Genomic DNA, 48,680 nt, shown 5'->3' on the forward strand with positions numbered 1-48,680 from the left:
CGCGTGCTGCTGTTGCTGGGCCTGGAACACGGCGCCGTGCTGGCGCAGCGCGGGCCGCGCGCGCAGGTGCTGGCCAGCCGCGGGCGCGCACTGCCGCCCGGTGCCAGTGCAGCCGGCGACGGCCACGAAGCGGCCTGGCTGATGCCGCCGCGCCCCAGCGACATGCGCGAAGCCAAGGTGCCCATCCATGCACTGGGCACGACCCACGGCATGCTCTGCGTGGCCTGGCACGACAACCGCCCCGCGCCCGGCAACGACGACGTGCAGGCGCTGCAGGCCTTCGCGCTGTTGTTGCCGGCGATGGTGGCCGAACCGGCCAAGCCGATCGCCACGCGTCGGCGCAAACCGATGCAGGACGACCGCCTCAGCGCGCTGAGCAAGCGCGAAAAACAGGTGCTGTCGCTGCTGCCGCGCGGACTCACCAACGCCACCCTGGCAGCTGAACTGGGGATTTCTCCCGGCACGGTGAAAGTGCATGTGGAGCGAATCCTGCAGAAACTTGAGGTAAAAGATCGCACCCAGGCCGCGGTGTACGCGGTCCAAGCCGGACTCGCGCTATGAATGCATTGGCGGTGCGTTGGAACGATTGGCCGATCACCCGCAAGAGTCTGGCGGTGGTGACCCTGCCGCTGCTGTTGCTGGCCGTGGCGCTGATGGCGATCTACAGCGTGGAGCGGCAGAACATCGCCGCCGAAAACGACGTGCGCCAGACGCTGGAAGTGTTGAGCGACCTGTACGAAGCGCATGCGCTGCTGGCCGAAACCGCGGCCGGCGTGCGCGGCTACCGACTGGTGCGCCGCGACGAATTCCTCACCCCTTACCGCGATGCCGAACCGCGGCTGCAACGCGTGGCCGACCGGCTGTCGCAACGCATCACCGACCCGGTACAGGCGCAACGGTTTGCGCGCATCAAGCCGCTGTTTGCGGAAAAAATGCAGGGTTGGCGCCGCTTGCTGGCTCCGGATCTGAGCCGCGAGGAAGAGATCCGCCAGCTCTGGGACGGCAAGTACAAGCTCGACATCCTGCGTGCGGAACTGCGCGAATTGCGCAATTACGAAACCGCGCAATTGCAGGTGCGCACCGCCAAGGCGCAGGGGCTGCGGCAGCGCAACCTGATCATCACCTTGAGTGCGGCCATGCTCGGCGGCCTGGGCGCGGTGTTCGCGGTGGCGTGGTTCGCCTCGGCCTTGTCCGGGCGGCTGCGTACCCTGGCGGCCAACGCCGACCGACTGGGCGAAGGCCTGCCGCTGGCACCGCAACCGCGCGCCGGCGATGAATTGGGCCAGGTCGGCCAGCGCCTGGCGCAGGCCAGCGAACTGCTGGCCGCGCGCGCGGCCGAAGCGCAGCTGGCACGGCGCGAGGCGGAAACCGCCAACCGCGCAAAAACCGAATTCCTCTCGCGCAGCAGCCATGAACTGCGCACGCCGCTCAATGCGATCCTGGGCTATGCGCAGGTACTGGAAATGGACCTGCCCGAGCCCGGCCCCCGCCGCCATCTGCAGCACATCCTGGGCGCCGGCCGGCACTTGCTGGGGCTGATCACCGAGCTGCTGGACATCGCGCGGATCGAGGCCGATCAACTGGATCTGAGCCCGGAACCCATTGCGGTGCGCGCGGCCGTGCACGAGGCGCTGGGCTTGATCGCGCCGGATGCCGACAGGTACGGCATTGCGTTGCAACCGGCCGCCATCGAAGGGCCATGGACGGTCCGCGCCGACGCGCAGCGGTTGCGTCAGGTGCTGCTGAATCTGCTGTCGAACGCGGTCAAGTTCAATCGCCCCGGAGGCCAGGTGCAGGTCACCGCACAGGCAGATGACGAACAGGTGCGTATCACCGTGGCCGACCAGGGCACGGGGCTGACGCCGACGCAGATCGAGCGTCTGTTCACACCGTTCGAGCGACTGGGCGCCGAGCGGTCGGCAGTGGAGGGTACCGGCCTGGGCCTGGCGTTGAGCAAGCGCCTGATCGAGGCGATGGGTGGGCAGATCGGCGTGGACAGCAGCCGCGATGGCGCACGCTTCTGGATCTCGCTGCCGCAGGGCGAGCCGCAGCGCAGCGAGCCGGCGCGCACCCTGCTGCCCCCCAGCACCAGCGGCAGCGGGGTGTGCCGGCTGCTGAGCATCGAAGACAACCCGTCCAACCAGGCGCTGATCCGCACCCTCACCGAGCGTCGCCCGCAGTGGCATTTGCTGGAAGCCGCCAGCCTGGCGCAGGCGCGCGAGCTGCTGCTGCAGGGCGTTCCGGATCTGATCCTGCTGGACCTGCATCTGAGCGATGGCAACGGCGAAGAACTGCTGCGCGAGCTGCAGGCGCAGCCGGCCACGGCACAGGTGCCGGTGGTGGTGATCAGCGCCGATGCCACCACCGCCACCCTGGCGCGCGTCGGCAATCAAGGCGTGCGTGCGTATCTGACCAAACCGCTCGATGTAGCGGAATTCTTCACCGTGATCGACGGGCTGCTGGCATGACACGCGACGAAATCCTCGGCTCCCGCATTCTCATCGTCGACGACGAGCCGGCCAATGTACGGCTGCTCGAAGACCTGCTGCAGCGCGAAGGCTTCCAGCAGGTCATCGCCACGACCGATCCGCAGCGGGTCATGGGGCTGGTGTCTGCGTTCGCGCCCGACCTGATCCTGCTGGACCTGAAGATGCCCGAGCTGGACGGCTATGCGCTGCTGGAACAGCTGGCGCGGCTGTCCGACCCGGGGCATTTCTTGCCGGTGATCGTGCTCACCGCCGACCCCAGCCGCAGTGCGCGTCACCGCGCATTGGGCCTGGGCGCCAAGGACTTCTTGACCAAGCCACTGGACACCTTCGAGGTCGCGCTGCGGGTCTGGAACGTGGCCGAAACCACGGTGCTGTTCAAACGCCTGCGCGCACTGGCCGCGCCAGAGGCCGCGCCGCCAGGATGGCGTCAGCCGGAATGATGCCTGCCCATCGTGGGAGCGCAGCTGGGCGCGACCGGAGCTGTGCCGATAACACCAGCGCACAAGCGCACCCGGGCGCGACATGGCGTTCATCGGCACAGCCTCGTCGCGCCCGGGTGCGCTCCTACGACGGGCGCTGCGCTACAGCGCGCGGGTGACCTCGCCGCACAGGCCGATTTCGGCCAGCACCGCTTGCGCCTGGCTCAGATGGATGTCGGCCACGCACACCTGCAGCACGCCGAAGGCCGGCAATTCGCCGGCGCCGCCCAGCAGCGATTCGCCGAACACGAAACAAGTGATGCCGGCATCTTCCAGCGCGTGCTTGGCCAGATGCGCATCGATGAGATGGCTGGCGCGATAGGCGACCTGCATCAGCCGCGCCCCGCGCGTTCGCGTTCTGCGCCGTTGCGCCATTCGCGCAGCGCCGGCAGCGCATCCAGGGCGGCCAGGTAATCGCCGGCAGCCTCGAACAGCGGTACGCCATAGCTGGCAAAGCGCAGCGCAACCGGGGCGTACATCGCATCGACGATACCGAAGTCGCCGCACAGGAACTGCCCGGCATGGCCGTGCTCGGCGCGCAGGCTGGCCCACAGGGCCTGGATGCGCGTGATGTCGCGTTCGGCCGCCGCATCCCACTGCGCCGGACCAGGCGGACGCGCCAGATCCATCGGCAGCTGCGAGCGCAGGTCGGCAAAACCCGAATGCATTTCGGCTGCGGCCGCACGCGCCTGGGCCCGCACCGCCAGATCGGCCGGCCAGCCGCGGCCGTCGAGCCAGCGCTCGTTGATGTATTCGCAAATCGCCAGCGAATCCCAGACATGCAGGGTGTCGTCCCACAACACCGGCACCTTGCGGGTGGGCGAATAACCGGCGATGCGCGCCTGGAACTCGGGCGTATCCAGCGGCAGGCGAACTTCGTCGAACGGCACCTGGAAATGCCGCAGCAGCAGCCACGGCCGCAACGACCACGAAGACAGGGTTTTGTCGCCGATCACCAGGCGGGGCAAAGGCATGCGCTGCTCGCTGCAGAGGGTCGGCGCAGCGTACGCGTCGGGACCGGCCACCGCCAGCAGTGGCCGACCGGGCGCAGCCCGCCCCCCTTCAGGCAGCATCGCGAGGGCTTCACCACTGGCCACAGCCTGTGGCCTCGGGGATGCCCATTGCGCCAGCGAAGTGCGCTGGTGGCAGGAGATGCGGGACCTTGCCGGCACTTCAAGCCGCCGTAAACCGTCCAAGCCGAACGTGCAACATCCCCGCCGCCTACCCCTAACCGGTGCCACCGCCTAAACTTGCGGTTTACTTATTGCCGATGCCCCGCATGTCCGAGATTCCAGCCACCGACGCCACCGCCCCGGCGGAGAAGAAAGACTTCATCCGCCAGATCGTTCGCGAGGACCTGGCCAGCGGCAAGCACACGGTCATCCGCACCCGCTTCCCGCCCGAGCCCAATGGCTACCTGCACATCGGCCACGCCAAGGCGATCTGCCTGGACTTTGGCCTGGCGGCCGAGTTCGGCGGCCTGTGCAACCTGCGCCTGGACGATACCAACCCGGCCAAGGAAGACCCCGAATTTGCAGCCGCCATCCAGGATGACGTGCGCTGGCTGGGCTACGAGTGGGCGCAGCTGCGCCACGCGTCGGACTACTTCGAGGTGTATTACCTGGCTGCGCAGAAGCTGATCCGCGATGGCCATGCCTTCGTCTGCGATCTGAGCGCCGAGCAGGTGCGCGAATACCGCGGCACCTTGACCGAGCCCGGCCGCAATTCGCCGTTCCGCGAGCGCAGCATCGAGGAAAACCTGGACCTGTTCGGCCGCATGCGCGCCGGCGAATTCCCCGATGGCGCACGCACGCTGCGCGCCAAGATCGACATGGCCAGCGGCAACATCAATCTGCGCGACCCGGCGCTGTACCGCATCAAGCATGTGGAACACCAGAACACCGGCAATACCTGGCCGATCTATCCGATGTACGACTTTGCGCACTCGCTGGGCGATGCAGTGGAAGGCATCACCCACTCGCTGTGCACGCTGGAGTTCGAAGACCACCGCCCGCTGTACGACTGGTGCGTGGACAAAGTGGACCTGGCCGGGCATCCGGAGTTGCTGCAGCCGCTGCTGGACAAGGGCCTGCCGCGCGAGGCCGCCAAGCCGCGCCAGATCGAATTTTCGCGCCTGAACATCAACTACACGGTGATGAGCAAGCGCAAGCTCACCGCGCTGGTGGAAGAGCAACTGGTGGACGGCTGGGACGACCCGCGCATGTATACGTTGCAGGGCCTGCGCCGGCGCGGCTACACGCCGGCGGCGATGCGGTTGTTCGTGGACCGTGTGGGCATCAGCAAGCAGAACTCGCTGATCGACTTCTCGGTGCTGGAGGGCTGCCTGCGCGAAGATCTGGATGCCGCCGCAGCGCGCCGCATGGCGGTGATCGACCCGCTCAAGCTCGTGCTGAGCAACCTGCCCGACGGCCATACCGAGACACTGCAGTTTTCCAATCATCCCAAGGATGAGAGCTTCGGCACGCGTGAGGTGCCGTTCTCGCGCGAGCTGTGGATCGAGCGCGAGGATTTTGCCGAGGTCCCGCCCAAGGGCTGGAAGCGGTTGGTGCCGGGCGGCGAAATCCGTCTGCGTGGCGCAGGCATCGCGCGCGTGGATGAGGTGATCAAGGACGCCGCCGGGCAGATCGTCGAGCTGCGCGGCTGGCTGGATCCGGAATCGCGTCCGGGCATGGAAGGCGCCAACCGCAAGGTCAAGGGCACCATTCACTGGGTCAGTGCGGCGCATGCGGTGGAGGCGGAAATCCGCCTGTACGACCGGCTGTTCTCGGTGGAAAAGCCCGACGACGAGTCCGAAGGCAAGACCTACCGCGACTACCTCAATCCCGACTCCAAGCGCAGCGTGCGCGGCTATGTGGAGCCGAGCGCGGCGCAGGCTGCGCCCGAGCAGGCGTTCCAGTTCGAGCGTACCGGGTATTTCGTGGCCGACCGCCGCGACCACAGCGCGGCCACGCCGGTGTTCAACCGCAGCGTGACCTTGCGCGATACCTGGGCCAAGTAATCGCGGCAACCACGTCGGCGACGCTTGCGATACGGCGGGCGTCGCCGATTGTTTGACGGGCACATGGAATCGTTCGCCGGGCTTGTTTGAAGATCGACTTTCCTCTCTCCGGCCACTTAGCGTTGCGATGTGGTTCCCCGCACCGCCCACCCGTGCATGCGGCGGGCAATCATTCACCACGGCGCCGGCAATCGGACGATCGTGAGAGCAATGACAGATCACGCCGGGCACGCGGCTTGCGGGCGCACGCTGCGGGCTGCTTCATTGTGAGAGGGCCGTGGGCATGCGCGTGCGTGGCGAGCTTGATCAACGCAGCGCTGCACTGCACGCTGCAGTGCATTGCATAAAGGAGAAGCACGATGCGTGAGCGCCTGACGATGGGCGTGGCCTGCGGCATCGGTGCGGGCGCGTTGTGGGGGCTGGTGTTTCTGGCACCGCAGTTGTTGTCGGCGTTCACCCCGCTGCAATTGGCAGTGGCGCGCTACCTGTCGTATGGCGCGGTGGCCGCGCTGGTACTGGCCCCGCGCGCGCGACAGACTGCTGCCCGCCTGGGCCGCGCCGAATGGTGGGCGCTGGTCCGCCTGAGTCTGATGGGCAATCTGATCTATTACGTATTGCTCGGCAGCGCGGTGCAGTGGGCCGGTAGCGCGGCCACGGCGCTGATCGTCGGGCTGCTGCCGGTGGTCGTCACCATCATCGGCACGCGCGCCGCCGGCGCGGTGCAACTGCGGCGGCTCGCCGCGCCCTGCGTGCTCTGCGTCATCGGCGTGACCTTGGTCGCACTGGACACCGTACAGGACGACTCCGGGCAACAGGCAAACGACCGCCTCACCCGCATTGCCGGCTTGCTGTGCGCAGTCGGTGCACTGGTCTCGTGGTCGGCGTATTCGATCGCCAATGCACGCTGGCTGCGTCGCCGCCCCGACCTGTCCGGTGGTGACTGGTCGCTGCTCACCGGCGTGGTCACCGGTGCACTGGCTGCGTTGCTGGCGCCGGCGGCATTGATCGGCAGCCCAGCGCATGCAGCAATCGATTGGGCCAGTTTCTGGGGCGTTTCGCTGCTGCTGGGCATCCTGGCCTCGGTGATCGGCAACGCCTTGTGGAACCGCGCCAGCCGCGTGCTGCCGCTGACCCTGGTGGGCCAGATGATCGTATTCGAAACGATCTTTGCGTTGCTGTACGGCTTTGCCTGGGAAATGCGGCTGCCAACACCATTGGAGCTGGCCGCGATTGCCTGCCTGCTGGTTGGCGTGCTGTGGTGCGCAGCACTGCATGCGGAAGCGAAATGACGCCGACACCTGTCGCACCCATCGGCCTAGATTGCAGGCTGTGTCCGCCAACAACGCCGCCATGTGCCTCCCACAACCACGTTTACGCTCACCCGCAAACACGTTGCGCAGCGCGGTGTTTTCGCTGTCGATCGGCCTGACGGCCTGCTCGCCGCAGCCGCCGGTATCGAACGCGGCGACGCCGGCCGAGGTGTTCTGCACGCTTGTTCCGGGTCGGGCAGATGAGGACCTGCCCAGCGATCCCCGCGACGAAAGCATGCAGCAGCTGGACCTTGCCACACGCTGCAACCGGGCGCTGCGCAGACAGCATTGACTGCACGGACGCTGCAGGCGTATCACGATCGCTCGCCAGGCCCTGGCCGGCGTCAGCCGCCGCAACGCACGCAGGACCGGGATCTCCGGGTTTTCCATCGCTGATCCAGCGCTCGCCACATTCGGCGCATCCGCCGGCTTACCATGGCCGCTCACCTGTCCTGATCGGAGCGGCCGCATGTCCCGTCTTTTATCCCGGTGTCTGAGCACGATGGTGCTGCTGGCCTGCCTTGTGTCGATCGGCTGTGTGGCCGCACCACAGGCCGAGACGGCCACGCCGCCTCCGGCGACCGGCTCGGCAAGCGGCCCGGCAACGGGCAAACCGATCACCGTGACGACCACCTGCCGCACCGACGCCGATTGCACGGTAAAGAACGTCGGCAACTGCTGCGGCGCATTCCCGGCCTGCGTCAACGTCAACAGCGCCACCGACCCCAAGGGCGTGATGGCGCAGTGCCAGGCCAGCGGCATGATGAGCGTGTGCGGCTTCCGCGAGATCAGCGCCTGCCAGTGCGTGGCCGGGCAATGTGCCGCAAAGGACGCCCAGGCCGATACACTGCGCCCCGCTCCCCCTTCTACAGAAATGGTCCACTGATGCTTTACGCGCAAGTCCACCTCACGCTGCCCGACTGGATCCACGCGCATGTCGACGACAGCCGCGCCTATCCCAGCGACGAGGACAAGGTGGCGCTGGCAATCGAACTGTCGCGAATGAATGTGCGCGAGCGCAGCGGCGGCCCGTTCGGCGCCGTCGTGTTCGGCCCGGACCACCGCATCATCGCTGCGGCGGTGAATCGCGTGGTGCCGCAGACCACCTCGCTGGCGCACGCCGAAAACATGGCCTATATGCTCGCGCAGCAGCGCTTGCAGACGCCACGCCTGAACGATGTGCTGTCGCCGGTGACGCTGGCCACTTCCGCGCAGCCGTGTTGCCAGTGCTATGGCGCCACGGTGTGGGCCGGTATCGACCGTCTGTTGATCGGCGCGCGCGCCGAAGACGTGATGGCGCTGACCGAATTCGACGAAGGTCCGCTGCCTGCCGACTGGGTGGGCGAACTGACCCGCCGCGGCATCGAGGTGGTCCGCGACGTACAACGCGAACACGCCTGTGCGGTACTGCGTAGTTATGGCGAGGGCGGCGGTGACCATTATTGACCGCTCGCCGCGAGCGCCGCGATGAGCGGGTTGCTCTGCTATTGCCGCCAGGGCTTTGAACCTGAGCTGGCCGCCGAACTGAGCGCGCGTGCCGCATTCGTCGGCATCGCCGGCTATGCGCGCACCCAGCGCAACGATGGCTATGTGCTGTTCGTCTGCGATGAGCCCGCGCAGCTGGCCGCAAAGCTGCACTGGCGCGAACTGATCTTTGCGCGGCAGAAGCTGGTGGTGCTTGCCGAGCTCAAGGGCATCGATCCCAAGGACCGTATCACCCCGATCCTGGCCGCGCTGGCAGGGCAAACGCGCTTTGGCGATCTGTGGGTGGAGCACCCGGATTCGGACGCCGGCAAACCGCTCGCTGGCCTGGCGCGCAGCTTCGGCAACGCGCTGCGGCCGGCACTGCGCAAGGCCGGCCTGCTTACCGACAAGCCGCAGCCGCGTCTGCCGCGCCTGCACGTGTGTTTTCTCGATGGCGACCACGCCTTGCTGGCGGTGGCCGATGCCGACGACAGCGCGCCGTGGCCGCTGGGCATTCCACGGCTGAAATTGCTGCCCGAAGCGCCCTCGCGCTCGGCGCTCAAACTCGACGAAGCACTGCTCACCCTGCTCACGCCCGAGGAGCGCGAGCGCCTGGTGAAACCCGGCATGCGCGCGGCCGATCTGGGCGCCGCTCCCGGCGGCTGGACCTGGGTACTGACACGCCAGCATGTGCATGTCACCAGTGTCGACAACGGCCCGCTACGGGAGCATGTGCTGCAAACCGGGCTGGTGGAACATCTGCGCGCCGACGGCTTTCACTGGAAGCCGGCGCAGCCGCTCGACTGGATGGTCTGCGACATGGTCGAGCAACCGCGCCGCGTGGCCGAACGCATGGCCACCTGGGTGCGCGAAGGCTGGTGCCGCCACACCATCTTCAACCTCAAGCTGCCGATGAAAAAGCGCTGGGACGAAACGCGTCTGTGCCTGGACCTGTTCGAACAGCAGGCCGAGAAATCGCTGACCGTGCGTGCCAAGCAGCTGTATCACGATCGCGAAGAGATCACCGTGCTGGCGATGCGGGACTGAGGGCGGGGATTCGGGAGTCGGGAGTCGGGAGTCGTAAAAGCGGGCGGTTGGTGGCGTTATTGCTGTGGGTGCTGGCGGGTATCGCGTGAGTTGGTGTGGTGTTTCACCTGCGCCAGTCGCGCTGATGGCAGTCCGGCGTGATTGCTGGGCAGCCGCTTTCGGTGCTGGACTGCATGGCCCATGGGCACTTCATCGTGGCAGGCTGGTGCGTGACAGCCTGCTCGCCTGGCTTCGGCCGGCCTGCTTTCGTCGATCGACGGAGCCAGGCGCGACTACAGCACGATGCGCTTGCTGCCTTCGCGCGCGGAGCGGTAGATCGCATCGACGATGCGGATGTCCCGCAGGCCTTCTTCGCCCGGCGCACGCAACGGTGTGCCATTGATGATCGCCAATGCGTCTTCGTCCATCTGCAAGGCCTGCTGATGCGGCACCTTGGCGTCGAACACGCGGCCGTCGCTGGCCTTGCCGGTCACGCCCTGGTAGCTCTGAAACGGCGACAGCTCGTACCAGCCACGCTCGCATTCGGCACGCAGCACATTCATGTTGGCGCCGAAGCTGGTCTTGCATGCCGCACGCACGGAATTGGGAAATTCCAGCGTGAAATCCATATGTTCATCGACTTCATCGAACAACTCGGGACGATCGGTCCAGCGCCTGGCGGTGACTGCCAGCGGCTCGGCGCCAACGGTGTAACGCGCGGCATTGAGCGGGTACACACCCATGTCGTACATCGCACCGCCACCGAATTGCGAACGCAGCCGCCACGGGCGATCGGCCTTGGTCGTATCGCGATAACCGTTGTAGCCGGCCTCGGCACGCACCCGCTGCATCGCGCCGAACGGCTTCTCGCTGGCCATTGCAATCAGGCGCCGCGTGTTGGGTTCGTGCTGCATGCGGTAGCCGATCGTCAGCGCCACCTTGTTGCGCTTGCAGGCCGCGATCATCGCCTCGCATTCGCCTGCGTGCATCGCCATCGGTTTTTCGCACCACACATGCTTGCCGGCCGCCGCCGCACGCAGTGCCAGCGGTGCGTGCATGTGGGTCGGTGTGACGATGTAGACCACATCGATGTCGTCGTTGTCGGCAATGCGGTCGAAGTTGTCGTAGTTGTAGACGTTGCGATCGGCAATGCCGTACTTGGATTGCCACTGCGCAATCTTCGACGGCGTACCGGTCACGATACCGGCCAGTTTGCAGTGTTTGGTCAACGCCAGGCCTGGTGCGAGTTGCTCGCCGGCATAACTCCCCAGCCCGGCCAGGGCCACATTGAGCGGCTTTCCGGGCTTCTTTTTCGGCAGCGCCCATGCAGGTGCGCCAAGCAGGATGCCCGCACTGCCGAAGGCAGCAAGCAAGCGGCGACGCGTCAAGGATTCCACAGACATGCAAACCTCCTTCGTAGAGAGAATAGCGACCGGCGTTGGTCAGCGGCATCAGGCAGACAGCGTCAGCGCAACGGACGTTGCGATGCGCGCACGCCATCGGCATGCATCGGCCACCGCTGCCTTGGCCACACGCCGGCATTGCTCAGTTGCCCTAGTCCAGTACTGCCCGCGCACCTTACTTGATCGCACGTGATCATCGCCATGGTCGTGCTGCACGTTCTGGCACACTGCAAACGATCACATCTGGAGCATTGCGCATGACCATTGCCGCCCGCCGCCGGTTACTGCCACTGGCGCTTTTACTGTCCAGTTCGCTCGCCATCGCCGACGACACCCCGTTTGTTGCACGCGACCTGATTGGCGATGGCGCATTCACGCATAACGCCGAAGGCCCGGCAGCAGGCCCGGACGGCGCGCTGTATGCGGTGAATCTGGACAAGGACGGCACCATCGCGCGCATCGCGCTGCACGCAGACGGCAGCGCAACGGCCGAGGTGTTTCTCACCTTGCCTGCCGGCAGTACCGGCAACGGCATCCGCTTTCGTGATGGCGCGATGTACGTCGCCGATTACACCGGCCACAAGATCCTGCAATTGAACCTGCAGACGCGCGTGGTGAGCACCTTCACCTCGCTGCCCGATTCCGATGGACCCAACGACCTGGCGCTGGCGCCCGATGGCAGTTTCTATGCCAGCGACCCGAACTGGAAGGACAATAGCGGGCGCTTGTGGCACATCCGTCGCGATGGCACGGTGCAGCTGATGGAATCGGGCATGACCACGCCGAACGGCCTGGACGTCAGCCCGGACGGCAAGCGCCTGTACGTCAACGAAAGCGTCTCGCGCAAGGTGTGGGTGTATGACCGGCAAGACGATGGCAGCCTGCGCAACAAACGCCTGCTGATCACCTTCCCCGATTTCGGCATGGACGGCATGCGCTGCGATGCCGACGGCAATCTGTATATCGCCCGCTACGATGCCGGGCAGATCGCGGTGGTATCGCCAGCGGGCAAGTTGCTGCGCACCATCGCGCTCAAGGGCCGCAAGGCCAGCAACGTCGCCTTTGGTGGCAGCGATGGCAAACAGGTGTTCGTCACCTTGCAGGATCGTGGCGCAGTTGAAACGTTCAGATCCGATCGCCCAGGGCGCGAAACCGGACGCTGAAATTGCTGTGCGCGTCGCATCGGTTCTCAGGTCGCGCAACAGCATCCTGGCATCCTGCAGGTCACCCGCGGAGGACTCCCCCCATGCAACCGATCGAACTCAAGGATGCGGCCGCCTTCGGCAGCGAATTCCTGCGACTGACCCTGTTGCAGGGGTTCCAGTCACTGACCAAACGCGACCTGGAACTGCTGATCTTCGTGCTGCTGGAGCGCGATGGAGCGATTTCGCGCAATAGCTCCAACGCACTTGTCGCCCTGCAGCTGCGCGTCACCTCGGCCAAGGTCAAGGCCTTGCGTCGCGACGGCTATGCCCGTTGGCGCGCCCTGGTGCCCGAAGAAGGCGACGCGGCGATGCAGCGCATCGTGGCCAACGTGCTCACCGAAGACAATCTGCGCTCCGGTGCCAAGCATGTCAGCGAGCGCAGCCGCAAGGAGGGGTTTCTGGCGGTGCGGATCGAACACCCCGACGACGCACAGCAGTTCGAGCAGGCGATCCTCGATGTCGGCGCATTGCCGGTGTACGAACGCAATCGCGAGGTGGTGGCGGTGCGCTTCGACACGCTGCTGAAGATCGCCGAACGCTGGGGCTATCTGCAGCAGGACCCGCAGGCGGCGATCCGCGAACTGCAAAAGCTCACGCCCACTGCAGAAGAAGTGGCGGACCTGTTGAAAAAGGACATCGCGCAGCTGCGTTGGGAGGACGTGCGTCGCGCACTCAACAGCCTGGGCGCCAAGGCCGTGGCCAGCACCGCCGAAGGCGGCTTGAAGGGCCTGCTCAAGATCGTGTTCCCCTTCATCCCCGGCTGAGTGGCCTGCAGGGCGCCGGCCACGCGCCGTCGCCCTGCCAGATCCGGCGTTGAAGCCAATGCCGCTGCTGCCAGCTCTTGCGATGGAGCTGGCGCTGCGCCGTCTCCACCGAACGCGCACCACCGCAAGCGCCCCCACACCCTCTATCCTTACCGGCTGTTCCACATCAGGGGGATCTGATGACCAACCGCCGTCTCGCCACATGTACCGCACTGCTGCTCGTTTGCGGCGTCGCATCCGCCCAACAGGCACCCACGCCGGCCAGCAGCATGCCGCTGGTCGATGTGCCCACTGTCATCCGCACCCAGCCGCTGTCCAGCGGCGAGGTCACCCATCAGACCCGACTGGAACGCCCGCGCGACGAATCCAGCGTGATCGTGCGCTCGATCCAGCCCAGCAGCGTGGTCGGCAGCTACCGCATCGATTTCCAGGCCATGGACGTGGACGGCGACGGCCGCATCAGCCGCGCCGAAGCCCAGGCCAACCCCGCGTTGGCCGACGAATTCGATGCGCTCGACAGCCGCCACAGCGGCTACCTGACGCGCGAGCAGCTGGCCGGCTGGCTGACGCCGTGATCACACCGCATACCTGAGCGGCAGGCAGGCGCACCGGCATGACGCAGGTGCGCATGGCGCTTCAGCTTTCGACATCGCCACCTCTTGCAGCGCCCGCTTCGGTCGGCTAGATTGTATTTAACGGATACAATTTGGATGGATCGATGACCGCTCTCCTGGCACTGGCCAAAGACCTCGGCTACCAACTGCAACTGGCCACCTTGGCGTCCAGCCATGCCGCCCGACAGGAACTGGCCGAGGTGCACCTCACCCCGGCACGCGTCACCGCGCTGATCCACATCCGCGACCAGCCGGGCTGCGACCAGACCGAACTCGGCAACCGCCTGCTGGTCAACCGCGCCGCCGGCATGAAGATCGCCAATGCGCTGGCCGAGCAAGGCCTGATCGAACGCCTGGCCGGCCGCGACCGTCGCAGCAAGGGCCTGTACCTGACCGACCATGGCCTCCGCACGCTCGAGGTGGCGCAAGCCTGCCTGGCGCGCGCCGTCGCACGCACCTGCACCGGCCTGCAGGCCGGCGAACAGCAAACCCTGCTCCGCCTGCTGTGCAAATTGAACGCCAGCGCCACGCTGGAGCGGACAGCCGTGGCAGAGGCCGCGCTGGCCGAAGACCTCTGATCCCGCAGCCCCCGACTTGAAGGAGACGCCGCTTGAACGAGCATGACGTGGTATCGGTTCGCATCGAAAACCGCATTGCCTGGGTGAAGTTCGCACGCCCGGACAAGCGCAACGCGATGAGCCCGGCGCTCAACCGCCGCATGATGGACGTGCTGGACGAGCTGGAATTCGACGACGACGTCGGCGTGCTGGTGCTCGGCGGCGAGGGCACCGCCTGGTCGGCCGGCATGGACCTGAAGGAATACTTCCGCGAAACCGAAGCCCAGGGCCTGCGCGGCGTGCGGCGTTCGCAACGCGAATCCTATGGCTGGTTCCGTCGCCTGCGCTGGTATCAGAAGCCCACCATCGCGATGGTCAACGGATGGTGCTTCGGTGGCGGCTTCGGCCCGCTGTTCGCCTGCGACCTGGCCATTGCCGCCGATGAAGCGCAGTTCGGTCTGTCGGAGATCAACTGGGGCATCCTGCCGGGCGGCGGCGTGACCAAGGTGGCGGTCGAACTGCTGTCCATGCGCGATGCGATGTGGATGACGCTCACCGGCGAAATGATCGACGGCAAGAAGGCGGCCGAATGGCGCCTGGTCAACGAGAGCGTGCCGCTGGAACGGTTGGAAGCACGCACGCGCGAAGTGGCCGAGCTGTTGCTGCGCAAGAACCCGGTGGCATTGAAATACGCCAAGGACGCAGTGCGCCGCGTGGGCACCATGACCTACGACGAAGCCGAAGATTATCTGGTGCGCATGCAGGAAGCGGCCAACTCGTTCGATAACAACGCCCGCAAGGAAGGCATCCGTCAGTTCATCGACGAGAAGAGCTACAAGCCCGGCCTGGGCGAATACGACCTCAAGAAAAACAGCGCCTAAGCACGTCCTACGGCGCCCGAAGCGATGCGTGCGACCCACGCATCGCTGGCGCTGCCAGTGGTTTTCTGCACCGAGGAGGGAGTATGGAAGCCTTATCCGCAACGCTGCGCGGGATCGCCGCGCGTGGGCCGCTGGGTCTGTTCATCGACGGCCAGTGGCGCGCAAGCAACGGCGATCGCCATGTCGATGTGATCGCCCCGCATACCGAAGAACACCTGCTGCGCTACACCGAACCATCGCATGCAGATACCGAGGCCGCCGTGGCCGCGGCGCGTGCCGCCTTCGACACCGGCCCCTGGCCGCAACTGTCGCCGCCCGAGCGCGGGGTGATCCTCAAGCGCGTCGCCGACCAGCTGCGCGCTCGCATGCCGGAGCTGGCCGAAGCCTGGACCGGCCAGGTCGGCGCCACCATCGGTTTCAGCCGGCGCGCCTCGCAACAGGCGCCCGGCCTGTTCGACTACTACGGCGATCTGATCGCCACCCATCCGTTCGTCGAGCCGCGCGCCCGCGCCAATGGCGGACGCGTGCATGTGGTGCAGGAACCGGTTGGCGTGGTTGCGGCGATCACGCCCTGGAACGCGCCACTGGTCCTGCTCTGTTACAAGGTCGCCGCCGCACTGGCCGCCGGCTGCACGGTGGTGGCCAAACCCTCGCCGGAGACCCCGATCGACGCGTACATCCTGGCCGAATGCATCAGCGCCGCGGGCGTGCCCGACGGCGTGTTCAACCTGTTGCCGGCAGGCCGCGAGGTCGGCGAACAACTGATCCGGCACCCGCTTGTCGACAAGGTCAGCTTCACCGGCTCCACCCAGGCCGGGCGCCTGATCGGCGTGGCCTGTGCCGAACGCCTGGCGCGGGTCGGCCTGGAGCTGGGCGGCAAATCGGCCGCCATCGTGCTCGACGATGCCGACCTGTCCAACGTGCTGCCCAGCCTGGTGCCCTACTCCATGCCGATCACCGGTCAGGTGTGCTTTTCGCTGACCCGTGTACTGGTGCCGGCGCAACGGCGCGACGAAATCCTGCAGGCGTATTGCGCGGCACTGGGCGCTCTCAAGCTCGGCGACCCGTTCGCCGCCGACACCGGCATGGGGCCGTTGGCGCTCGGCCGGCAGCTGGAACGCGTGCAGTCCTACATCGCCCAGGGCAGTGCCGAAGGCGCGCAGCTGGTGATGGGCGGCAACCGCCCGGCGCATTTGCCGCGTGGATTCTTCATCGAGCCGACGGTATTCGCCAACGTCACACCGGACATGACCATCGCACGCGAAGAAATCTTCGGCCCGGTGGTGAGCTTCATCGACTATCACGACGAGGCCGATCTGATCGCCAAGGCCAATGCCAGCGACTATGGCTTGCACGGCACCGTCTATGGCGAGGACGTCGATCGCGCGTATCGCATTGCGCGGCGCGTGCGCAGCGGCAGCCATTCGATCAATGGCATGTGGGTGGATATCGAAATGCCGTTCGGCGGTTTCAAGCACTCCGGCATGGGCCGCGAAGGCGGCATCGAAGGCCTGCATGCGTTCCTCGAAACCAAGACCGTCTATCTCAGTTGAGCCTTACCTCACCGGCTGCGCGGCGAGCCTGCCTGCGTCGCCGCAATGCAGCTGGCCGCGCATCCCCCATGTCGTCTCCACTGGTGCGCGGGCAACGTGTCGGTGAACGCGTACCGCGCCGCTGCGCACGCGCATCAACCTTCCTGCCATCTCTGTCGCACTCACGTTCGTCCCTCCCCTACGCCGCACTCGGAAGACAACGCCATGACCATGCCGACCGACTCGATTTCCTTCCATGCCCGCCTCACACCGCAACGGCTCGCCGCGCGCGACCTGTTGCTGGAGCAGGAATGGACATATGCCGAACTGGACACCCTGATCGGCCAGCTCGCCACCTTGCTGCAGACGCGCGGCTGCATCGACGGCGAACGGCTCGCCGTGCTGGCCCGCAATTCGGTGTGGCAGGTCGCGCTGCATTTTGCCTGCGCACGAGTCGGCGCGATCTATGTACCGCTCAACTGGCGGCTGAGCGCCACCGAGCTGGACACCTTGCTGCAACGCGCGCAGCCGCATCTGTTGCTGGGCGATGACGTCGCTGCCGGACGCGCGCATGTGGAAGCCTTGTCCAGCTTCATCGACACCGCCAAGGCACTGGCACCGGCCGCAACGCCGCACATCCCGCCAGAGCGCGTGAGCCTGATCCTGTTTACCTCGGGCACGTCCGGCCAGCCCAAGGGCGTGATGTTGAACGAGCAGAATCTGCAGCAGGTGGCGCACAACTTCGGCGTCACCACACGGGTGGATGCCAACAGCAGTTTTCTGTGCGAGGCGCCGATGTTCCACATCATCGGTCTGGCGACCAATGTGCGGCCCGCGCTGGCGGTGGGCGGGTCGATCCAGGTGTCGAGCGGCTTCGAGCCGAAGCGGACACTGAGATGGCTCGGCAACCCGGCACTGGGCATTACCCACTATGTCGGCGTGCCGCAGATGATGCAGGCGTTCCGCGGCCAGCCTGGTTTCGATCCGGCAACGCTGCGTCACCTCACCGCGCTGGTCAGCGGTGGCGCGCCACACGCCGCAGACGATCTGCTGGGCTGGCTGGACGATGGCATCCCGATGGTTTGCGGCTTCGGCATGAGCGAAGCCGGCACGGTGTTCGGCATGTCGGTTGACCGCGAGGTGATCCGCAGCAAACTCGGTGCAGCAGGCATTGCCTCGCCGACAGTACAGACAAGGGTCGTGGACGGCGATGGCAACGACTGCGCACCCGGCGTACCCGGTGAATTGTTGCTGCGCGGCCCCAACCTCAGCCCGGGCTATTGGCGCGATCCAGAGGCCACTGCTCAGATGCGCGATGCGCAAGGCTGGTTTCGCACCGGCGATATCGTCAGGCGCGATGACGAGGGCTTCTTCTGGGTGGTGGACCGCAAGAAAGACATGTTCATTTCCGGCGGCGAAAACGTGTATCCGGCCGAGATCGAAGCCGTGCTGGCCGATCACCCCGACATCCGCGAATGCGCCGTGGTCGGCATGGCCGACCCGCAATGGGGCGAGGTGGGTTATCTGGCGATCGTGCCCGCTGCCGAGGCGGCGGATCTGGAGCAGATCCGTCACTATCTCATCGAGCGCCTGGCCAAGTACAAGGTGCCCAAACACCTGCGCCTGGTGGAGGCGTTGCCACGCACGGCGACCGGCAAGCTGCAGAAGGCGCGGCTGAAGGATGCCCTGGCCAAGCAAGCCTGATGGCGCTGGCAACCGACAGAAGCGAGCGTGCGCATCAGCGCGCACGCTCGGACTGGAGCGATGTCGGTCACCGCTGTGCAAGCCGCTTGATCAGCCCGGCGAAGGATCACCCTGGCGCGGCGTGCGTTTCAACCAGACGCTTGCGACAGACGAATCCGTTCACGATCGCAGTCGAAGAGCCCAACGGCCCAAGCAAGCGATGGACCGCACGCGTCACGCTCGGCGATGCACCTCGCGCGTATCGCGACGATCGTCCGTTATGCAGACGCATCCAGCAGCATGTCGTCCTCGCCGATGTGCTCGTCCACCCACACCGCGCCTTGCTGCGCCATCAGCGCCAGTTGGTGTTCCAGCTCACGCATCAACAACCGTACGCCGGGTTTGAGGATGGCACCGCTGTCGCGATAGATCACGCCGCCTGCGCGCGCCTGCGAGGGCTGCTGTAGCTGGAAGGCCCGCAGTTCGCCGCGCGCGATATCGCCGGCCACCATCATGCTCGGCATCACTGCAATACTGTCGGTACCGAGCAGGATCTCGCGGGTGAAACTGGCAGAGCTGGACCGCAGTTGATCGCGCGTGGCCAATCCGTGCTCGCGCATGACCTGCGCCACGTCGCGCTCCACGTGCTGACTCAGGGTTGGCAACACCTGTCGATAGGCAGCCGCTTCGGCAATCCGCACCGGGCCATTGGCAAACAACGGATGGTCGCTCCGCGCCACCAGCGCAATCGGATCCTGGTACAGCACCTTGCGGACCAACGCGTCGTAGCGCGCCAGCGGATACAGGCGGCCCACGACCAGGTCTACCTCGTTTCCGGCAAGCTTTGGCAGCAATTCATCGGTGCGTCCATGCAGCAGGCGCACCCGTAGCGTCGGCTCGGTGCGGTACAAGGCTGCCAGCACCGCCGGTAGCAGGCCGCTCGCGGCCACCGGCAAGGCGCCGACGGTGATGGTGAGCGCATCGTCCTGCAACAAGCCTTCGAAGGTGTCCTGCGCCCGGCGCAACTGGCCGAGCACGACGTGCGCGGTCTGGACCAGCACCTCGCCCATCGCATTGGGACGCACGCCACGCGAATGGCGCTCGAACAAGGGCGCGCCGACGATCTCTTCGATCTCCTGCAAGGCGCGCGTGAGTGCAGGCTGGGTCACATTCAATACGCGTGAGGCGCGGAGCAGGCTTTTTTGCCGGTCCAGCGCCTCGATGACACGTAGATGCCGGACCTTGATGCGGTGTTCGAAGAACACGGAGGACATGGTCATGGGGGTGGGCCTTACGTTGGAAAGTCGGGGGGCAGCACCCGGCCAGCGGCCGGGACGCGCAGATCAGCGTGCCTCGGGCACACGCCTGGTCTGCATGAAGTCTTCGAACGACTCGCCGCGCATGATCGCGTAAACCTGAAGATTGGTCATGCGCACCACGCGGGCGAACTTTTCGATCACAAAAAAATTGGCGCCGTACTGCACCAGTCCAAGCCAGTCGCGCGCACGCACCAGCGCTTTCTCGTGCTCGGTGAGTTCGGCTTCCTGCATCAACACTTCCGCATCCTGCAAAAAGCGATCGCGCCATGGGGCGCGGATCATATGCCAGAAGAAGCGATTGAGGCGTAGTGCGCGGTTGCTGGTGCGCAGATCGAACAGATAGGTGCCGTCGATCTTGTCCATGCCTTTTACTTGCGGATTCATCAGCAGGCCCTCATGCCGCGTTGGCGGTGTGCGCCAGCAGCTCTGCCGAGCGCGGCGCGTCGGCGCGTTCTTCGCCCGGCTCGTACAACACCACGGTCATCGCGGTGGTCGTCATCAGGTAGTAGTTCTGGTGCAGCTTGCGGATCGGCCCATCCAATGCCCCGCGCATGGCCAGCCACATGATCTGCTCTACACTCTCGGCACCGCCAAGACGCACGTAGTCGGTGTGGGTCAGATCGGTCAGCGTTTCCGGCGCGTGCTGGAAACGGTCCAGAAACTCCATGTCCCAATCGGTGTTGTTGAAGCCGGTGCGCTCGCCATGGATCTGGTGCGATAGCCCGCCGGTGCCGACCACCACCACCCTGAGATCTTCCGGATACGACTCGATCGCACGACGCACCGCCTGGCCCAGCCGGTAGCAGCGGCGTGCGGTCGGCAGCGGGTACTGCAGGACGTTGATCGCAATCGGCACCACCGTGCCCGGCCAGTCCGGCACATGCGGCCACAGCAACGGCAACGGCGCCGCGCAGCCATGATCGATCGGCTTGTCCTGGAATACGGTCAGGTCGAATTCGTCGTTGACCAGGCACTCGGCGATATGCGCCTGCAGCTGCACGTCGCCGCGGATCGCAGGCAGATTCCGCAGCCCTGCGCCTTCGTCGGCGACCGGAAAGCGCTCGCCCACGCCCAGCGCAAAGGTCGGATACAGATCAAAGAAGAAGGTCGTGCAGTGGTCGTTATAGAAAAACACCAGCACGTCGGCGCGTTGTTCGGCCAGCCACTCGGCCACCGGCGTGTAGCCGTCGAACAACGGCTTCCATACCGGATCCTGTTGCTTGCCCTTGTCGTAGGCCACCCCGATGGTGGGAACGTGCGAGGTTCCGATGCCGCCGATGATGCTAGCCATGCTTTGCTCCTGCGATGCAGCGCTGCCAGCCAAGGCAGCGCGCACATCATTGATTGAGTCAGGATCGACGATGCAATGGATCCCAACACGGGTGACCAACCACTCCGGATCGCCAAAACGGTATCCTTGGGATCCAAATTGCCATCAAGCGATCTCATCTGCAAGGTTTTTATACAGGTAATTGCGAGTTTCCCCTTCGAAGGAACGTGCGCTGCGGTACGGCGCGAGAGAATGGAGCCAATGGCGAACAACCACCGATTGCAAGCGGTCCAGCAACTACGCGAATTGATCCTGTGTGGCACCTTTGCCCCGGGCGAGCGCATCACCGAGGCGGCACTGGCAGAGCGTCTGGCCATTTCGCGCACGCCCATCCGCCAGGCGTTGCCGGCGTTATGCCAGGAGGGCCTTCTGGCGCAGGTCGGCAACCGTGGCTACGCGGTCCGGCGTTTCAGCCAGCAGGAAAGCCTGGATGCCCTGGCAGTGCGCGCGCTGATGGAGGGAATGGCGGCGCGCACGGTGGCCGAACAGGGCGCATCGGCGAGCTTGCTTTCCACCCTGCACGATTGCCTGTGCGAAGGCGACCGGCTGTTTGCCAAGCGCAGCCTCGATGCCGGCGATGAGCAGACCTACGGCGCGATCAATGCGCGCTTCCATCGCGCCATCGTGGTGGCGGCCAACAAACCGATCCTCACCGAAACGGTGGACCGCTGCACGCTGGTGCCGTTCGTCAGCCCGGTCAACGTGGTGTTCGGTCAGCGCTCGGCCACCCTGGCCTATGACGATCTGTATTACGGGCACCGCCAGCATGGCGCGATCGTCGCTGCCATCGAACAACGCGATGGCGCGCGTGCGGAACTGCTGTTCCGCGAACATGCCAATACACAGCGACACAGCATGGGACTGTGAGTCTTGCGAATGCACGGTGCCGTGCGCCGGGTAGAGCAATGGCGTCGATGTGCGTGCAATGACCGCCTTTTGTATCCGACGCACGTCCCCACGCACAGCAACACACGGTTTCATTCCATCCCGCACGCCGACCACCATGGCCGGCGTGCGTGGCAGATTGCATGCGCTATAGCGAGTGCACGAACATCAGATTGAAGCTGTTGCCGGCCACCGAGTTCTCCACCTTGAGCGGCATGTAGACGTTGAAATTGAACACGTTCTTCTGGTCCATGCGCCAGGACAGGCCCGGACCCAGATAGGCCTGCATGCGTTTGCTGTCCGGCACGCGCTGGCCATTGGTGCGATTGTCTTTCAGCTGTTGCAGGTAGTAACCGTTCAGACCAACGCGCCACTGCTCGTTGAGTTTGAGCGAGGTAGCCAGATTGATCCACACCACATCGCCGGCCTGGCCATTGCGAAAACGGAATCCTGGGATCGGCGGCACCCCGCCGGCGCGACTGGTGCGGAAGTTGTACAGGTAGTTGATGCGCGCACTGATTTCCCAGTCGTCGCTGGGTTGCACGGTGAAGGCCCAATGCGGCGCCACCGACCAGAACCCGGTGCTCTGGTTGATCGCGGTGTCGCGGTCGAACTTGCCCACCGGCGCAAACGCATCGATCGCGAAGCGCTGAAAGAAGAACACCCGCCCATCGCGCATCACCGGCGGCATCTGCAGTGCCGGCCCGAACGAAATGTCGCCCATGCCGAAGCCGTTGCTGCTCAATCGCACCGGGCTGTCAGCGGCGAATGCGGTGTCGTAATTGACCAACGGCACGATGGCATTGAAGCTCAGCGAGCCGCTTTTCCAGGTGTAGGGCGTCACGTAGATGAGCTGTGTGAGCAGCACGCTGACATCGACCTGCGGATCGCGAAAGGCGGGCGAGTCGTCGCCGCTCGCGTTCTTGATGGCATTGAAGTTGTAGTGACGCAGATATTCGATGACGGTCCAGCCGGGCGTCATCGAACCGAAGCCGTCCATGAAACTGGTGCCGCCAACATTGATGCCTTGCGGAGGCGCGGCTGTCTCCGGCACGGCTTGCGCCAGCGCCGCATTCGGCAATGCGACAGCGAACAACGCCCCCGCAACCAATGAACACGGCCGGCGTGACAGTGCGCGAGACAGGACAGAGCGACGACGGGCGGGGATGCGAACGCGTTCCACTGGGCGAATCTCCAATGCAAAGGGATGGATGACTGCGAGCGCGACGTGGGGGAGAAAGCGGTACGGCAACGCGTGGCGCCAAACGGGCGCCGGCACCATGCCTGGGGGAGGAATGCGGCTCAGCTGCCGATGCGCAGCAACAAGGTTCCAAGGCGTTGCTTGAACAACCAACGCTCCTGCTCGAAGACCAGCACATCGTCGAAACTGCCCAGCAAGGCGGGCGATTGCGCGCTCCATGGCGGCGACGTCGACGTATCGCCGGCGGTGTAGAGCAGCACGTTGCTGTGCGCATGCGCCAATGTGGGCGATTGAATGTCGACCAGGGTGTTGAGCATCAGATGACAGGTGGTGCGCGGCGGGCGCTCGCGAAAGGCCTGCAGAATCGCCGCGCGGCCGTGCACCGGGGCATCCGGCGCGCTGGGGCGCGCGAACACGCCATCGTCGGTGAACAATGCGGCGAGTTGCTCGTGGTCGTGGCGATCGTTGTACAGCGCGAACCGGCGGATCAATTGCTCGCAGGCAATGATGATCGAGACATCGTCGTGCATGCAGCCTCCTTTAGTTCCAGCAAACGCCGGTTAGTGCGGTCAGCGCCCGCAGCAGTGACCCAGGCGCCGTTGCCTCTGCGCCATCACGCGGCCTGCAACCAATCGCGCAACGCCGCTATCACCGCAGCAGGCGCTTCCACCGGCGCCATATGCCCGCAGTCTTCGAACACGCTCAGGCGCGCCTGCGGAATCTGCCGCGCCATGTCCTGATGCCGAGCCAGTGGGCTCCAGGCGTCCTGGCGCCCGACTCCGAGCAAGGTGGGGCAGCGAATCTGCGCAAGCACCGGTGCGGCATCCGGACGCTCCAGCAACGCGTTGACCTGGCCAGCGAAGCTTTGCGCGCTTTGCCGGCGCACCATCGCACCGAGGTCCTGCATCAAAACGGGATCGGCAATGCGTGCGGGGTGCAGCATGGGCGGCAACCAGGCCAGCGCCAGCGCATCCATGCCCTGCGTTCGCGCCAGATCCACCAGCGCCTGACGCTCTTCGCGTTCTCCATCGCGACGCGGCGCAATGCCGGTATCGAGCAGCGCCAGCTGCGTCACCCGTTCGGGCGCCTGACGCATGATTTCCAGCGCAACCCGCCCGCCCATCGAATGCCCGGCCAACGCGAACTGCGGCGGTGCGCCAGCCAACACGTGGGCGGCCATCTGCACGATGCTGTCGAATCCGGGGAAGTCCAGCACCTGCACATCGGCCAGATCCGCCAGCGCGTCGCGCTGCGGTTGCCAGATGGCAGCGTCGCACAGCAGGCCGCAGAGCAGCAGCAAGGTGGGTCTGGACGTATGCGCAACGGAAGTCATGGCGCGACTGTAGCCACGCTGGATGCGCGCGTCGTATGGAAGATGCGGCCTGCGCTATAAGCCAGCAGACATACAACGTCGGCGTTGCTGCCTGGAGGACCGGCCTGCGGGCGCGCGTCCGGTCACGCGCCGCCGGACGCGCGTTTCCACAACACATCGACCAAGGGCGGCAGTTTGCCGGCCAGGCCGAGCACCGATCCGCGCAGCAGGGTCAGGTGCATTTCGTCGTTGGAAAACACGCTGTTGATCGCATCGAAACCGTAGGCGGCCACCGTATTTTCGCTGCGGCGGGTGCGCGCCCAGCGCTGCAGACGATGCGGCGCTGCCCAGTCCGCACGTTTGGCGAGCGCTGCGCGCACTTCCGCGCGCAGCGCAGCGACATCGCGCAGGCCCAGATTGACGCCCTGCCCCGCCAGCGGATGCACCACATGCGCGGCGTCGCCCAGGGTCAGCACGCGGCCGCTGACGTACTGCTCCACCAATTGCCGTTGCAGCGGAAATGCCGTGCGTGCGGACACCACACGCACCTGGCCCAGGCGCGCGGCAAACGCCTGGGTCAGCTCGTGCGAAAACGCCGCATCGTCCAGTTCCAGTACGCGCTCGGCATCGCTGTCGGGCAACGTCCAGACAATCGAACTACGGCCATCGGCAAACGGCAGCAACGCCAGCGGCCCGGTGGTCAGAAAGCGCTGCCAGGCAGTGGCCTGATGCGGCTGTTCGGTCTCCACGAAGGCAACCACGCCACGTTGTGCGTAGGCGTGCCGCGACACCGGCAAGCCGGTCAGGTCGCGCAGGGTGGACGCCGCGCCATCGGCCGCGATGGCAATCGCAGCTTCCAGCCGACTGCCGTCGTCCAGCCGCAGGCGCACGCCGTTGGCGTCCTGCTCCAGTTCGGCCACGCGCGCCGGGCAATGCACTTGGATCCCCGCACTGTGCACGGCCACCCAAAGACGATCGACCAGCAGCGCATGCTCGACGATCCAGCCGAGTTGTTCGCGGCCCAAGGTGTCGGCGTCGAAACGCAGCTCGCCGCCACCGCCGGCATCCCAGACCCGCATGCGCCGATACGGCTGCACGCGCCCGCTGCGCACGCTGGCCCACACGCCAAGACTGTCGAGCAGCGCGGCGTTGTCGGCGGCGAAGGCATACACCCGCAGATCGGGCTGATCGGCATGCCAGCGCGCGGGCTCGCGCCCTTCCACCAGCGCAACGCTCAAGCCGGCGTCGGCCAGCGCCAATGCGCAGGCAGCACCGACCACACCACCGCCGACGATCACCGCATCGCGCGTACCGCGGCGGCTCATGCGCTCCCCCGGCATAGTTGCGGCACATCGCCACGAAAACCCATCGCTCCGCCGACCAGCATCGATTGCAGCGGCGCGGCCTGCGAGGTCGCCAGCAATCCCAGGCTGCGTAGCGGCCGCAGCAACGGTGCCGGGTTTCCGGTCAGCCGCGCCAGCCCGCTGGAGAAGCCGATCGTCTGCTCGCGGTCCACGCGTCGACGCGCCACATAGTCGGCCAACAGCGCGCCAGACCCGGCATCGCTGCGATCGTGTTCGATCAGTTCGGCCAAGGTCAGCGCATCGCGCAAGCCCAGATTGAAGCCCTGCGCGCCGATGGGGTGCAGCGTCTGCGCGGCATTGCCGAGCAGCACCACGCGCTCGGCGATCAGATGGTTGGCCAGCACCTGCACCAGCGGATAGGCGCTGCGTTCGCCGCTGGCGACAAAGCGCCCGGCGCGCCAGCCGGCGGCACCCTGCAGCCGGGCCAGCCAGCCGGCCTCGTCGAGCGCGGCGACCGCCTCGGCCTCGGCACGCGCCACGCAGTGGATCGCGCCGTAGTGGCGGTCGCCCCGCGGCAGCAGCGCGGTCGGCCCATGCTCGCCGAAGCGCTCCCATGCAGTGCCATCCGGCGGCCGGGAGGCGCGCACGCGGGCCACGAACAAGGTCTGCAGAAAATCGTGCGTGTCGGTGTCGATATGCAGCAGTTCGCGCACGGCGCTGTGCGTGCCATCGGCACCGACCACCAGCCGGGCGCGGACGCGCCGCTCACCGTCGTCGGTCGCCAGCCGTAGCGTGCGCACGCCGTCCTGGACCGGCTCCACGCCGATGCAGCGCGCCGGACGATACCGACGCAGCTGCCTCAGTTCGTCCAGGCGTGCCTGCAGGGCCTCGCCGAAGTCGCGGGCCACCACCACCTGCCCGAAGCTGTCGCGTCCGTAATCGGCGGCCTCCAGCTGCACGCGCCCGAAATCGCCGGCGCGACTGACGTGGATGCGACGAATCGGCCCGGGCGCGCTGCGCAACCTGGCCATCACGCCCAGCACGTCCAATGCATTGACGGTGGCGGCGGCGAAACTCAGATTGCGCTGATCGAACACGGCCGGGGGGGTACCGGCGGGAGTGGCTTCCACCAGTCCGACATCCAGTCCGAGGCGGTCCAGCGCAATCGCAAGGCTGGAGCCGACCAGGCCGCCGCCAACGATCAGAACGTCATGTGGGTCTGTCATCCCCCCATGATAAGCCCTCGCCCGCACCCCATCGCGGGCGCCGGATGAGACACGTTGACGCGCCCCGCCAGGTCCGCCGTTGCCATCCCTGCCCGATGCGGGCGTAGCGCAAGCCGGGCGGGTGCACGGGGGCGCCAGGTTCCACGCTACACTCCCGGACCTGCAATCCGGCCACCTCAGCGCATGACTCCTCGCTCGCACGACACCCTGATTCTGAGCCTGCTCGCCATCCTGATGGCGGCCACGCGGATCAATCACGTCGCGCCGGTCCCGGACGCGTCCTGGGCGGTGTTCTTCATCGGCGGGTTTCATCTGGCCGCGCGCACCCGGCTGGCGTTCCCGTTGCTGATGGGTCTGGCGGTCGCGGTGGACTGGCTGGTGATCACCGGCCAGGGCATGAGCTTCTGGCAGCACTACTGCGTGTCGCCGGCGTACTGGTGCCTGATCCCGGCGTACTTTGCGCTGTGGGCCGGTGGCGTGTGGCTGCGTCGGCACTATCACGGGGCCCGCTGGGCTGCGCTGGCCGCACTGGTTCCTGCACTGCTCATCTCAGTGGCGCTGTGCCAGCTGATCGCCCAGGGCAGCTTCTACTGGATCAGCGCAAGCGTGAGCGACCCCACCTTCGCCGGCTGGTTCAAGAACTACAGCGACTGGCTGTGGCCGTACCTGCGCAGCGCCGCGTTGTACGTCGCGGCTGCGGCTGTCATCCAGGTGGTTGCCGAGCGCCTGGACGCCCCGCAGCGCCAGGCCGGCTAAGTCATGGGTAACCGGCTCTCACGTATCTATACGCGCACCGGCGACGACGGCAGCACCGGGTTGGGCGATGGCAGCCGGACCGGCAAGGATGCCTTGCGCGTGAACGCCTACGGCACCGTGGACGAGGCCAATTCGGCGCTTGGCGTGCTGTTGGCCGCGCCTGGCGTGCCCACCGCGATCGCCGAGCTGCTGACCACGGTGCAGCACCAGCTGTTCGACCTGGGCGGCGAGCTCTGCATCCCCGGCCATGCCGCGATCGAGGCGGCTGATATCCAGGCCCTGGAGCGCCATCTGGACCACTTCAACGACAGCTTGCCACCGCTGCAGGAATTCATCCTGCCGGCCGGTGGCGAAGCGGCCGCGCGCTGCCACCTGGCCCGTACCATCGTGCGCCGGGCCGAGCGCGAGACCGTGGCGCTATCGCGCCAGGAGTCGGTGCGCAGCGAGGCGATCGGCTATCTCAACCGGCTCTCGGACCTGCTGTTCGTGCTGGCGCGCGTGCTGGCACGCGTGGATGGCCAGCAGGAAGTGCTGTGGCGGCACGACCGCCGGCGCGCTTGAGCATGTGCCCGGCACGGCGAAAAGGCTAACGTCCTCTCATGCTGGTCTTTACCCATCCCGCCTGTCTTGGTCACGACGCCGGCCCTGAGCACCCGGAGAGTCCCGCCCGCCTGGAGGCGGTCGTCGAGGCCCTGCGCGCGGCCTTTCCGGACCTGGACTGGCGCGAGGCGCCGTTGGCCAAGCTGGGCGACCTGTGCCGCGTGCACGAGCGCGAACAGGTGGACGCGGTGCTGGAAACCGTCTTCGAAGGCTACCGCCAACTGGACGTCGACACCCGCATGGTGCCGGCCTCGCGCGCGGCTGCCCTGCGCGCTGCGGGCGCCGGCATCGCCGCCGTGGATGCGGTGATGCAGGACCTCACCCGCACCGCCTTTTGCGCCGTGCGTCCGCCTGGCCACCACGCCACCGCACAGGTGTCGATGGGGTTCTGCCTGTTCAACAACATCGCCGTGGCCGCCGCGCATGCGCGCGACCGGCATGGCCTGGAGCGCATCACCATCGTCGATTTCGACGTGCACCACGGCAACGGCACCCAGGCGATCTTCGAACGCGACCCGGCCGTGCAGTATCTGAGCACGCATCAGTCCGGGCTGTACCCGCACTCGGGCGGCGTCCATGAGCGCGGCGTCGGCAATATCCATAACCTGCTGCTGCCGCCGGGCAGCGATGGCTTGCGCTTCCGCAATGTGTGGGAAGACCAGATGCTGCCGCTGATCGACGGCTTCCGCCCCCAGCTGATCCTGATCTCTGCCGGCTTCGATGCGCATCTGCGCGATCCGCTGGCCGATCTGATGCTGGACGATGGCGATTTCGCCTGGCTGACCGGCGCGCTGCGCACTCTGGCCGAGCGGCATGCGCGGGGTCGGGTGGTGTCGACGCTGGAAGGCGGCTACGACCTGCAGGCCTTGCGCGAGAGCAGCGTCGCCCACGTCCGCGCCCTGCGCTGACCCGCCACCGCATGCCGGTCGCGGTCCTGTTGGCGATGAACCTCGCCCTCTCTGTGCCAACGCTCTTCATTGCCCCTATGCGGGGTATGCGGCAAGCTAGTCGCCATTTTATTGGTTGAACCACGCGTGCGCCGAGCTCTCCGCCTGCTGCCCCTGCCCTTGAGCATCGCCATCTGCCTCCCGGCCATGGCTGCCGACAAGCCGTTGAACTGGGGGTTGTGCCCGGCCGTGGACCCGCTGCCTGGTTTCGATGGCGCCCCCGCCGCCGACCCCAAGGCGGCCGAGATGCGCCAGCAGCTGCCGACCGACATCGAAGGCGACCAGCTCTCCGGCACCAGCACCACCCCGCAATACCAGGGCAACGTGGCGCTCAAGCGCGGCGACCAGTTCCTGGGCGCGGACAACCTGCGCATGGATACCGAGACCGGTAACTACATCGCCGAAGGCAATGTGCGCTACCAGGACACCTCCTTCCGCATGGTCGCCGACCGCGCCGAGGGCAACCAGGACACCGACGCCCACAAGGTCACCAACATCCAGTACCAGCTGGTGGACCGGCGCGGCAACGGCGGTGCGGAGTCGGTGGACCTGCAGGGCCAGGTCGGCCAAATGCACCGTTCGACCTATACCACCTGCGATCCCTCGCAGCCGATCTGGCGGGTGCGGGCGCCCGAGATCGACGTCGACAACGAAGAAGGCTTCGGCACTGCGCGTAACGCCGTGCTGCAGATCGGCAAGGTACCGGTACTGTACTTCCCGTGGTTCAAGTTTCCGATCGACGACCGTCGCCAGACCGGTCTGCTGTTCCCGCAGTTCGGCCTGTCCGGGCGTAACGGCTTCGATTACCTGCAGCCGATCTACCTGAATCTGGCGCCCAATTACGACGCCACCTTGTTGCCGCGTTACATGAGCAAGCGCGGTTTCATGTTCGGCACCGAGTTCCGATACCTGTACGACGGCGGTCGCGGCGAAATCACCGGTAACTACCTGCCCAACGACAAGCTGCGCGACAAGGACCGCGGCAGCGTGTTCTACAGCGGCTACCACAACGTCAACACCTACTGGCAGGCGCGCAGCAGTATTTCCTGGGTCAGCGACACCCGCTATGTGGAAGACTTCACCAGCCGCCTGAACGGCATGGGCTCGGCCTCCAGCCTACAGAGCACGATCGGCATTTACGGCACCGGCGAAACCTGGACCGCCGGATTGATGGCCGACCGCTGGCAGCTGACCGACTACACCCTGGACGAGCGAGCCCTGCCCTACAACCGGCAGCCGCGCGCGTATTTCACCTGGGAAAAACCGTTCGGTATTTTCGAAGCCGGTGTCTATGCCGAGGCGGTGCGGTTCACCCATGACGATTCGTATCGGGTGGATTTCATCCCGAACACCAACGGCAATAACAACAACAACGGCGACGAATACGTCCGCACCAATGTCCGTAACTATGACTATGGCAGCGGCTCGCGCCTGGACGTCAAACCCTACATCTCGATGCCGCTGTCGGGCGCGGCGTGGTTTTTGACGCCTACGGTGGCCTGGCGTTACACCGCCTACCAGTTGGACTCGACCCTGGCCAACACGCAACCGCTGACTGGCGACCGTTCGCCAACGCGTAGCCTGCCGATCGCCTCGCTGGATGCCGGCCTGTACTTCGATCGCGAGACCTCGGTTTTCGGCACCAACTATCTCAACACGCTGGAACCGCGCATGTACTACCTGTACGTGCCTTACCGCGATCAGGACGACCTGCCGGTCTTCGATACCCGCCCGTTTACCTTCAGCTACGGCCAGCTGTTCCGCGACAGCCGTTATACCGGCGCCGATCGCCAGAACGATGCCAACCAGTTGACCTTGGCGGTCACCTCGCGCTGGCTGCGCCAGGACGATGGACGCGAGAAGCTGTCGCTGAGCGCCGGACAGATCCTGTACTTCAACGATTCGCTCGTCACGATCAATAACAGCACCAATTCCGCTGCCGGCAGCGAGCAACCCGTCCAGCAAGGCAAGTCCGCCTGGGTGGCCGATGCCAACTACATGATCAACGACCGCTGGTCGATGGGCGCCACGTATCAGTGGAACCCGAACTCGCGCAAGGAAGATCTGGCCAGCCTGCGCACGCGCTATCTGCTGGGCAACGACGGCATCATCAATCTGGCGTACCGGTATCGTCGCGATCTGATCAGTAACAACGACCAGCTCAAGCAGGCCGATTTCTCGTTCCTGTATCCGATCAACCCTACCTGGAGTGCGGTCGGACGCTATTACTACTCGCTGCTGGACCGCAAGCCGCTGGAAATCATCGGCGGCGTGCAGTGGGACAGCTGCTGCCTGGCGGTGCGCGCGCTGGTGCGCCGGTTCGTGCGCAACCGCGACGGCGAGATGGACAACTCGATCCAGTTCGAGTTCGTACTGAAGGGCTTGAGCTCGTTCGGCCAGAACACGGACCGCACTTTGCGCCGTGCTATTCTCGGTTATTACCGCGACGACCTGTACCTGGTCCCGCCCAGCAACACCACGACCAATCCGGACGATTACGATCCGAACCTGATTCCATGACCAAGCCTTTCTCTGTTCTTCTTGCCTCGTTGCTGGTACTCACCAGCACGGTCTCGCCGCTGGCATCGGCGCAGCAATCCCAGCCGCTGGATCGCATTGCCGCCATCGTCGATGAAGACGTGGTGCTGCAGAGCGAACTCGATCGCGCTGTGCGCAACGTCAAGTCGCAGTACGCTGGTCGCGAAAACCAGCTGCCGCCGGACGATGTCCTGCAGCGGCAGGTGCTCGAGCGCCTGGTCCTGGTCAAGTTGCAGGTCGGCCGTGCCGACGGCAGCGGTATCCGCGTCAGCGACGAGGAACTCAACCGCGCCATTGCCAGCATCGCCCAGCAGAACGGCACCACCGTGGATGGCTTGCGCCAGAAGCTGGCCGCCGATGGCATGGCCTACGGCGATTTCCGCGCTTCGGTGCGCGATGAAATCATCGTGCAGCGCCTGCGCCAGAGTTTTGCGCAGAGCCGCATCAGCGTGAGCGAAGGCGAAGTGGATACCGCGCTGGCCCAACAGGCCACGACCGGTAGCCAGTTCCACCTGGCGCATATCCTGGTGGGCCTGCCGGAAGGCGCGACCGCCGACCAGATCGCCACCGGGCAAAAGAAGGTCGATGGCGTCAAGGCTTTGATCGACAAGGGCGAACTGGACTTCTCCGCGGCAGCGGTGCGGTACTCGGATAGCCCGAACGCGCTGGAGGGCGGCGACCTGGGCTGGCGTAGCCTGGACGAAATCCCCAACGCATTCGCCCAGCTGATCCGCGACATGCAGCCCGGCCAGGTAGCCGGTCCGCTGCGTGGCCCCAGCGGCTTCCAGCTGCTCAAGCTGGTGGAAATGCGCGACGCCAATGCCGGCGGCGAAAAGAAGATGGTCACCGAGTACAACGCGCGCCACATCCTGGTCCGCATCGGCGACAACCAGACCGACGCGCAGGCCAAGGCCAAGATCGACACGCTGCGGGCACGCATCGCCGGCGGCGCCGATTTCCAGGCAACGGCCAAGGAGTCCTCCGAGGACACCAATAGCCGTGGCCAGGGTGGCGATCTGGGCTGGTTCCCGGCCGACGCGTTCGGCCCGGACTTCGGCAAGCAGGTCGAAAGCCTGGCCGACGGCGCGGTCTCCGAGCCGTTCCGCACGCAGGCCGGCTGGCACATCGTGCAGCGGGTCGGCAGCCGTCAGACCGACGTCAGCGCGGAAAACCAGCGTGCACAGGTCCGTGAAACCATCGGCCGTCGCAAACTGGAAGAGGAATACAACCGCTACCTGCAGGAACTGCGTGGCGAGGCGTATGTGAGCTACCGCACCGGCGATCGCGCCGACGGCAACGCAACCGCCGAGCCCACCAAGACCGCGGAACCCGCTGCCCCTACCCCTCCGCCGGCACATCCGGCGCGCTGAGTCGGTGACGGTGCCGTCGCTCGCGCTGGTGCCAGGCGAGCCGGCCGGGATCGGGCCGGAGCTGTGCATCCGGCTCGTCCAGCAGCCGCGCTCCGATGCGCAGCTGGTTGCCTACGCCGACCCCGACACCCTGAACAGCGCCGCCAAGGCGCTGTCCTTGTCTGTGCGCCTGCTCGATCCAGACCAGCCGGCTCGCCTGCCGGGCGATCTGCCGTTGTTTCCGATTCGCCAGGCCGTCCAGACCCGCTTCGGCACCGCCGACCCGGCCAATGCAGCGGCCGTCATTGCCGGCCTGCGTACCGCCGCTGGCGACTGCCTTGCCGGACGTCTGCAGGGCATCGTGACCGGCCCGGTGCACAAGGCGGTCATCAACGCCGGCGGCATCGCCTATACCGGCACCACCGAATTGCTGGCCGAACAGGCCCACTGCCCGGTAGTGATGATGCTGGCCAACAGCATCGTGCGCGTGGCACTGGTGACCACGCACCTGCCGCTGCGTGCGGTGGCCGATGCGATCACCGCCGACGCGGTTGCGCGTTGCCTGCGCATCACCCATGCCGCGATGCGTCGCGACTTTGGGCTGGAGAACCCACGTGTCGCCGTGCTCGGCCTCAACCCCCACGCGGGCGAAGACGGCCACCTGGGCCGCGAAGAACTGGACATCATCATCCCGGTGCTGGAGCAGCTGCGCGGCGAAGGCATGCAGCTGATCGGCCCATTGCCTGCGGACACCGCCTTTTTGCCGCAGAAACTGGGCGGTTTCGATGCGGTGGTGGCGATGTACCACGACCAGGGCCTGCCGGTACTCAAGTACAGCGGTTTCGAGCAGGCGGTGAACATCACCCTGGGCCTGCCCTACCCGCGCGTGGCGGTGGATCACGGCACCGCCCTGGAACTGGCCGGGCGCGGCATCGCCGATCCATCCAGCCTGATGGCGGCAACGGCGCTGTGCGCACGCCTGGCGGCACGCAGCTAGAGTCGCGTCGCTCCTGCGCGAGCGCCGCAGGTCAGGGGTGACTTCCCTCGCTGTTACGGCGGCCACACGCAGCACCGACACCGCGTGCAGCCGCCGGCTCCGTTAAACTGCGCGCATGAATCCTTCCTTCAGCGCACCGGCCAAGAAGTCGCTTGGCCAGCACTTTCTTGCCGACCGGTATTACATCGACCGGATCGTCCAGGCGGTGGACCCGCGCGCCGGCCAGCACCTGGTCGAAATCGGTCCCGGTCAGGGCGCCATCACCTTTCCGCTGCTGCGCAAGCATGGCGCGTTGACGGTGATCGAGTTCGATCGCGACCTGATCGCACCATTGACCGAGGCGGCCGCACCGATCGGCCAGCTGGGCATCATCCATCGCGACGTGCTCAGCGTGGATTTCACCGAACTGGCCAACGGCACGCCGATCCGGCTGGTCGGCAACCTGCCTTACAACATCTCCTCGCCGATCCTGTTCCATGCGCTGGACCATGCCGCTGCGGTGGCGGACATGCACTTCATGCTGCAAAAGGAAGTGGTCGACCGCATGGCCGCCGGTCCCGGCAGCAAGGTCTATGGCCGGCTCAGCGTGATGCTGCAGGCGTATTGCGAGGTCACCGCGCTGTTCGTGGTGCCGCCAGGCGCGTTCCGGCCGCCACCGAAAGTGGACTCGGCGGTGGTCCGGCTGGTGCCACGCGATGCGGCATCGGTCACGATCAACGATCGCCGTCGCTTTGCCGATGTGGTGCGCGCCGGCTTCGGACAGCGTCGCAAGACGCTGCGCAATGCCCTGTCCACCGTCTGCGAACCTGCGCATTTCGAGGCAGCCGGCGTGCGTCCGGATGCCCGCGCCGAACAACTCGAGGTCGCCGATTTCATCCGGCTGGCCAATGTCGAGCTGGCTTGAGCGCCACTCCCACGCTGTTTTATTTAGACTTTTCCCATGCAAGATGATCCACGCTATCGGGTCGAGGTCGAGGTGTCGCCGCGCTTCCTCGCTCATCAATCGACCCCGGAGGAAGGCCGCTATGCCTTCGCCTACAGCATCCGCATCCACAACGCGGGCGCGGTGCCCGCGCGCCTGATCGCGCGCCATTGGCAGATCACCGACGCCAACGGCCGCACCGAGCAGGTGGACGGCGAAGGCGTGGTCGGCGAGCAACCGTGGCTGCGCCCCGGCGAAGCCTTCCATTACACCTCGGGAGTGCTGCTGGAAACCGAGCAGGGCCAGATGCAAGGCCACTACGACATGGTGGCCGACGATGGCACCGAATTCACCGCCCCGATCGCCGCCTTTGTGCTGAGCGTACCCAGGACGCTGCACTGATGACTGCTGGATTGAGGGAGCGCACGCGATGAGCGTCTGGGCAATTGGCGACCTGCAAGGTTGCTACGACATCACCCAGCGATTGCTGGAGAAGATCAATTTCGATCCCGCACAGGACACGCTGTGGTTCTGCGGCGATCTGGTCAACCGCGGCGGGCAATCGCTGGAGACGCTGCGCCTGGTGCATTCGCTGCGCGCGCACAGCGTGGTGGTACTGGGTAATCACGATTTGTCGCTGCTGGCGATCGGCGCGCGCTCGGAAGAAGAACAACGCAAGGTCAATCCGGATCTGCAACGCATCGTGCTGGCCGAGGACCGCGACGTCTTGCTGGACTGGCTGCGCATGCAGAAGCTGGCGCACGTGGACCGCGAACTGGGCTGGATGATGATCCACGCCGGACTGGCGCCCAAATGGACCACGCAGCTGGCCGAAAAACATGCGCGCGAAGTCGAGCAGCAGTTGCAGGGCGGCGGCTATCGCAAACTGTTGCGCAACATGTATGGCGACCAGCCCGGCTGGTCGCCGGGCTTGAGCGGGTACGACCGCAGCCGCGCGATCATCAACCTGTTCACGCGCATGCGCTATTGCACACCGCGCGGGCGCATCGCCACCGACGACAAGGGCACGCCGGGCACGCAGGCACAAGGACTCTACCCGTGGTTCGAAGTGCCGGGCCGGGTCGAGCGCGATCTCAAGATCGTATGCGGCCACTGGTCCGCGCTGGGGCTCACCATCACCCAGGGCGTGCATGCCATCGATACCGGCGCAGTGTGGGGCGGCAAGCTGACCGCCCTGCAGCTGGATACCGAGGAGCTGCGCGTGGTGCAGGTGCCGGGGCGCGAAGTCACCGCCCCCGCCGCACCTGCCGCGCACGCGCCGCGGCGTCCACGCGAAGGCCAGGGCCGCCCGCGCGGGCGTGGCCGTGGACGTGGCGGAAACGGCGCTGGCGGCGGTGCCGGTGGCAGCGGCGGCGCCAATGGCAAGGGCGCCGCCGCGCCCAATGCCGGTGAGACCGGCGCCGGCACCGCGCGCCCAGCCAATCCGGCAGCGGAATAAGCCTCCGGCCGCCGTCGTAACGGGGTGGCTCAGGCCAGCGCGGACTGCGCGCGTTGCGCTTCCAGCGCACGCACGCGCGGCAGCACTTCCCGGCCGAAGTATTCCACCTCTTCGATGAAGTGCAGGAAGCCGCACAGCACCAGATCCACGCCCACCTCCTGCAGGGCCAGGATGCGCTCGGCAATCTGTTGTGGCGTACCGATCAGGTTGGTGCGGAAACCGTCGTTGTATTGCACAAGGTCCTCGAAGGTGGAGGTGGCCCAATTGCCCTCGCCCTCCGGCGATGCCTGCCCCGCCTGCCGCGCGGCATCGGCGAACGCCTTGACCGCGTCGACATGCGCATGCGCGATGATTTCCTGCAGCACCGCCTGCGCTTCCTGTTCGGTATCGCGCGCGATCACGAAGGCGTTGACGCCGACGCGAACGCGGTGGTCGTTGGCGGCCGCCTTGGTCTGCAGATCCTGGATCTGTACGCGCAACTGCTCTGGCGTGTTGCCATTGGTGAAATACCAATCCGACACGCTTGCCGCGTTGTCGCGCGCCGCGCGCGAACTTCCGCCCTGAAAGATCTCCGGGTGCGGCTTCTGCAGCGGCTTGGGACTGAGGGTGTAGTTGTTGAAACGGTAGAAATCGCCATGGAAACTGAAGGCATCCTGGGTCCAGATCCCCTTCAGTACCTGGATGAATTCCCTGGAGCGCCGATAGCGCTCGTCGTGTTCCAGCCACGGCTCACCGATGGCAACGAACTCGCCCTTGAACCAGCCACTGACCACATTGATCGCAATGCGCCCGTTGCTGATGTGGTCGATGGTGGCGATCTGCTTGGCTACCACGGCCGGCGCCCACGGGCCTGGCAGGATAGCGGCCAACACCTTCAAGCGAGAGGTGGAATGCAGCAAGGCCTGACTGAAGGACACTGACTCATGCTGATGCTCGGCGCCATAGCCGGCGGTAAAACGGATCTGGGTCAGCGCGTAATCGAAGCCGGCGTGTTCGGCAGCCTGCGCAAGCCGCACGTTATAGTCCAGACTCCAGTCGGTGCGCTGCTCGATCGTGCTGACAACCAGCCCGCCGCTGACGTTGGGAACCCAGTAGGCGAAGGTCAGCGGCGCAGCGTTGGACGAATGGCTCATTGAAAACTCCTGCAAGGATGGGGATTGGACGGCGTTGCACGGCGGACTGCACGCTGCCGGTCTTCTTCGGTGCTGGAAAGCACATGCATTGCGCTTTGCAGATGCAACGCGCGCATGCGGGTAACCGCCGTCGCATGCAACGCACATCGCGTGCCATGCTTATCTCTACGCGACATGTCGACATGCCCACCGTGCGATCCACATCGCGTTGACCAACATCGCACGCCGCGCGAAAGCGGCTGACTCGCCGGCGAACGACCCAGTACGACAACGCGACGCAACTTTGCGGGCTGCGCAAACACGCTCTGGCTGCGCGACACCACGCCGATATCGGTGATGTACACGCATCCGCGCGACCTCATTCGTAATGCCCGGGCGATCACGACAGCAGCCACGTCAATACCCGGGGCGCGACTGCACTGCACGCACCGGACCTTATTGAAGCGAACGATGTCACGCGTGCGATTCGTACTGCACACCGCACTGGACGAAAGTATCGAACCAAGAAAATGCGCAAACTGCTGATCCGATGTTGCCCTGCAAACAGTTTTTCAGCGCTTATCTCCGCACGCTCTATGCTCATACTCGTCACGACATGAAGATCGCATCGAAAATCGATTGGAACAGCCTATTTTCTGCAATTTCATTAGGTCATTCTCGATTCTGCTAAGCGCACGCCATCGCTAATGGCGCTTTGCCATTGCACTGCATCGCGCCATGCAGTCAGATGCAATTCCACGTCACCGGCACGTCGACGCGCGTTACCGTGCTTTATCCCTCTGCAGCAACAGCACAGATGTCTGGATGGCACGGAGTTTGCGTGACAACTCGACACCGCCCATACAGGAATGTCGCATGCGCACTCCGTTGAACGTCGTTGCCGTCTCCGGCAGCACCTCGCGCCCTTCGCGCAGCCTGGCCCTGGCAGAGGCCACCCTGGCCGAGCTGGCACACCACCTGACCATCAAGCCCAGCATCATCCAGCTCGGCGATATCGCAAAGCAGTTAGGCATGGCGCAATGGCGCAGCGACGTCGACGCAACCACAGAACAGGCCTTGCGCCAGGTTGAAACGGCAGACCTGCTGCTGGTCGTCGCACCGGTGTATCGCGGATCGTACCCAGGCTTGCTCAAGCATCTGTTCGACCTGATCGACATGCACGCCCTGATCGACACGCCGGTTCTGCTGGCCGCTACCGGCGGCAGCGAACGGCATGCATTGGTCATCGATCACCAACTGCGGCCATTGTTCGCGTTTTTCCAGGCGTTGACGCTGCCGATCGGCATCTATGCCAGCGAAAGCGATTTCCACGATTACCGGGTGGTCGATCCGGCGCTGTGCCAGCGTATCGCCCTGGCCGCCGAACGCGCTGTCGGCGTGCTGGGGGTGCGCCCCGATGCGCAACTGCGCATCGCCTGATCCGGTTCGCCGGCGCGATATCGCCAGTCCACCTGAAGGAGAGTGCGATGGAGATGTTCTGGTTCATTCCCACCCACGGCGACAGCCGCTATCTGGGCACCAGCGAAGGCGCGCGCCAGGTCAGTGCCGACTACGTCACCCAGGTGGCTGTGGCCGCAGACACGCTGGGTTACGAGGGGGTCTTGATTCCCACCGGGCGCTCCTGCGAAGACCCCTGGGTGATCGCGTCCAGCCTGATCAATGCCACACGCCAGTTGAAGTTTCTGGTGGCGCTGCGCCCCGGCCTGATGGCGCCCGCGTTGGCGGCGCGCATGGCCGCCAGCTTCGACCGACTCTCCGGCGGGCGCTTGCTGGTCAATCTGGTCACCGGCGGTGACCGCGGCGAGCTGGAAGGCGATGGCGTGTTTCTCGATCACGCCGACCGTTACGATGCCTCGGCCGAGTTCATCCGGATCTGGCGCGAGATCATCCGCCGCAGCCATGACAGCGAAAGCTACGACTTCGATGGCAAGCATCTGCAGGTCAAGGCGGCGCAACTGCTGTATCCCACCGTGCAGCGGCCGTATCCGCCGGTATGGTTCGGCGGTTCGTCCGATGCGGCGCACGATCTGGCGGCCGAGCAGGTGGACACCTACCTGACCTGGGGCGAGCCACCGGCTGCGGTGGCGCAGAAGATCGCCACTGTCCGCAGCAAGGCGGCCGCGCTCGGGCGCACGCTGCGCTTCGGCATCCGCCTGCATGTCATCGTGCGCGAAACCGACGCGCAGGCCTGGGCCGCGGCCGACGCACTGATCCGTCATCTCGACGACGACACCGTGGAGCGCGCACAGCGCGCCTTCGCGCGCATGGATTCTGTCGGCCAGCGGCGCATGGCCGCACTGCATGGGCGTGGCCAGGGCCGCACGCGCGCCGATCTGGAAGTCAGCCCGAACCTGTGGGCCGGGGTTGGCCTGGTCCGCGGCGGTGCCGGTACCGCCCTGGTCGGCAGCCCGCAGACGGTGGTGCAGCGGATCGAGGAATACGCGGCGCTCGGCATCGACACCTTCATCTTTTCCGGCTATCCGCACCTGGAAGAGGCCTATCGCTTTGCCGAACTGGTGTTCCCGCTGCTGCCTCGCGCACGCCGGCAACCACTGCCCGGGCAACCACTGAGCGGCCCCTTCGGCGAGGTCATCGCCAACACCATCGTGCCACGCGCTTCGGCGCGCTGAGAGGAGTCCTCATGAAGCGTCGCAACCTGCTCAAACTCGCAACATTGGCCGGTGTCGCGCTCGGTGCCCCGCCGCTGGCGTCCAGCGCCGCGGACGCACCGCGCAAGATCGCCGTTCCCGAACGACTGCGCATGGATTACGCCTACTACTCGCCTACCTCGCTGGTGCTCAAGCACTTCGGCTGGCTGGAAGAGGCGCTCAAGCCGCAGGGCACCGAGGTCACCTGGGTATTATCGGCCGGCAGCAATCGCGCACTGGAGTATCTGGCCGGCAACAGCATCGACTTTGGCAGCACCGCCGGCCTGGCAGCGCTGCTCGGGCGCGCCAACGGCAATCCGGTCAAGGCGGTCTATGTGTACTCGCGGCCGGAATGGGTCGCCCTCGTCGTCGGCAAGCACTCGCCGATCCAGCGCGTGGCCGAACTGAAGGGCAAACGGGTGGCCGCCACCAAGGGCACCGACGCGTACTTGTTTCTGTTGCGCGCGCTGCGCGAAGTCGGGTTGCACAGGAACGACGTCGACATCGTCCATCTGCAGCATCCGGATGGGCGTATTGCACTGGAACGCGGCAATGTCGATGCCTGGGCCGGACTGGACCCGCATATGGCCGCCAGCCAGCTCGACGCCGGCTCACGGCTGCTCTATCGCAACGTCGCCTTTAATTCGTACGGCTTCTTGAACACCAGCGAAAAATTCGCCGCCGCCTACCCCGAGCAGATTCCGCTGGTGCTGCAGGCCTATGAGAAGGCACGCCGCTGGGCCATCGCGCATCCGGACGCGTTGGCGAACCTGATCGCCGAGCAAGCCAGGCTCTCGGTGGCGGTTGCGCAACTGCAATTGCAGCGCACCGATCTCAGCCGGCCACTGATTGGTGCCGAGCAACTGGCGGCCTTGCGCAGCGCCGCGCCGCTCCTGCTGGAAGAAGGCCTGGTGCGGCCCGGAACCGACCTGACCCAGGTACTGGGCACATTGATCGATCCCCGCTATGCCACACGCGCACGCGTGGCGCAGGGATGACCGCCACGATGAATCAGACCTCGTTCCGCCTGTCGCGCACCCTGCCATCGTCGCTGCGGCGGCGCTGGCGCCTGCCCGCCGGTAGCCTGGGTCTGGTGCTGCCGGTGAGCTTCTTCGCGGCATTGGAACTTTGCTCGGCGCTGGGCTGGACGCCACGCTACCTGCTGCCGCCTCCCAGCCAGATCCTGACCACGCTGGCAGACGAAGCCGGCCGGGGATTGGCAGGCCATCTGGGCGCCAGCGTGCTGCGGGTACTGGTGGGCTTTGCGCTCGGTGCCGGGCTGGGGCTGGTGATCGGCGTCGGCGTCGGCTTGAACCGTTGGCTGGAACGCTTGCTGGATCCCAGCTTTCAGGCGCTGCGCGCGGTTCCAAGCCTGGCCTGGGTGCCCTTGTTGCTGCTGTGGATGGGAATCGATGAAGCGCCGAAGATCACCTTGATCGCCATCGGTGCGTTCTTCCCGATGTACCTGGGCGTGGCCAATGGTCTGCGCCAGGTCGACCGCAGCCTGATCGAACTGGGCGAGACCTATGGCCTGTCCTGGGGGCGCATGGTGCGGCGGATCCTGTTGCCGGCCGCCTTGCCCTCCATCTTCACCGGGCTGCGCACCAGCCTGAGCCTGGCCTGGATGTTTCTGGTGGCCGCCGAATTGATCGCCGCCACGCGCGGGCTGGGCTACCTGCTGAGCGACGGGCGCGAAACCTCGCGGCCAGACATCGTCATCGCCGCGATCGTGTTGCTTGCCTTGCTCGGCAAGCTCAGCGACAGCGTGCTCAAGGGTCTGGAAACCCGCACGTTGCACTGGCGCGACAACCTGCAGAACCGCCGCGCCTCTCCGCACGCGGCGCACGACGCATGACTGCCGGCCTGCAGATCCGGGTGGCGACCAAACGCTTCGGTACACGCAGCGTGCTGCACGGCATCGACCTGCGCGTGGCGCCAGGCGAAGTCCTGAGCCTGATCGGCGCCAGCGGCTGCGGCAAGAGCACCTTGTTGCGCATCGTGGCCGGCCTGGAACGCGACTACAGCGGCGAGGTGCTGCTGGATGGCAGCCGCATGCAGGGGATCGACCGCCGTATCGGGTTCATCTTCCAGGAGCCGCGCCTGCTGCCCTGGCTGGACGTGGCCGCCAATGTCGCCTTTGCCGACGACGCGGCTGCCTCGCCGGCGGCAGCACGGCGGTCGCCGCGCGTGCAGCAGTTGCTGGCCGAGGTCGGCCTGCTCGAGCACGCGCAAGCGCTACCCAAGCAGCTCTCCGGCGGGCAGGCGCAGCGAGTGGCGCTGGCGCGCGGGCTGTACCGCCAACCGCAGGTGCTGTTGCTGGACGAGCCCTTCAGCGCCGTGGATGCGTTCACCCGCATCAGGCTGCAGGAGCTGTTGCTGCGCCTGGCCGGCGAGCACGGCTTCACCGTACTGCTGGTGACGCACGATATCGACGAGGCGGTCCATCTGAGCGACCGCGTCATCGTTATCGGCGGTCAGCCCGGATCCATCGTGCATACCCAAGTGCTGGACACGCCGCGGCCACGCGAACGCCGGGCGCATGAGGCGACGCAGCGTGAGGCGCGTCAGGACCTGCTGGCTGCGCTGCACGACATCCATGCAGTGTAAGCATGCGGCGTTCGCCTGCAGATCATGCCGATACATACGGCTGCCAACCGGCATGCACAGGCGGCACGCGCGCCACCGGGTACCGATCATCTCCCTGCGACTGGAACGAGGCCACCGCGCATGACAAGCCACCAACTGCAACCCACCGTACTCAATCCGCTGCACACGGCCCGGCGCCTGGCCAACGACTTCGCAGCCACCGCAATCGAACGCGATGCGCGGGGCGGCACTCCCAAGGCAGAACGCGATGCGCTACGCGCCAGCGGCTTGCTGGGCCTGAGCATTCCGCTGCAATACGGCGGCCTTGGCGCCAGCTGGAGCGAGGTCCTGACCATCGTGCGTGAGTTCGCCAAGGCCGATAGTTCGATCGCGCACGTGTTCGGCTTCCACCACCTGATGCTGGCCACCGTGCGCTTGTTCGGCCAACCGGCGCAATGGCAACCGTGGTTGGAGCAGACCGCACGCAAGCAGTGGTTCTGGGGTAACGCGCTCAATCCCCTGGATACCCGGACCGTCGCCGTGCATTACCAAGGATGGCGCGAATTTTCCGGCAAGAAGAGTTTCTGTTCCGGTGCTCTCGACTCGCAGATGCTGATCGCCTCCGCACTGGACGAGCGCAGCGGCAAGCTGCTGATCGGCGCGGTGCCCACCGCGCGTAGCGGCATTACGCTGGGCCACGACTGGGACAACATCGGCCAGCGCCAGACCGACAGCGGCAGCACCATCTTCGAGCGCGTGCGGGTGGAAGAAAACGAGCTGCTGCTCGATCCCGGCCCCCTGAGCACGCCATTCGCGTGCCTGCGCCCGTTGCTGGCGCAGCTGCTGTTTGCGCATGTCTTCCTGGGCATCGCCGAAGGCGCGTTCGAAGAAGCGCGCACCTATACCTTGACCGAAACGCGCCCCTGGCATCGCTCCGGGGTCGAGCAGGCCAGCGACGATCCCTACATCCTGGCCCATTACGGCGAATTCTGGCTGGGGCTGGAAAGCGCACGCCTGCTGGCCGGGCGCGCCGCCGATCTGCTCGATGCCGCCTGGCGCAAGGAACACGCGCTCACCGGCGACGAACGTGCACAGGTGGCCCTGGCAGTGGCCGCCGCCAAGGTCGCCACCACGCGCGTGGGGCTGGAGGTGAGCAGCAAACTGTTCGACGTCACCGGCGCGCGCGCCACCCATGCGGCGCTGCGCCTGGACCGCTACTGGCGCAATCTGCGCACCCATACCCTGCACGACCCGGTCGACTACAAGGTGCGCGAACTCGGCGAATGGGCGCTACGGCAACAGGCGCCCACACCCAGCTTCTACTCATGACTCCAGTCCCTGCGTGTCCGTCGCGTAGAACTCGCCTGCAGGTGTCGCTGCTGCGCGCTGACAGACGCTCCTTCTTCTCCCTCCTTGCGTCCGGCCCATGTCCGATTTCCGTCTGCTAACCCTGCCTTCGTTGCCGCAACGCGTCGCTGCCGGCAACCGCACGACCGCCGCCGCGCACGTGTTCGAAGACCCGGCATCGCAGGCATTGCTGGCCCACCTGGAACGCGTGGCGCCCAGCGAAGCCAGCGTACTGATCATCGGCGAATCCGGCACCGGCAAGGAGCTGGTGGCGCGTCATATCCATAGCCTCAGCACGCGTGCGCACCAGCCATTCGTGGCGGTCAACTGCGGAGCCTTCAGCGAATCGCTGGTCGATGCAGAGTTGTTCGGGCACGAAAAAGGCGCCTTCACCGGCGCACTCAGCGCCAAGGCCGGCTGGTTCGAGGAAGCCAATGGCGGCACGCTGTTTCTCGACGAGATTGGTGACCTGCCGATGCCGATCCAGGTCAAGCTGTTGCGCGTGCTGCAGGAGCGCGAAGTGGTGCGCCTGGGGTCGCGCCGCAGTATCCCGATCGACGTGCGGGTGCTGGCCGCCACCAACGTGCCGCTGGAACAGGCCATCGGCCAGGGACAGTTCCGCCAGGACCTGTTCTACCGGCTCAACGTGGTCGGCGTGGGGCTCAAGCCGCTGCGCGAACGGCCCGGCGACATTCCACCCTTGATCCGCCATTTCGTGCAGATCTACAGCCAGCGTCTGGGCCATGGCCAGGTCATGATCAGCCCGGAGGCCGAGCAGCTCCTGGTGCAGTACCCGTGGCCGGGCAATATCCGCGAACTGGAAAATGTCATCCACCACACCTTGCTGATCCACCGCGACGGCGTGGTGCGCGCTGACGACATCCGGCTGTCGCAGCTGCGCCTGCCCACCCCGTCCACCGGCGATGCGCAGCCCGATGCCGCGGCCCTGCTCGCACACGCCTTCGACACCTTGTTCGAGAGCAATGACGGCGCGCTGCATGCCACGGTCGAAGCGCAGCTATTGCGTGCCGCCTACCGGCATTGCCACCACAACCAGGTCAGGACCGCTGCCCTGCTGGGACTGAGCCGCAACGTCGTGCGTGCGCGTCTGATCGAACTGGGCGAGGTGGTGGTGAACAGGCGCGCCGATTGACGCGCCGGGTGTCGACCTACGCTTGCTGCGCTGCCTTGCAGCGCGGCGTTGCATCTTCGTCAGCCTTGCCCGGCGTGAAAATCCGGCCGCTCAGCGGCGTCGATAATCCACATAAGAAAATGCGAATGCATGCCGCGCGTCGGCTGCATGCTCTTCGCGCTGCACCGGCACCCACACAGCCGGGTCGATCGGCGGGAAATGCGTATCGGCATGGTCGACCACGGTGTCGACCTCGGTCACCGCCAGCACGTCGGCGCGTTCCATCGTCAGGCGATACACCTCGCCGCCTCCGATCACGCACAACTCCTGCGCGCCCTCCTGCCCGGCACGCTGTATCGCATGATCGACAGATGCCACCGCCTGCATGCCCGCGAACGGCACCTGCCCCGAGCGCGTCAGCACCAGATTCAGACGCTCTGGCAAGGCGCGCCCCAACGATTGCGCGGTCTTGCGCCCCATCAGGATCGGCTTGCCCAGCGTCAGCGCCTTGAAACGTTTGAGATCGTCCGGCAACTTCCACGGCAGATCGTTATCGCGACCGATGGCGTTGTTGCGGTCGAAGGCGACGATCAGGGCTATTCGCATTTGTCAGGATATAAGTCGTCATAGATCTTCATTGCTGACTTTCTAGCTAGCAATGTCAGTCCCGCACCAAAAGAAAATACGAGCATGAATAGAGCAATCAGCAGCGGCGATGATTGAAGAAACGCCCAAGCATGATCGGCCCTATCTCCCTTGACCAAAGCAGCAATGATCAGTCCCAGGGGCGCTGCTGTGACAGGCACGGCTGTAGCTACGGCTAAAGAGCCAGACATACTCATCAAAGAATCCGCAAGCTTCTCGCGTGCTTTGCATGAATGTTTTGCCACCGCCCCTCCCAATCAACAAGAACGTTTTACCTACATCGATCCTTACACCGCCACCTGCGCCTTGATCGCCGGATGCGGGTCGTAGCCGTCGATGGCGATATCTTCGAAACGGAACGCGAACAGATCGGTGACTTCGGGATTCAGACGCAAGGTGGGCAGTGCGCGCGGTGTGCGCGTCAGTTGCTCTCGGGCCTGCTCGAAGTGGTTCGAGTACAGATGCGCATCGCCCAGCGTATGCACGAAATCGCCCACGCCCAGCCCGGTGGCTTGCGCCACCATGTGCGTGAGCAGCGCATAGCTGGCGATATTGAACGGCACGCCCAGAAAAATGTCGCCGCTACGCTGGTAGAGCTGGCAACTGAGCTTGCCGTCGACCACGTAGAACTGGAACAGGCTATGGCAGGGCATCAATGCCATTTGCGGCAGTTCGCCGACATTCCAGGCGCTGATGACCAGGCGACGCGAGTCCGGATTGCGTTTGATCTCATCGACCAGCCACTGCATCTGGTCGATCTCGACGCCGTCCGGGCCGGTCCAACGCCGCCACTGCTTGCCGTAGACCGGGCCAAGATCGCCATTGTCGTCGGCCCATTCGTCCCAGATACGTACCTGGTTGTCTTTCAGATACCCGATGTTGGTATCGCCCTGCAGGAACCACAGCAACTCGTGGATGATCGAGCGCAGGTGCAGCTTCTTGGTGGTGACCAGCGGAAAGCCGGCGTTGAGATCGAAGCGCATCTGCCAGCCGAATACGCTGCGCGTGCCGGTGCCGGTGCGGTCGGACTTTTCGGCGCCGTGTTCCAGCACGTGCTGCAGTAGGTCCAGGTACGGTTTCACTTGACCGCCTCCACGGTTGCGGCAACCGGCACCACCGGCTGCAAGACCGGCGCGCGGCGTGACATCGCCAGCAAGACCAGGCCCACCGCAATCAATGGCAAGCTCAGAATCTGGCCCATCGTCAGCCAGTCGAAGGCCAGATAGCCAATCGGCGCATCCGGCACACGCACGAATTCCACGATGAAGCGGAACACCCCGTACAGCAGCGCAAACAGCCCCGACACCGCATAGCGCGCGCGCGGCTTCATCGAGAATGCCCACAACACGACGAACATCACCACGCCTTCCAGCGCGGCCTCGTACAGCTGGGACGGATGACGGGCGAAGCGATCCAGTGCGCCGGCGGCGTATTGCGCATGAATCTGCGCTGGTGCGATGTCGGCCAGTTCCGGCGCATGCGGGAAGATCACGCCCCAGCCGGCCTGGGTGAACTTACCCCACAGCTCGCCGCCGACAAAATTGCCGAGCCGCCCGAAGCCAAGGCCCAACGGCACCAGCGGCGCGACGAAATCCATCACGTCGAAGAAGTGCAGGCGATGCTTGCGTGCCCACAGCCAGCAGGCGATCAACACGCCCAGCAGCCCGCCGTGGAAGCTCATCCCGCCTTCCCACACCTTGAACAGGATCAGTGGATTGGCCAGGAAGGTCTCGAATGCATAGAACAGCATGTAGCCGATGCGCCCGCCCAGCACCACGCCGAGCATGCCGTAGAACAGCAGGTCGGAAAAACCGTCCATATCCACGCCCGGCAGACGGCCGCGCAAAATCCGCGAACGGCCCAGCGCCCAGGCCGAGAAGAAGGCGGCCAGGTACATCAAGCCGTACCAGTGCACCTGCACCGGGCCGAGCGAGAAGGCGATGGGGTCGATGGCGTGCAGATAGATCATGCGGACCGCGTATCACGTAGAGCGAGGCCGCTATTCTGACACCTCGGGCGCGCTCAGCCTAAGAGCTGTGGCCGATCGGGCAGCTCGTCTTCATGCTGCATGTCGCCGGCGGCCGGGAAATGCGCGACCAGCAGCTCGGTGACCGCCTCGATCCCGGCCAGCACCGCAGCCTCGTGCTGGCCCTCGCGCAGGAACTGCTGCATGCGCCGGCACACCTCCGCCCACTGCGCCTCCGGCACCTGGCTGCGCAGGCCGCGGTCGGCGACGACTTCGATGGCGTGGTCTGCCAGCAGCAGATAAATGAGGACACCGTTATTGGCTTCGGTGTCCCAGGTGCGCAGCTGGGCGAACGCCTGCTCGGCGCGCTGGCGGGCCGTGTGCCCGCGCCACAGCGCCCCGAGCGGCAGGTCCCCATCCACCGCCACCATGATCTGGCCGGTATGGCTGCGTTCGCTGGCGGCCACGGCCGCAGCGATCGTGTCCATGCAAGCAGCCGGAAACCTGCGCTGCGCCGAGGGCGCAAAAAAATGCCTGAACCACCGCATTACCAGCTCCCCGAGGCGCCACCGCCTCCCGATGATCCACCGCCGCCGCCCCAGCCACCGCCGCCGCCAAAACCACCACGGCCACCGCCCCCGAATCTGTCTCT

Annotated in this window: 50 protein-coding genes (1 of these 50 cut by a window edge); 33 read left to right on the plus strand and 17 right to left on the minus strand. The window is 65.8% G+C overall.

The window, feature by feature from the left end; all coding sequences use genetic code 11:
* The 3 genes in view from Y887_RS11165 to Y887_RS11175 are tightly spaced (each overlapping or abutting the next) and all read left to right on the plus strand, a layout consistent with a single transcriptional unit that may run on beyond the window.
* Positions 1–561 carry the 3' portion of a helix-turn-helix transcriptional regulator gene (locus Y887_RS11165; RefSeq protein WP_046964399.1) on the plus strand. Its footprint begins 147 nt before the window's first position, so the window shows 561 of its 708 coding nt (coding positions 148–708); the start codon falls outside the window, past its left edge; it ends in the stop codon at positions 559–561.
* On the plus strand, positions 558–2,468 hold the full coding sequence (locus Y887_RS11170; RefSeq protein ID WP_046964400.1) for an ATP-binding protein: 1,911 nt from the start codon (positions 558–560) through the stop codon (positions 2,466–2,468). Before Y887_RS11165 ends, Y887_RS11170 begins: the two co-directional genes overlap by 4 nt.
* Positions 2,465–2,929: a response regulator gene (locus Y887_RS11175; protein ID WP_046964401.1), complete on the plus strand. Its 465-nt coding sequence runs from the start codon at positions 2,465–2,467 to the stop codon at positions 2,927–2,929. Before Y887_RS11170 ends, Y887_RS11175 begins: the two co-directional genes overlap by 4 nt.
* 141 nt (positions 2,930–3,070) lie before the next feature.
* Here the strand turns inward: Y887_RS11175 and Y887_RS11180 are convergent, their stop codons facing one another.
* Positions 3,071–3,301: a putative signal transducing protein gene (locus Y887_RS11180; RefSeq protein WP_046964402.1), complete on the minus strand. Its 231-nt coding sequence runs from the start codon at positions 3,299–3,301 to the stop codon at positions 3,071–3,073.
* The gene (locus Y887_RS11185) at positions 3,301–3,942 is read right to left on the minus strand and encodes a glutathione S-transferase family protein (protein ID WP_046964403.1); all 642 of its coding nucleotides are present in this window, start codon (positions 3,940–3,942) and stop codon (positions 3,301–3,303) included. The genes Y887_RS11180 and Y887_RS11185 overlap by 1 nt, the downstream gene beginning before the upstream one ends.
* Before the next feature lie 305 nt (positions 3,943–4,247).
* Here Y887_RS11185 and Y887_RS11190 point away from each other — a divergent pair, with 305 nt between their 5' ends.
* The 6 genes from Y887_RS11190 (at position 4,248) to rlmM (ending at position 9,808) form a co-directional block, all read left to right on the plus strand.
* Positions 4,248–5,987: a glutamine--tRNA ligase/YqeY domain fusion protein gene (locus tag Y887_RS11190; protein ID WP_046964404.1), complete on the plus strand. Its 1,740-nt coding sequence runs from the start codon at positions 4,248–4,250 to the stop codon at positions 5,985–5,987.
* A gap of 359 nt (positions 5,988–6,346) precedes the next feature.
* Positions 6,347–7,276 (plus strand): DMT family transporter, encoded by a 930-nt coding sequence (locus tag Y887_RS11195; RefSeq protein ID WP_046964405.1) that lies wholly within the window; start codon positions 6,347–6,349, stop codon positions 7,274–7,276.
* A 40-nt stretch (positions 7,277–7,316) separates the two neighbouring features.
* Positions 7,317–7,589 (plus strand): hypothetical protein, encoded by a 273-nt coding sequence (locus Y887_RS20665; protein WP_162199165.1) that lies wholly within the window; start codon positions 7,317–7,319, stop codon positions 7,587–7,589.
* A gap of 177 nt (positions 7,590–7,766) precedes the next feature.
* On the plus strand, positions 7,767–8,183 hold the full coding sequence (locus Y887_RS11205; RefSeq protein ID WP_046964407.1) for a hypothetical protein: 417 nt from the start codon (positions 7,767–7,769) through the stop codon (positions 8,181–8,183).
* Positions 8,183–8,743, plus strand: coding sequence for a nucleoside deaminase (locus tag Y887_RS11210; protein WP_046964408.1), 561 nt, complete (start codon positions 8,183–8,185; stop codon positions 8,741–8,743). Before Y887_RS11205 ends, Y887_RS11210 begins: the two co-directional genes overlap by 1 nt.
* A 21-nt stretch (positions 8,744–8,764) precedes the next feature.
* Complete coding sequence (gene rlmM, locus Y887_RS11215; RefSeq protein WP_046964409.1) at positions 8,765–9,808, plus strand: 23S rRNA (cytidine(2498)-2'-O)-methyltransferase RlmM; 1,044 nt, start codon at positions 8,765–8,767, stop codon at positions 9,806–9,808.
* A gap of 272 nt (positions 9,809–10,080) precedes the next feature.
* Here the strand turns inward: rlmM and Y887_RS11220 are convergent, their stop codons facing one another.
* Complete coding sequence (locus Y887_RS11220; RefSeq protein WP_046964410.1) at positions 10,081–11,190, minus strand: Gfo/Idh/MocA family protein; 1,110 nt, start codon at positions 11,188–11,190, stop codon at positions 10,081–10,083.
* Between the two features lie 257 nt (positions 11,191–11,447).
* Between Y887_RS11220 and Y887_RS11225 the strand changes: the two genes are divergently transcribed.
* The 7 genes from Y887_RS11225 to Y887_RS11255 all read left to right on the plus strand — a co-directional run bounded on the left by Y887_RS11225 (position 11,448) and on the right by Y887_RS11255 (position 18,447).
* Positions 11,448–12,353: an SMP-30/gluconolactonase/LRE family protein gene (locus tag Y887_RS11225; protein ID WP_046964411.1), complete on the plus strand. Its 906-nt coding sequence runs from the start codon at positions 11,448–11,450 to the stop codon at positions 12,351–12,353.
* An 83-nt stretch (positions 12,354–12,436) separates the two neighbouring features.
* On the plus strand, positions 12,437–13,159 hold the full coding sequence (locus tag Y887_RS11230; RefSeq protein ID WP_046964412.1) for a hypothetical protein: 723 nt from the start codon (positions 12,437–12,439) through the stop codon (positions 13,157–13,159).
* Between the two features lie 179 nt (positions 13,160–13,338).
* Positions 13,339–13,734 (plus strand): EF-hand domain-containing protein, encoded by a 396-nt coding sequence (locus Y887_RS11235; RefSeq protein WP_046964413.1) that lies wholly within the window; start codon positions 13,339–13,341, stop codon positions 13,732–13,734.
* A 143-nt stretch (positions 13,735–13,877) separates the two neighbouring features.
* Positions 13,878–14,351 carry a MarR family winged helix-turn-helix transcriptional regulator gene (locus Y887_RS11240; protein ID WP_046964414.1) on the plus strand — a complete coding sequence of 158 codons (474 nt, stop codon included), beginning with the start codon at positions 13,878–13,880 and terminating at the stop codon, positions 14,349–14,351.
* Between the two features lie 32 nt (positions 14,352–14,383).
* Positions 14,384–15,211, plus strand: a complete 828-nt coding sequence (locus tag Y887_RS11245) for a p-hydroxycinnamoyl CoA hydratase/lyase (RefSeq protein ID WP_046964415.1) — start codon at positions 14,384–14,386, stop codon at positions 15,209–15,211.
* Between the two features lie 83 nt (positions 15,212–15,294).
* The gene (locus tag Y887_RS11250; protein WP_046964416.1) at positions 15,295–16,764 is read left to right on the plus strand and encodes an aldehyde dehydrogenase; all 1,470 of its coding nucleotides are present in this window, start codon (positions 15,295–15,297) and stop codon (positions 16,762–16,764) included.
* 204 nt (positions 16,765–16,968) lie between these two features.
* Positions 16,969–18,447, plus strand: a complete 1,479-nt coding sequence (locus Y887_RS11255) for an AMP-binding protein (RefSeq protein ID WP_046964417.1) — start codon at positions 16,969–16,971, stop codon at positions 18,445–18,447.
* A 257-nt stretch (positions 18,448–18,704) separates the two neighbouring features.
* On the opposite strand, the gene Y887_RS11260 is transcribed toward Y887_RS11255, so the two are convergent.
* From Y887_RS11260 to Y887_RS11270, 3 genes are all read right to left on the minus strand, one after another.
* Positions 18,705–19,706 (minus strand): LysR substrate-binding domain-containing protein, encoded by a 1,002-nt coding sequence (locus Y887_RS11260; protein ID WP_046964418.1) that lies wholly within the window; start codon positions 19,704–19,706, stop codon positions 18,705–18,707.
* 63 nt (positions 19,707–19,769) lie between these two features.
* Positions 19,770–20,129 carry a protocatechuate 3,4-dioxygenase gene (locus Y887_RS11265; protein WP_046964419.1) on the minus strand — a complete coding sequence of 120 codons (360 nt, stop codon included), beginning with the start codon at positions 20,127–20,129 and terminating at the stop codon, positions 19,770–19,772.
* 10 nt (positions 20,130–20,139) lie between these two features.
* Positions 20,140–21,036: a gallate dioxygenase gene (locus Y887_RS11270; protein WP_046964450.1), complete on the minus strand. Its 897-nt coding sequence runs from the start codon at positions 21,034–21,036 to the stop codon at positions 20,140–20,142.
* 231 nt (positions 21,037–21,267) lie between these two features.
* Between Y887_RS11270 and Y887_RS11275 the strand changes: the two genes are divergently transcribed.
* A complete protein-coding gene (locus Y887_RS11275; protein ID WP_046964420.1) occupies positions 21,268–21,942 on the plus strand; it encodes a GntR family transcriptional regulator in 675 nt (224 codons plus the stop codon).
* Positions 21,943–22,108: 166 nt separating this feature from the next.
* Here the strand turns inward: Y887_RS11275 and Y887_RS11280 are convergent, their stop codons facing one another.
* The 5 genes from Y887_RS11280 to ubiH form a co-directional block, all read right to left on the minus strand.
* Positions 22,109–23,143, minus strand: a complete 1,035-nt coding sequence (locus Y887_RS11280) for a SphA family protein (protein ID WP_046964451.1) — start codon at positions 23,141–23,143, stop codon at positions 22,109–22,111.
* A 119-nt stretch (positions 23,144–23,262) separates the two neighbouring features.
* Positions 23,263–23,691: a nuclear transport factor 2 family protein gene (locus Y887_RS11285; protein ID WP_046964421.1), complete on the minus strand. Its 429-nt coding sequence runs from the start codon at positions 23,689–23,691 to the stop codon at positions 23,263–23,265.
* Positions 23,692–23,774: 83 nt separating this feature from the next.
* Positions 23,775–24,494: an alpha/beta fold hydrolase gene (locus Y887_RS11290; protein ID WP_046964422.1), complete on the minus strand. Its 720-nt coding sequence runs from the start codon at positions 24,492–24,494 to the stop codon at positions 23,775–23,777.
* A 122-nt stretch (positions 24,495–24,616) separates the two neighbouring features.
* Positions 24,617–25,798 carry a UbiH/UbiF family hydroxylase gene (locus Y887_RS11295; protein WP_046964423.1) on the minus strand — a complete coding sequence of 394 codons (1,182 nt, stop codon included), beginning with the start codon at positions 25,796–25,798 and terminating at the stop codon, positions 24,617–24,619.
* Positions 25,795–27,003: a 2-octaprenyl-6-methoxyphenyl hydroxylase gene (gene ubiH / locus Y887_RS11300; protein ID WP_046964424.1), complete on the minus strand. Its 1,209-nt coding sequence runs from the start codon at positions 27,001–27,003 to the stop codon at positions 25,795–25,797. The genes Y887_RS11295 and ubiH overlap by 4 nt, the downstream gene beginning before the upstream one ends.
* Before the next feature lie 183 nt (positions 27,004–27,186).
* Between ubiH and Y887_RS11305 the strand changes: the two genes are divergently transcribed.
* The 9 genes from Y887_RS11305 to Y887_RS11345 all read left to right on the plus strand — a co-directional run bounded on the left by Y887_RS11305 (position 27,187) and on the right by Y887_RS11345 (position 36,571).
* Positions 27,187–27,759 (plus strand): hypothetical protein, encoded by a 573-nt coding sequence (locus tag Y887_RS11305; protein ID WP_046964425.1) that lies wholly within the window; start codon positions 27,187–27,189, stop codon positions 27,757–27,759.
* A 3-nt stretch (positions 27,760–27,762) separates the two neighbouring features.
* The gene (locus Y887_RS11310) at positions 27,763–28,320 is read left to right on the plus strand and encodes a cob(I)yrinic acid a,c-diamide adenosyltransferase (protein ID WP_046964426.1); all 558 of its coding nucleotides are present in this window, start codon (positions 27,763–27,765) and stop codon (positions 28,318–28,320) included.
* A 38-nt stretch (positions 28,321–28,358) separates the two neighbouring features.
* Positions 28,359–29,267: a histone deacetylase family protein gene (locus Y887_RS11315; RefSeq protein WP_046964427.1), complete on the plus strand. Its 909-nt coding sequence runs from the start codon at positions 28,359–28,361 to the stop codon at positions 29,265–29,267.
* A 126-nt stretch (positions 29,268–29,393) separates the two neighbouring features.
* The gene (lptD, locus tag Y887_RS11320) at positions 29,394–31,826 is read left to right on the plus strand and encodes an LPS-assembly protein LptD (protein WP_084726009.1); all 2,433 of its coding nucleotides are present in this window, start codon (positions 29,394–29,396) and stop codon (positions 31,824–31,826) included.
* Positions 31,823–33,214 (plus strand): peptidylprolyl isomerase, encoded by a 1,392-nt coding sequence (locus tag Y887_RS11325; RefSeq protein WP_046964429.1) that lies wholly within the window; start codon positions 31,823–31,825, stop codon positions 33,212–33,214. The genes lptD and Y887_RS11325 overlap by 4 nt, the downstream gene beginning before the upstream one ends.
* A gap of 4 nt (positions 33,215–33,218) precedes the next feature.
* On the plus strand, positions 33,219–34,190 hold the full coding sequence (pdxA, locus tag Y887_RS11330) for a 4-hydroxythreonine-4-phosphate dehydrogenase PdxA (protein WP_046964430.1): 972 nt from the start codon (positions 33,219–33,221) through the stop codon (positions 34,188–34,190).
* A gap of 115 nt (positions 34,191–34,305) precedes the next feature.
* A complete protein-coding gene (gene rsmA, locus Y887_RS11335) occupies positions 34,306–35,094 on the plus strand; it encodes a 16S rRNA (adenine(1518)-N(6)/adenine(1519)-N(6))-dimethyltransferase RsmA (protein WP_046964431.1) in 789 nt (262 codons plus the stop codon).
* Positions 35,095–35,130: 36 nt separating this feature from the next.
* Positions 35,131–35,514, plus strand: coding sequence for a Co2+/Mg2+ efflux facilitator ApaG/CorD (apaG, locus tag Y887_RS11340; protein ID WP_046964432.1), 384 nt, complete (start codon positions 35,131–35,133; stop codon positions 35,512–35,514).
* A 28-nt stretch (positions 35,515–35,542) separates the two neighbouring features.
* The gene (locus Y887_RS11345; RefSeq protein WP_046964433.1) at positions 35,543–36,571 is read left to right on the plus strand and encodes a symmetrical bis(5'-nucleosyl)-tetraphosphatase; all 1,029 of its coding nucleotides are present in this window, start codon (positions 35,543–35,545) and stop codon (positions 36,569–36,571) included.
* A 29-nt stretch (positions 36,572–36,600) separates the two neighbouring features.
* Here Y887_RS11345 and sfnG read toward each other — a convergent pair whose 3' ends face one another.
* On the minus strand, positions 36,601–37,704 hold the full coding sequence (gene sfnG / locus Y887_RS11350; protein ID WP_046964434.1) for a dimethylsulfone monooxygenase SfnG: 1,104 nt from the start codon (positions 37,702–37,704) through the stop codon (positions 36,601–36,603).
* A gap of 855 nt (positions 37,705–38,559) precedes the next feature.
* On the opposite strand from sfnG, the gene msuE reads away from it, so the two are divergent.
* From msuE to Y887_RS11385, 7 genes are all read left to right on the plus strand, one after another.
* Complete coding sequence (gene msuE / locus Y887_RS11355; RefSeq protein WP_046964435.1) at positions 38,560–39,123, plus strand: FMN reductase; 564 nt, start codon at positions 38,560–38,562, stop codon at positions 39,121–39,123.
* A gap of 47 nt (positions 39,124–39,170) precedes the next feature.
* Positions 39,171–40,334: an FMNH2-dependent alkanesulfonate monooxygenase gene (gene ssuD / locus Y887_RS11360; RefSeq protein WP_046964436.1), complete on the plus strand. Its 1,164-nt coding sequence runs from the start codon at positions 39,171–39,173 to the stop codon at positions 40,332–40,334.
* An 11-nt stretch (positions 40,335–40,345) separates the two neighbouring features.
* On the plus strand, positions 40,346–41,350 hold the full coding sequence (locus tag Y887_RS11365; RefSeq protein ID WP_046964437.1) for an aliphatic sulfonate ABC transporter substrate-binding protein: 1,005 nt from the start codon (positions 40,346–40,348) through the stop codon (positions 41,348–41,350).
* A gap of 8 nt (positions 41,351–41,358) precedes the next feature.
* Positions 41,359–42,207, plus strand: a complete 849-nt coding sequence (locus Y887_RS11370) for an ABC transporter permease (protein ID WP_084726011.1) — start codon at positions 41,359–41,361, stop codon at positions 42,205–42,207.
* Complete coding sequence (locus tag Y887_RS11375) at positions 42,204–42,959, plus strand: ABC transporter ATP-binding protein (protein WP_046964439.1); 756 nt, start codon at positions 42,204–42,206, stop codon at positions 42,957–42,959. The genes Y887_RS11370 and Y887_RS11375 overlap by 4 nt, the downstream gene beginning before the upstream one ends.
* A 120-nt stretch (positions 42,960–43,079) precedes the next feature.
* On the plus strand, positions 43,080–44,267 hold the full coding sequence (locus Y887_RS11380; protein ID WP_046964440.1) for an acyl-CoA dehydrogenase family protein: 1,188 nt from the start codon (positions 43,080–43,082) through the stop codon (positions 44,265–44,267).
* Between the two features lie 97 nt (positions 44,268–44,364).
* Positions 44,365–45,438: a sigma-54 interaction domain-containing protein gene (locus tag Y887_RS11385; RefSeq protein WP_046964441.1), complete on the plus strand. Its 1,074-nt coding sequence runs from the start codon at positions 44,365–44,367 to the stop codon at positions 45,436–45,438.
* Positions 45,439–45,528: 90 nt separating this feature from the next.
* On the opposite strand, the gene Y887_RS11390 is transcribed toward Y887_RS11385, so the two are convergent.
* From Y887_RS11390 to Y887_RS11405, 5 genes are all read right to left on the minus strand, one after another.
* On the minus strand, positions 45,529–46,023 hold the full coding sequence (locus Y887_RS11390) for a dihydrofolate reductase (protein WP_046964442.1): 495 nt from the start codon (positions 46,021–46,023) through the stop codon (positions 45,529–45,531).
* Positions 46,014–46,259, minus strand: coding sequence for a hypothetical protein (locus tag Y887_RS19030; protein WP_084726010.1), 246 nt, complete (start codon positions 46,257–46,259; stop codon positions 46,014–46,016). The genes Y887_RS11390 and Y887_RS19030 overlap by 10 nt, the downstream gene beginning before the upstream one ends.
* Before the next feature lie 90 nt (positions 46,260–46,349).
* On the minus strand, positions 46,350–47,144 hold the full coding sequence (locus Y887_RS11395; protein WP_046964443.1) for a thymidylate synthase: 795 nt from the start codon (positions 47,142–47,144) through the stop codon (positions 46,350–46,352).
* Positions 47,141–48,031 carry a prolipoprotein diacylglyceryl transferase gene (lgt, locus tag Y887_RS11400; RefSeq protein ID WP_046964444.1) on the minus strand — a complete coding sequence of 297 codons (891 nt, stop codon included), beginning with the start codon at positions 48,029–48,031 and terminating at the stop codon, positions 47,141–47,143. Before lgt ends, Y887_RS11395 begins: the two co-directional genes overlap by 4 nt.
* A 53-nt stretch (positions 48,032–48,084) precedes the next feature.
* A complete protein-coding gene (locus Y887_RS11405; protein ID WP_046964445.1) occupies positions 48,085–48,576 on the minus strand; it encodes a TPM domain-containing protein in 492 nt (163 codons plus the stop codon).
* Positions 48,577–48,680: the final 104 nt, after the last annotated feature.

Origin of the sequence: Xanthomonas pisi DSM 18956 (assembly GCF_001010415.1) — a bacterium.
GTDB classification, from domain to species: Bacteria; Pseudomonadota; Gammaproteobacteria; order Xanthomonadales; family Xanthomonadaceae; genus Xanthomonas; species Xanthomonas pisi.

Coding starts and splice junctions, on each gene's coding strand:
- Y887_RS11170 (WP_046964400.1), top strand. CDS start 558: ATGAATGCATTGGCGGTGCGTTGGAACGATTGGCCGATCACCCGCAAG.
- Y887_RS11175 (WP_046964401.1), top strand. CDS start 2,465: ATGACACGCGACGAAATCCTCGGCTCCCGCATTCTCATCGTCGACGAC.
- Y887_RS11180 (WP_046964402.1), bottom strand. CDS start 3,301: ATGCAGGTCGCCTATCGCGCCAGCCATCTCATCGATGCGCATCTGGCC.
- Y887_RS11185 (WP_046964403.1), bottom strand. CDS start 3,942: ATGCCTTTGCCCCGCCTGGTGATCGGCGACAAAACCCTGTCTTCGTGG.
- Y887_RS11190 (WP_046964404.1), top strand. CDS start 4,248: ATGTCCGAGATTCCAGCCACCGACGCCACCGCCCCGGCGGAGAAGAAA.
- Y887_RS11195 (WP_046964405.1), top strand. CDS start 6,347: ATGCGTGAGCGCCTGACGATGGGCGTGGCCTGCGGCATCGGTGCGGGC.
- Y887_RS11205 (WP_046964407.1), top strand. CDS start 7,767: ATGTCCCGTCTTTTATCCCGGTGTCTGAGCACGATGGTGCTGCTGGCC.
- Y887_RS11210 (WP_046964408.1), top strand. CDS start 8,183: ATGCTTTACGCGCAAGTCCACCTCACGCTGCCCGACTGGATCCACGCG.
- rlmM (WP_046964409.1), top strand. CDS start 8,765: ATGAGCGGGTTGCTCTGCTATTGCCGCCAGGGCTTTGAACCTGAGCTG.
- Y887_RS11220 (WP_046964410.1), bottom strand. CDS start 11,190: ATGTCTGTGGAATCCTTGACGCGTCGCCGCTTGCTTGCTGCCTTCGGC.
- Y887_RS11225 (WP_046964411.1), top strand. CDS start 11,448: ATGACCATTGCCGCCCGCCGCCGGTTACTGCCACTGGCGCTTTTACTG.
- Y887_RS11230 (WP_046964412.1), top strand. CDS start 12,437: ATGCAACCGATCGAACTCAAGGATGCGGCCGCCTTCGGCAGCGAATTC.
- Y887_RS11235 (WP_046964413.1), top strand. CDS start 13,339: ATGACCAACCGCCGTCTCGCCACATGTACCGCACTGCTGCTCGTTTGC.
- Y887_RS11240 (WP_046964414.1), top strand. CDS start 13,878: ATGACCGCTCTCCTGGCACTGGCCAAAGACCTCGGCTACCAACTGCAA.
- Y887_RS11250 (WP_046964416.1), top strand. CDS start 15,295: ATGGAAGCCTTATCCGCAACGCTGCGCGGGATCGCCGCGCGTGGGCCG.
- Y887_RS11255 (WP_046964417.1), top strand. CDS start 16,969: ATGACCATGCCGACCGACTCGATTTCCTTCCATGCCCGCCTCACACCG.
- Y887_RS11260 (WP_046964418.1), bottom strand. CDS start 19,706: ATGACCATGTCCTCCGTGTTCTTCGAACACCGCATCAAGGTCCGGCAT.
- Y887_RS11265 (WP_046964419.1), bottom strand. CDS start 20,129: ATGAATCCGCAAGTAAAAGGCATGGACAAGATCGACGGCACCTATCTG.
- Y887_RS11270 (WP_046964450.1), bottom strand. CDS start 21,036: ATGGCTAGCATCATCGGCGGCATCGGAACCTCGCACGTTCCCACCATC.
- Y887_RS11275 (WP_046964420.1), top strand. CDS start 21,268: ATGGAGCCAATGGCGAACAACCACCGATTGCAAGCGGTCCAGCAACTA.
- Y887_RS11285 (WP_046964421.1), bottom strand. CDS start 23,691: ATGCACGACGATGTCTCGATCATCATTGCCTGCGAGCAATTGATCCGC.
- Y887_RS11290 (WP_046964422.1), bottom strand. CDS start 24,494: ATGACTTCCGTTGCGCATACGTCCAGACCCACCTTGCTGCTGCTCTGC.
- Y887_RS11295 (WP_046964423.1), bottom strand. CDS start 25,798: ATGAGCCGCCGCGGTACGCGCGATGCGGTGATCGTCGGCGGTGGTGTG.
- ubiH (WP_046964424.1), bottom strand. CDS start 27,003: ATGACAGACCCACATGACGTTCTGATCGTTGGCGGCGGCCTGGTCGGC.
- Y887_RS11305 (WP_046964425.1), top strand. CDS start 27,187: ATGACTCCTCGCTCGCACGACACCCTGATTCTGAGCCTGCTCGCCATC.
- Y887_RS11310 (WP_046964426.1), top strand. CDS start 27,763: ATGGGTAACCGGCTCTCACGTATCTATACGCGCACCGGCGACGACGGC.
- Y887_RS11315 (WP_046964427.1), top strand. CDS start 28,359: ATGCTGGTCTTTACCCATCCCGCCTGTCTTGGTCACGACGCCGGCCCT.
- Y887_RS11325 (WP_046964429.1), top strand. CDS start 31,823: ATGACCAAGCCTTTCTCTGTTCTTCTTGCCTCGTTGCTGGTACTCACC.
- rsmA (WP_046964431.1), top strand. CDS start 34,306: ATGAATCCTTCCTTCAGCGCACCGGCCAAGAAGTCGCTTGGCCAGCAC.
- apaG (WP_046964432.1), top strand. CDS start 35,131: ATGCAAGATGATCCACGCTATCGGGTCGAGGTCGAGGTGTCGCCGCGC.
- Y887_RS11345 (WP_046964433.1), top strand. CDS start 35,543: ATGAGCGTCTGGGCAATTGGCGACCTGCAAGGTTGCTACGACATCACC.
- sfnG (WP_046964434.1), bottom strand. CDS start 37,704: ATGAGCCATTCGTCCAACGCTGCGCCGCTGACCTTCGCCTACTGGGTT.
- msuE (WP_046964435.1), top strand. CDS start 38,560: ATGCGCACTCCGTTGAACGTCGTTGCCGTCTCCGGCAGCACCTCGCGC.
- ssuD (WP_046964436.1), top strand. CDS start 39,171: ATGGAGATGTTCTGGTTCATTCCCACCCACGGCGACAGCCGCTATCTG.
- Y887_RS11365 (WP_046964437.1), top strand. CDS start 40,346: ATGAAGCGTCGCAACCTGCTCAAACTCGCAACATTGGCCGGTGTCGCG.
- Y887_RS11370 (WP_084726011.1), top strand. CDS start 41,359: ATGAATCAGACCTCGTTCCGCCTGTCGCGCACCCTGCCATCGTCGCTG.
- Y887_RS11375 (WP_046964439.1), top strand. CDS start 42,204: ATGACTGCCGGCCTGCAGATCCGGGTGGCGACCAAACGCTTCGGTACA.
- Y887_RS11380 (WP_046964440.1), top strand. CDS start 43,080: ATGACAAGCCACCAACTGCAACCCACCGTACTCAATCCGCTGCACACG.
- Y887_RS11385 (WP_046964441.1), top strand. CDS start 44,365: ATGTCCGATTTCCGTCTGCTAACCCTGCCTTCGTTGCCGCAACGCGTC.
- Y887_RS11390 (WP_046964442.1), bottom strand. CDS start 46,023: ATGCGAATAGCCCTGATCGTCGCCTTCGACCGCAACAACGCCATCGGT.
- Y887_RS19030 (WP_084726010.1), bottom strand. CDS start 46,259: ATGAGTATGTCTGGCTCTTTAGCCGTAGCTACAGCCGTGCCTGTCACA.
- lgt (WP_046964444.1), bottom strand. CDS start 48,031: ATGATCTATCTGCACGCCATCGACCCCATCGCCTTCTCGCTCGGCCCG.
- Y887_RS11405 (WP_046964445.1), bottom strand. CDS start 48,576: ATGCGGTGGTTCAGGCATTTTTTTGCGCCCTCGGCGCAGCGCAGGTTT.